Here is a 47,288-nt window from a genome sequence, read left to right on the forward strand (position 1 = left end):
AGAATTAGAAGTATTTATTTGTCAGATAGTTTTTCTGTGCTATTTAAATTGGGTCTGTGGAACAGTCTTAATTGAGATTTTGTTTAGATGGAGCAAAAGAACAAGTTTATGAAGTGATTTGAAAGACATATATATCCAGATACCGAAAGGAGAGATATGATAATTACTAATCTTGAAAGTCAGAAGGAACCATGTTTGAGAAAGAACAGAAATCGAGTGATTTGAAAGACATATATATCCAGATACCGAAAGGAGAGATATGATAATTACTAATCTTGAAAGTCAGAAGGAACCATGTTTGAGAAAGAACAGAAATCGATTTGAAAAAATCATGATAGAAAGTAGAAAAAAATTTACTTACACATACAATCGTTTTGACAGACCTATTGTAGGAATCTATCATCAGGAAGTACATTCTATAGAAATTATTAATGCGGATCAGATGTATAAAAATGGGGAAGAATCTGATACTCAGATTAAGTTGAAACAAATAACAAAAAATAGTCCTGTAGCAATTGCATTGTTGGTTACGGGACCAATGGTAGGTTTTTTGGGTTATTTGCTCTACAGAGAACATAAGGTAAATAATCAGATGGATGTGGAAGATATATTTGATATTCCACAAGATGACGATGAAGCAATTAGCAATATTATCGGTAATGATGATGGAAATCTTATCGATTCAGGTAATGTTAGGGAGGTGGATTCACAGGTAAAGGAATTGGCTCAGTGTAATCTTAACAAATTAGAAATTGTAACTAATAAGCGAGTAGTACATTTAGAGATGAATGTTGAGAGTAAAATCGATATCGTAGTTAAGTAAGAGAGTACTGGTTTATATGAAAATAAAGATATTCGAATTCTAAGCCATACTATGAAGTTAGAAAAGTTACGGCATTGTCACAATAATTAATAACCATATATCTTAGGTGGAGACGGAAAGAAGACTGGAAATGAGTAGTGATTTAAATGACCTAGAAATGGCGAAAAATGTTTTGAAAATTTCAAAAGATGAAAATGATTCTAATGAGGTAGCAATTACATACAGCCCTGACAGTGTTAAATTAATTGAGCAGGGTGCGAGATATATTGGAGTTGCGCTTGGTGCTGAGCATAATGTAGATCCGTTAAGTAATACAACGGCGTATCATTTGATTTCTACCTCAAGAGATTGTGTTGTAATCGTTTTGCGTAACCGTCCATCGTTATTAGATTTTTCTTTATCGATATACAATTTCTTTTAAAATATGAAACTGTAAAGATGATGGTTATTTGATATAATTTTAATATGAATTGTTGCTTGTACAAGTAAAACATATAATGTGCGCATTATAAAGATAAAGGAATAATGTGGGATTGTAATTGTAATAAAACACATTATAGATTGGAGGAATTTATGAGCAAAGTTAGAGTAAACGAAGGCTATGAGCTTTACCAAATTATTACAGATTTTGGGGATCCTTTGGAAATTTTCCGAGAAGGTATTCAAAATTCTTTTGATGAAGATGCAACCCAAATGTATATTAAAGTTTATGAACAGCGTAAAATTAGTGGAAGCTCTTTGATTATAGACATAATAGATAATGGTAATGGGTTATTGAGAGAAAAGATAGCTTCCTTTTTTGATGTTGCTAACTCAAGTAAAATAACGGAGGATTTTGTTCCTAACGGAAAACATGGTTATAAAGGTCATGGGTCAAAAGTGTTTTTTAATGCGGACGAGGTGCACATATGTTCAAAAACGGAAAATGGAGATTATTGGGCTGTTAAGATGGAAAAGCCTATAGAACAAATTGCAGAAAAACATGAATTACATTATTCAGATTTCATGGAACCGTCAGAGCTGGGGATTTCTTTGCCAAATGATTGGGTGTCAGGATTCTGTGTTAGAATTATTGCTCCCAGATATTTTGGAACGCAATATACAAGGTTTAAATTAACCATATATATTTAAGAGATTATTGCAGGTGGTACTCTATTATAGGTACAATTGAGACGGCATATAATGAAGAATTGAAAAACAAAAATATCAAATTATATTTGTGTGGACTGCTACAAGAAAATTTCCAGAAAAAATACAAAGATTTGTGTGATTGTGATCCTGTTCCCAAATTTGTGGATACGGAATTAGGAAAATTTGAGGAAATTTCATTAGGACATTATTTTCCAGATGAAAGAGTAACGGACACTGCCATGAAAAAATATGCAAAGAAAATTGGAAGTAATAAGGCGTCATACATGTTTTATAGTAAGATGGTTTATAATGAAACTATAACAACGGGAAGTCTTTCCTTTAAGCTGATTATCAATTTGGAAGGATATGAAACAAAGAGAAGGTATGATTTGTTACTATCAAAACAGGGGAGAGCTAGTACAGAAGAAAATCATACGGATGGGGAAAGGTATGGATTGTGGGCTTGCAAAGGTGGTGTTCCAGTTGAAAAAGTTGATGACTGGCTTGTTGGAGGAAAAGGTGTTGGCTCTTATACATATATGCAGGCGTTTATAGATTGTGATGATTTTCAATTAACGGCCAACCGTGGTTCTATAAGAAATACTGATATTGAAAAGCTAGACCTGATAAAAAAAGAAGTAAATAAGGTGTTTAAAAGCAAAAGAGTGAATGATGCAATGCAAGAAAGACAAGATTGGGAGCTGATGGAGAAAACAATTTCATCTATTGATTCGGATGCTAAAGAACTGAAAAAGAGATATAATGCAAGAAAGACAAGAAAAAAGATTATTTTGCCAGATGGAACAGAAATATTGGAGCCAACTAAAAATAAAAGTGGATATTCGGAGTCGGAGACATTTGTAGTGTTGCTTACAATAATGGAACACTATCCAGATTTATTTAAGTTTAGCTTGCTGGATTACAATACAACAAAAGGGATTGACTTTGTTGTGGATGTTATGGGATCTCCAAAGTATATAGAATTAAAAGGTACATTAACCAAAAAGATCAATCATCCATTCAGATTAATCTACAAATTTATTTGCTATGATTTGGATGTTGCAAAAAATGAAATAGTGGAGGATATAGAACCGTTTAAAACAACATTGAAAATAAATAAAAATGATAATTTCGAATCGAATAATGAAGAGTTTAACTTAAAACCATACACAAGTTTTTGCTTGCAGCCTGAGGGGACAGCAACTATCCAAAGTATGGAGATTATCAATTTGAAGACTTTTTTAGTTGAGGTGCTTGGAGTTGTAATAGAATAGAGGTTAAGAGTGCTTGGAATAGTAAGTGATACGATTCTGGATTTGGAATCCGTACATGGTTTTGACATGTTTACTTAATTGTTAAAAGCATTCTATCTACACATTCAAAAATATATTGAGTTGACAAGAGAAAAAGCTTATAATAAACACAACTGAGAGGAGATTTGCAGTGGCACAAAGTAAAAACGAGATTACAGAAGAAAATCTCAAAATGCTTGCTGGATTCCGGCTGTTAGATGATGACTTTATGACGATGGTATTTGACCGCAATATAGAAGCGACGGAGTTGGTTCTAAATATTATTTTAGGACGGACTGATTTGAAAGTTCTTGAAGTGATAGCACAGAGAGAATATAAAAGTCCAGTTACCGGTGGTCGAACAATTGAGCTTGATATTTATGCACAGGATGCTGAGGGCAAGATTTACAATATCGAGGTACAGCGTGCGGATGCGGGGGCAGATGTTCACCGGGCAAGATTTCACAGTAGCATGCTTGATACGAGAATGTTGGAGGCGAAACAGAAGTTTAAGGAAATTCATGATTCATATGTCATTTTTATTACAGAAAATGACTTTATGGGACAGGGATTACCAATGTATCACATCGAGCGAATAGTTAGGGAAACAGGAGCATTGTTTAATGATGGATCACATATCATATATGTGAATGGTAGTTATAAAAATGACGATGATCCTGTTGGTAGACTGATGCACGATTTTCGATGTACCAGTGCAATTGATATGTTTTATGAAGCATTGCAAAAGCCTGTTAGACATTTTAAGGAAACGGAAGGAGGTCGAAGTCAAATGTGCAAAGCAATGGAAGAGCGACTTGACAGGGAAAGGATAGAAGTGTTGTTTGAGGCTATTCAAAGTTTAATGGAAAATATGAAAATTTCTGCGGAACAGGCGATGGAGGCTATGAATGTTTCAGCAGAGGATAAAGCGATTTTGATAAAGAAATTTTAGCATTTATGGTGATTGTAACTTAACAGAATAACTGACACAAAGGGACATTCAACATGAGATCAGTGGAGAGAACCCGGGAAATGACGGGAAACCCCGAGAATACAAGGGTTTTGACGATTCGACCGAGGAAAAAGTGAGACGCGTGTGACAGGAATAATGAGAAAACTGTCCGCGTGTCTTTTTTCGTGCGTAAAATCAAGAAGAAAGAGGCGGAAGTGCCTGAAAGCATTGGAATAATCAGCACTTGCGCCCCTCTCCGGTTGGTTGGTTAGGTTGTAAGGATATTATAGCACGAGGGTGATCAGATTGAAATGCCCGAAGCGTTGTAACGTGGCGTTACCGCGTTACTGATATTCTGTTTTCAATGTGCATAAAATGTGGATAAACCCAGTAAATACAAGGGTTTTCACGAATAACGCCCCATTTTCGGAGCGTTATTTTGCGTTATTCGTCCGGTAGATCAGGAGCGAAAAATCGTCCGGAGCAATTCTACAAAACGGAACCACGCGAAAAGCTATGTAGAATTGGCTTAAAATGGGGCTTTTCTCCGTTTTTTCGTGAAATAGTTCCGTCCGGAGCAATTCTACACATTTTTGAGGCTTTAAGGGTTACAAGTAACCCAAAAAGACCACAAAAAAATCAAGCCAATTTGTCACTCACTTCACCATCGTCTGAATTGGATAATGTTGCCATTTTTTCTCCGTCCCTTTTTACCTTGCGGAGCTTCAGGGCAAGCAGTCCCATGAGTTCATCCTGATCGTCCTGATCGAGCTGACGGAAACCCTTCAGGAGTTCCACTTCTACCTCTGATCTAAAATCTTCGGATGAGGAGATGATAGCATTCTCTGCATCCGGAGTTTTTCCGGTTGCCAACCAATCCATAGAACACTGAAGAACTTCTGACAGTGCATGAAAAATGATAATTGATGGTGTTCGGTTTCCGTTTTCAATCTCACTCAACGCCCCGGAGGATATGCCACAAGCGGACTTGATGTCATTCTGCGTGAGGTGCAACTCTTTTCTTCTATCTCTAATTCTTTCACCAATACTCTTCATAATTATTTCCATATAGACCTCTCTTTCTTCGGATGCGGAAAATATTCTCCGAATAATGAAGAATGTTCTTGACATTCTCCGGATACGGAGATATACTTATCCTTGCAAGGGGGTTACTTGTAACCCAACAATTATATCAAGCATTTCTGAAATTCACAACCGGAGTTCTCCGGAAAATAAAGGTAAATCGTCCGGGTCAGGACAAAGGAATGGATAACAGGAAGGGGAATGAGTATGACTCCCGAGGAAATGTGCAGATCATGCAGACATGAAGCGTACTGCATGGCAGCATATCAGAAAGATCATTGGTGTGGTAATCACACCGGGAAGGAAGGTATCGGATGCAGAAGCATGAGTTCGAGGAACGAATTGAAAGCACGGTCAGCGATGAAGACTACAAGCTCATCGAGTTCGTCTACCAATTCCATCCGGTAATTAGAAACGTGTCCGGCAAGGACGAAGTAGCAGAACTGTATAAGAGCTTTGGCATGGCACTCTTCAGGGATATGGAACCAAGAGCCAAGAAAGCAAAAGAAGTGGAAGAGAAGATGACATCATGCAGGCTTGAGATAGAGACACTCACAGAGTTGCTTGCCACACGCAAAGCCGAGATGAAAGACCTTGAGGCAGAGCTTCAGGAGCTCCGTATCTGATAGATATAGGAAGGTGGCGAAGCAATGAAGTACAGATTGACCGGGGAGGAAATGGAACTCCTCGCGATGCACAGGGCAAAGCTCGATGCCAAACTTGAGATCGTCTCTGAGAAGAAGGCGGAACTTGAGGAAGAGGCTGCCGAGCTTGACGGTATTCTCAACGTAATTGACAAAATCATTGACAGTACGGAGGTGGAATACTGATGAAGAATGGAAAAGTCCCTACATTGGAACAGAAGAAGATCATGAAGGCTCATGGATTGAACCCGGACAGTTGGCTTGTAGTCAAGAATCTGCCGGACTCCCTCACGATTGTGAGCAGGATGTCCCTGAAGAAGGTTGGAAGCAAGCCGAAGCAGAGGACGATCTCCAAAGAGCTGTAGGTCAGGAAGGTAGGTTGTAGTGGAGAAACAGAAATACATAGAGGCAGGCGAGAAGCTGAGGCTTTTTACTTATGAAGAGACAAGGAACCAAATGAATGCGTATGCAGTCGGGGTGATAGAAGATCGACCCCCAAAAGGTACCATTATCATTCACAAAGTAGGCGAGGCTGTAGGCTGTCAGAAGCAGGACTGAGAGTGTAAGAACTACAGCGAGGTGAGTAGATGAAAGCGAAGCAGATGGAGCTGACTGCCTCGGGAAACAAGTGAAGAAAAGGCTTATTGACAAGGGTATGACTCAGGTCGAGCTTGCTGCTTTGATCGGATGCAATAAGCAGTATCTACACAAAATCCTGTGCGGTGAGCGTAGCGGAAAGAAGTACCTTGAGGATATATCGAGGGTTTTAGACATTGAAGTAGCAGCATGAAGGAGGTGAGACGTTTGGCTGAATATGTCACATTGATTGAGGCTGCCGAGCTTGAAGGAGTGAAGTACAAGACGATGGCACAGCGGCTGAACCGGAACCCGGACAAGTTCGACACGATGACTGAGAAGTCAGAGAACGGAGGCAAGGACGCGGTACTGGTGGCAGTTGCATCCTTATCCAAGAAGGCAAGGAACGCGTGGAAGGAACGGGCGAAGCTGAAAGAACTTTCCGGAACAATTTCCCCGGAGGGCGAAGCACAGCCGGAGCCGGAAGCCCCGTGGTATGTCGAGGCGGATGTGGATTGGTACATTGAAAACTACAGAGAGCAGTGGTACAAGGGCATGGAGCTCGGCAATGTGATCAGGGAGTTTCTTCAGTATGACGGAGCGAACAAGACGGAATATGCCGAGCAGTACGCTCAGGAGCATCTCGGCTCAGGCAAGAGAACGCTGTACCGATATGTGAAGGCGTACAACGAAGCCTGTGCATGGGCGGACAAGCTTCAGAAGGAGTCCGGTGTCGGGTTCGAGTTCTTCAAAGTGCTGTGCCTGTGCCGGAAGCCTAAAGAGTCCGGTACCTTCCCGAGCATCAAGCCGGAGGTCAAACAGGTGATCAAGAACATATGGTTCAACGAAGACTTTGCGGCAAACCTTGGAACTCGTGAGATGCTGTATGAGAAGCTGACACTGGTAGCCAACGTCAACAAGTGGGAGAAGATACCGTCCTATCAGACGGTGACGAGATACATCACATACCTCATGGAAGATGAGGGAATGAAAAACGCCCACTTCTTGGCATCAAAAGGAAGCAGGGAATACAAGAACAAGGTTATGGTCAAAGGAAGCCGTGACACGAGCGGACTCAAGGTCATGCAGATCGTCATGGGTGATGAGCATACCTCGATTGTTGGGTTGCATACAAGCAGCCGAACGGTAAGGTTATCCCGATCAAGCCGCACTTAGCGGCATGGGTTGACATGAGGAGCAGGGCAATCATGGGCGATGTCCTTTGCAAGGATGCAAACAGTGACATCCTGAAGCAGTCCCTTCTCAAAATGATGTACTCGGAACCGGGAGGCATTCCGGAGTACCTCTACATAGATAACGGTAAAGACTACACGGCAAAGACGATGACCGGGCGCGACAGGAACGACCGGAGCGGCATGGACTTCGATGATACGACCAAGGGCTTTTACAAGTCCATTGGTATCAAGGATGACCACAGAGCCCTCCCTTATGAGCCTTGGAGCAAGGGTCAGATCGAGCGATTCTTCCGGACGGTGTGCAATAAGTTCACGAAGTGGTTCAAGAGCTACACAGGTACACTGACGGGTTCCAAGACATCCGATAAGGTGACAAAGGACATCAAGAGGATGTGTGAGAACGGAGAGCTCCTGACGATGGAAGAGTTCTATGAGGAATGGCACAAATGGCTGACTGAGGTCTATATGCACACAGAGCATGGCGGACTGAAGAAAGCCAAGGAAACGCACAAGACCCCATATGACTGCTTTATGAATGAGGAGAGATACTTCAAAGCGGCACCGCCGAAGTCTTATGCAACACTTCTGATGATGAAGTCAGAGAACGTGCTTGTCAGAAACATCGGAATTGTTCGGTGGGGATTCGAGTACCGATCAGACGAGCTGTGTGACTACATCGGAAGGAAAATGGATATCAAGTACGACCCGGATGACATGAGCACCCTGTATGTATTTGATAAGAACGGCAAGAAGGTCTGTGAAGCCTACTGTCAGGAACTGCTTCAGGTAGCTCCGAAGGTATCACAGAAGGCTCTTGAGGAACATCTGAAGATGCAGAAACGTCAGCAGAAACGCGACAGGGAAAGACTTGAAGAGGCTCGCATCCCGTTTGAGGAGATCAATGAGCAGTATGTTGGCTTTAATGAGACCACAGGCGGCATCGAACTGATGAAGGGTAAGCAGAAGCAGAAAGGCAAAGTGATCGCCATGCCGGATGACAGAACCTACTCTCAGGGATTCCGGGCAGACAAGAAAGAAGAAACAGAAGACAGCAGCTATATGAGCAATAAAGCCGAGAGCGCACTCAGAAAGCTCCGGGCTATGGGAGATTAAGATGACATTATATCAGAGTTTTGTGCTCGTCATGGTACTTGCGGTCATCGGAGCGTGCACCATCATATTCCTTGCATTATGCGGAGTATTGGTACTGCTTGATAAGATCGTCAAGAACATCAGACGCGGCATCATACGAAGAAAACGGTTGAGAAAGTAAGAAAGGAAGGTTGTAACTATGGAAGCATTGGAAAGCAAGACCTACACAACAGAGAAGACACTGGCAGAACAGATGAACGAGAGACTTAGAGAACTGAAGATGACAAAGGCAGAGGCAGCGATGCGGATGAACTACTCCCGTCCGGCACTGAGCCAGTACCTCAATGGGAAGTACGGCTCTGACCCGACAGAGATTGAAAAGAAGATCACGGAGTTCCTGCTCGCAAGCGGCGGCATGGAAGGAGTTCCGGAAACACCTGAGACAACGGAAGGTACCGGACTGAAGCTGAAGTCGAAGGTTGAGTTCTTCGAGAGCCGGGACTTCATCAATACCATCGGAGTGTGTCAAGCTTGTCAGGAGAATATCGGACTCGGCATCATTGTCGGAAAGTCCGGACAGGGCAAGACCCACGCACTCAAGAAGTATGCAAAGCTTCAGAGAGTGGCATATATCGAGTGCGATGATACGATGGCTTGCCGGGACTTGGTGGAAGCGATCGAGATGGAGCTCGGGATGCCGAGGAGCACAGGCGGAACCATATGGAGCCGCGTGAACCGCATCCGAGAGTTCTTCAACGTCAATCAGGGATATCTCCTGATCATTGACGAGGCAGACAAGCTCATCAATAAGTACACACAGAAGAAGATGGAGATACTCCGTGGAATCTTCGATCAGAGCGATGTCGGCATCGTGATCGCAGGAGAGCCAAGACTTGAGACAGAGCTGAAGAGTTCCCTGACACGCTTTGCAAACCGCATGGACTTCTACTATAAGCTCAAAGGACTGAATCAGAATGAGGTCATGGACTACTTGGAAGGCTTTGACATTGATGAGGCAGCTATGGGCGAGCTGATCAGCAGGGCAACAAACCACAACAACGGCTGCTTCCGTTTACTGGACAGAACACTCAACAACGTGCTCCGTGTCCTGAAGGAACGCGGAGAGAGTAAAGTGACACTGAAGATCGTTAGCGAAGCATCAAGCATGATGATGTTATAGGAAGGAGAGAGCAGCATGAAAAAAGTGAGTATTGTTATCAATGGACAGTATGAGGAAGAGATCGGGCTTGAGATTCTTCAGGGAATCTATGCAGCCATTCAGAACCACGGATACACAGATGTGAGCGTGCAGGCTGAGACTGTGAATCAGTGCAAGGAGATTGAGATTCCGGCTTTTCTTACAGGGTACGCAAGAGGAGCAGCGGCAACGGTAGGAAGCGAGAGGAGAAAGAGGGGGTAATATGGCAGCAAAAGCAGATACAACGGCAGGCATCCGGAAGCTGTGGGGAATTGCCAAGAGCCCGGAGCTGAGACTCTCAGATGAAGACCTCCACCTTGTAGTGCAGGCACACACCGGGAAAGACAGCATCAAGGAACTCAACAACCGGGAACTGAATACCTGTATCCGCGTCCTTCTCAATATGAAGGATAGCGCGAAGGGCAAGAACGGAAGCACCAAGAGACGAAGATCAGGGAACCCGGCTACAGAGAATCAGCGCAAGAAGGTCTATAAGCTGACACAGGAACTCGGTTGGGAGAAGCCTGCAAGGGTCAACGGACTGTGCATGAAGATGTTCAAGGTCAGCTCCGTGGAGTGGCTCAACTATCAGCAGTGCTCCAAGCTGATCGAAGCTCTCAAGAGCATGGCTGCAAGGAAGGAGAAGCAGGATGAAGGATTGCAGGCTGACAATAACAGTCAGGGATGATGATATCCGGTGCGAGATGGAGAACATCAGCATGGTCGAGCTTGCAACCCTGTCCGGATATCTTCAGATGTTGGTCGGTCAGGAGGCAATCGCGAGAGGCGTGGATATCGAAGAGGTTAAGACAAACCTTCTCGATGTCCACCTTGAATCTATGATCAGCCTTGAAGATCAGCTTAAACAGGGCAAGCTCAAAGTCAATAACGAGGAGGTGGAGTATGGCGAAGAGGAAGACTATGACTAAGGCACAAAAAGCTATGAATGCCAAGATTAAGAAAGAGCTTCAGGAGAAAGGCATCGTCCCACCGAACAAGCCGAGGCTAAACCGGAAGAAGTATATCGAGGAAGCCCGGGAAGAATGGAACGGAAGGGATGCGGAATATTATGCATGGGATGTGTTCCTGTATCAGGCAATCAGCATCATGCTCGGGCATACAGAACAGCACCTGCGAGCCTCTCCTGAAGCGGTGGGAGTGGCGAAGACCCTGAAGCTTGCACTCCGGCTCAAGGAGTTCCGGGACAAGCTGAAAGAGGAAGGCAGGGACACCTATACAATGGGTGAACAATATGAGTACATCAAAGACATCTTAGATGCCTAGAAAGGAGCAGCACATGAGCACAGCGTACAAGAAAATGACGAGCCACGGCTCTATCAGCATTCCAGTGGCAATGCGCCGGGAGCTTGGTATTGAGGGCAAAGACCCGATGATTGTGGAGAATGATGGCGGAAAGATCACGATAAGCCCGTACACACCGAGATGCATCTTCTGCGGAACCACTGAAGAGGTGAAACAGTTCCACGGAAAGGGAATCTGTCCGGGATGCGCGGCAAAAGCGATCGCAGGATTTGAAAGAGAAAGAGGTGAACAGTAGTGGATGCAAAGAACATGAAGACAGAGGAACTGATCGGAGCCCTTGTGGAGCTTGACAAGCAGGGCAAGGAGAACAGAGCCCTCACCAATGCCTACAAAGCAGAGCTTCAGGCAAGAGGCATCAGCATCATGGATGACCACAACGTGAAGTTTGTGAAGTTCTATGGAGAAGAAGGCAGTGCGGCTGTCACGGACAGCATGAGCCTTGACATCTTAAATCCGGACAAGCTCAAGGAATTGGTTGGAGAGGGTGTATGGAAGACAAAGGTCAAAGAGAACACGGAGACCAAGTACAAGTGTGACGGCAAGTTTGAGAAGATGCTCAAAGCAATCTTCACCGGGGACTACACCTTTGAGATGTCACTGGAAGAGTTCCTTGATCAGATGCCACTCAAACCGGACGATAAGCAGAAGAAACTCCTGCTCAAGAAGCTGAAGGGCGATTTTGAAAAGGATAAGGATACCCTCACATCTGTGCTTCTTGGAGGAGTAAAGGATGGGGAATCGGCTCCGGACTTCGATGTGGAACTGTGGTACATCTACCGCATCAAGAATGCGGAGCTCATCCGGGCATTCCTTCCGGAAGAGCTGATTGACAACACCATCAACGAGATCAGGAAGTGCATCCTTGTGGAGACTAAGACTTCCATCACGTTAGATTATAAAGAGGAGGAATAGACATGGCAGAACAGACAAAGGTGCTCCGCAGTGAGCACACAAAGGACATGAGCCCTGAAGAGCTTGCGGAGCTTCAGGAGAAGGTCGGACAGATGTCCGAGGAAGAGCTCAAGGCATTCCGCAACAGCATGAATCCGGATGATATGGGATTCTTCGGAGAGGAGAGTGTGGACGATGACAGCACCAAAGATTGAGAAACTCCTCACACCATACAACTTCACAAATGCAAATAATGTGGGGCGTATCAAGTATATCGTCATCCACTATGTGGGGGCTCTTGGAGGCGCGTGGGCGAACTGCCACTATTATGCTTCCAAGTACCTCGGAGCATCCGCCCACTACTTTGTAGGTTTTGAGGGTGAGATATGGCAGAGTGTTGAGGATGAGGATATCGCATGGCACTGTGGAGCTAAGAGCTACAAGCACGCAGAGTGCAGGAACAGCAACTCTATCGGCATCGAGCTCTGTGTCCGCAACAAGGGCAGTCAGGCAGACACTTCCAAGGATTGGTACTTTGAGGACGCGACCGTGGCATCCGCGATCGAGCTGACACAGTACCTGATGAAGAAGTACAACGTCCCGGCTGATCATGTTATCCGTCACTACGATGTTACCGGAAAGATTTGCCCGAACCCTTACGTCTACAACACGACCAAGCACGTATGGGATGCGTTTAAGAAAGCGATCGCCACGGACGGAGCAGGGACAGAAGATACAAGTAAGATGACAAAGATCACAGGAAAAGCTGTGGCTACGGCAGAACAGATGACAGCCTACATCAAAGCCAAGAATGCAAAGGTGCCGCAGAGCGTCCTTGATATGATTCCCTTCTATTTATCTGAAGGAGAGGCGGAGAATATCCGCGGAGACATCGCCTTCGCACAGAGCTGCCTTGAGACCGGGAACTTCACCTTCTCCGGCAGTGCTGTGAAGCTCTCACAGAACAACTTCTGTGGCATGGGAGTGACAGGCAATGGAATGACAGGCAACAGCTTCAATACCCCACAGCTTGGTATCAGGGCACAGATACAGCACCTGAAGGCATACGCCAATACAGTGAAGCTCAAAGGGGAATGCATTGACCCACGCTTCAAATATGTGACGAGAGGCAGTGCCCCGTATGTGGAATATTTAGGTATTCAGGAGAACCCGAAAGGGAAGGGATGGGCTGCCGGAGCCGGATACGGTAAGAAGATACTCACCATACTGGCAGCGATCACAGGAACCAAGGCGGATGAGAAACCACAGACACCTCAGCAGCCTCAGACACCACAGAAACCACAGGAGAACGCGACAGAGTTCAAGCCGTACCTCATCACCACGACTACAGAGGCACTCCGTATCAGGGATAAGCCGAACGGAAGTATCGTGGGAGCTATCCGCGAAAGAGAAGGACACAAGAACAAGTACACCATCGTTGAGGAACAGAACGGATGGGGAAGATTGAAGTCCGGAGCCGGATGGATAAGCTTAGAGTTCTGTAAGAAGACAGGCGAGACAACAGAAGCCTTTGTACCATACCTCATCACCACGACAACTGATGTACTCAACATCAGGAAGACACCAAACGGTGAGAAGGTAGGAGCTATCCGGGAAAAGGAAGGACACAAGAACAAGTACACCATCGTTGAAGAGAAGAACGGATGGGGAAGACTTAAGTCCGGAGCCGGATGGATAAGCTTGGAGTTCTGTAAGAAAGCCTCATGATAAGGAGTGAGGATACAGATGAACGTAGACGAACTGACAAGGCAGCTCATCGGGGAGACGAAGATAGATGATATCTCAGAGAGCTACCGCCCTGTAGTGGAGATCATTGGAGTTGATAAGTTTATAGAACTTAGCGACTACGCCAAAGGCGATGAACTATACTTCCCCAAGATAGAGAACATCATCGCCCCGGCAAGAAACAGACGAATCAAGAAGGAGTGGAACGGGTACAATCTGAAGCAGCTTGCCGAGAAGTACAACCTGACCACAAAGCAGATATCCAACATCATCAAAGATGAGCCCATGATCGGGCAGATGACCATATTCGATATCCCGACAGAATGATTTGTGACAATTAAAATGGGAAAAAACCTACGGAAACAGTTCCCCTATAACGTCCCTGAAGAGCAGGGTAAGATAAGAGCATGGATTTTATCCATGCTCTTATTGCGTTTACGGCATTCTCAAAATTTTAGTCAAAGGAGTTGGTAAACATGGCAAATTTAACAGCAGATTTTTCACAGTACATTCTCTTCATCGGAGTGTTGGCGTTTGTGGTGTCCGTCATCACAGAGGCACTCAAGAAATGGGAATGGTTCGACAAGAAGGTTCCCACCGCGCTTGTCGTGATCTGCCTGTCCCTCGTGTTATGCCCGGTAGCGATGCTTGGCATGATGCAGTACCTGAAGCAGCCTATTGAGTGGTACATGGTCTTCGCGTCCTTTGTGGCAGCATTTATCGTGGCACTGGTGGCAATGGATGGATGGGAAAGAGTGACGGAGCTTGCAGAGAAGCTGATCAAAAAGGGATAACCTATGGATTATGTCATTACCTTTTCGGACGTTATGGCAGGAGTGATCGCCCTCGGAGGAAGCGTCCTTGTGTTCTTTATACGTTCGTGGTTCAACAAGCTGAGTGAGAACACAGAAGAGATCAAGAAACAGATAAAAGAGAATGATGAGAAAGTCAATAAGAGAATCGACAAACTGGAAGACGAAACGGATGGAGAGATAGCAAACATCAAGCAGGAATTGAACAACATCAAAGGGGACTTTGCTACCACGTTCGTACTCCGGGAGGACTTCTTCCGCTCCATGAACGGAGTGGAGGACAGGATGAGGAGCATTGACGGAAAGATCGACAAGCTCCTGATGCAGAGCAACAGAAAAGAGTGAGGTGAACAAAGTGAATGACTTAGAAAAAGCAGAGATCAAGCAGAACAAGGCGATCAGGGGATATATCATCCGGTGCCTAGTGAAGGGATACAACAACACAGCCCTCACAAGACAGTTATCCAATGCGATGATTGCAGCCGGACTCATTATATCCCCGGACATCAGCAAGTATCTTGATTATCTTCAGGGAGCCGGATACATCGAATTTACGGAGGAAAAGGTTACAGCCTACAATGCCTATGCCAATGATGCAGTCATCAAGCTCACCAAAGCAGGCGTTGACCTTGCCGAAGGAACAACCGATGACAATGGAGTTGATATCTGATGGGTGAGAAAAGAAACAAGCAGAGAATCAACTCCAAAATTGACGAGCTCCCTGAAGATTTACACACGAAAGTGGATGTGATGCTTGCTGATACATCGAACAGCTACGAATATATCAGCAATTCCTGAAACAGGAAGGCTATGAGATATCAAAGTCGAGTGTCGGAAGGTATGCCACACGCTCCAACAAAGCAATGCAGAGGCTCCTCGAGGCACAGGCTCAGACAGATCGGCTGATACAGGCGGTGAAGAGCAACCCGGATGCGGACTACACGGAAGCTGCCATGATGCTGACCATGAACGGACTGCTCAACAAGGTGGCTACGGCGGAGGAAGAGTGGGATGAGATGCCACTGGATAAAGCAGGCAGGCTGATCGCCTCACTGTCACGCACAAAGGTGTATAAGGACAGAGTAAAGCAGGACATGAGGAAAAAGGCGGATATCGCCTTCCAAGAGCTTGAAGCTGACATGATGAAGGTGATCAAGCAGGATGAGGAGTCAGTCAGGATGCTCAAGACCATTCTGACAAAAGCAAAGGATAGGATGATGCAGGATGATTGATATTGAAGCTTGGCTCCGGGAACTGGATGAAGAAGAGGATGTTGATATCAAGAACAATGAGGAATATCAGACCAAACTCTTCGAGGAATACGTTCTCAGAGGCACGAACCATGCAGAAGAGCGCAGAAAACTGAATAAACGGTACCGGGAAGGTGAGCCTGTGATGGGCGAGCACGGTCTCCGGAAAGAGTTGGCGGCGTTTGACCTGTCCTACTTCGGAAGGGCATATCTTCCACACTATTTCATCAGGAAATCCCCCCATTTCCATGAGGAACTTGATGAGATATGGGAAAAAGGGGTTATGAAAGACCTGAACCCAACAAAGGAAGCGAGGACAATCTCCCGGATGAAGGGGTCAAGGAATGTCACAGCAGCTCCTCGAGGTCATGCGAAGTCCACAAACTTCACTTTCAAGGACGATCTCCATGCGATCCTGTACGGATACAAGCACTATATCATCATTTTGTCGGATTCTTCCGAGCAGGCGGAAGGCTTCCTTGAGGATATCAAGACGGAGCTTGAGGAAAACGCGAACATTATCATGGATTTTGGCAGCCTGAAGGGTGATAAGGCATGGAGATCGGGAGTTATCCTGACATCTACAAATATCAAGGTGGAGGCAATCGGTTCCGGAAAGAAAGTCAGAGGACGAAGACACCGGAATTGGAGACCCGACCTGATTGTACTGGATGATATCGAGAATGATGAGAATGTAAACACTCCGGAGCAGAGAAGAAAGCTGAAGAGTTGGTTTGAGAAGGCTGTCTCGAAGGCAGGAGATACCTACACGGACATCATGTACATTGGAACCATTCTACACTATGACTCGCTGCTCAACAACGTGCTCCAAAACCCGAGATACAAGGCGAAAAAGTACCGGGCGGTGATCTCGGAGGCAGTCAATACCAAGCTGTGGGATGAATGGGAGAGTATCTACACCAACCTCTTCGATGAAGACCACGAAGCACACGCCCGGAAGTTCTATGAAGAGCATGAGGCAGATATGCTGCTCGGTACCGAGGTACTGTGGGAAGAGAAACTCTCCTACTATGACCTGATGGAAGTCAAGATATCTGAAGGAGAGGCATCCTTCAACTCAGAACTTCAGAATGACCCGATCGACCCGGACAATGCGACATTCAATCCGGAATGGTTCGACTATTATGAGCCGGAGCTTATGGACTTTACAAGTCCGGAGTTCATTTTTGTCGGAGCGAATGACCCGTCACTGGGTAAGAATAAGAAGTCAGATACAAGCTCAATCATCAACTTAGCTGTCTCGTTAAAGAGCGGCTATATGTATGTGGTAGATGCCTCTGTGGAGAAGAGAAAGCCGGATGTGATCATCGAGGATGTCTTCGAGATGAACCGGAGACTGAAAAGGGACTGCAAGAAGGGCTTCTTCAAGTTTGGAGTCGAGACCGTACAATTTCAGTATTACTTCAAGGAAGTCATGGCTAAGAAATCAGCAGAGGAAGGTGAGTACCTTCCGATCGAGGAGATACAGTCCAGTGTCAACAAGGTACTCCGCATCGAGTCCTTGCAGCCACTGATCAAGAACAAGTACATCAAATTCAACCGGGAACACAAAGCTCTTCTGAAGCAGCTCCAAGAGTTCCCGATGGGGAAAAACGATGACGCGCCTGACGGTCTTCAGATGGCGGTACAGACCGCACAGAACGTCAAGGGTGCAGCGATAAAGACAAGTTACAAGAGTATCATCCGGAGACGTTTCCGGATGGGAAAAGGAGCCTACTAGGAGGTGAGAGACGTTGGCGAAGAGAAAGAAGAAACAGAGAGGGAAAGAAGCAAAACCTTTTGACCCGTCCATTGACACCGGGGCAAAGAGACCTGTCACGGCAAGGGTGGCGGTCGGGGATGTAAATGACAAGTACAGCGACTATCCCTCCAACGGTCTGACCCCGGGAAGGCTCGCCCGGATATTCCGGCAGGCAGATGAGGGTGATGTCAGGGCACAGATGGAACTCTTTGAGGAGATGGAGGAGAAAGACACACACCTCTTCTCACAGATGCAGACCCGAAAGCTTGCCGTGACCGGACTGGACTGGGAGGTTCAGCCGTTCTCCAAGGATGACCGGGACAAAGAGATCGCGGACTTTGTGGATGAACAGCTCAAGAGCATCGAAAACTTTGACAATGTGCTGATAGATATGCTTGACGCGATCGGCAAGGGCATCAGCATCATGGAACTGAGTTGGACGGTGGAAGACGGACGCAACGTCATTGATGATATCGAGTATGTCCACCCTAAAAAATTGATATGGGATGGAACGACTGATGAGATGAAGGTGTGCACCAAAGACTTCCCTTCCGGCATCGAGCTCCCTGAGAATAAGTTTGTGGTACACAGGTACAAAGCGAAGTCGGGACATCCGAGCAGGGCAGGAGTCATGAGAGTGGTCTCATGGATGTACCTGTTCAAGAACTACGATATCAAGGACTGGGTGAGCTTCTGTGAAGTCTTCGGGATGCCGCTCAGACTTGGCAAGTACGATGCGTCAGCGTCAGAGGATGACAAGAGACAGCTCATGGAAGCGATCATCTCCCTTGGAACGGATGCAGCCGGAATCGTGCCAAGCTCCACGATGATCGAGTTTATTGAGTCCAACAAGACCACGAGCGTAGAGATTTATGAGAAGCTCGCAAGATACTGTGATGAGCAGATGTCCAAGGCTATCCTTGGACAGACACTGACATCAGACAGTGGAGGTGGAAGCTACGCTCAGTCAAAGACCCACAATGATGTCAGACATGACCTGACGGTGGCAGACGCGAAAGCTCTTGCTGTTACGATCAGGCGAGACATCATCCGACCTCTTGTGGAGTTTAACTTCGGAGAGGATGCGGAGCTGCCGTTCTTCACATTCGACTGCCAAGAGGTGGAAGATCAGAAGGAGACGGTGGAGATATACAAGACCCTTGTCTGCGACATGGGACTTGAGATACCAAAGGGACATATATACAAGAAGTTTAGCATCCCGGAACCGGAAGATGGCGAGGAGGTACTGAAGCTCCGGTCAAACAGATGGCTCCTGCGGTGACAGGCGGCTCGGAAATCCTTCCGGAAAAAACTTCCCCGGAGGATGTGAAAACCCTGAAGGATGGAGCTAATGAGCAGCAACAGGTTGATGGAATCGTGAGCATGGCAAACAAACAGGCAGCGGACATCTTCCGCGAGATGCTCAAACCGATTCTCAAAGTAATTGACACAGCTTCGGACATGGATGAACTGCAAGCAGTCCTGAAGGATGAGGCAAAGCTCAAGGAACTATATGGACAGATGGAGAGTCCGGAGCTTGATGACATGATACAGCAGGGGATATATCTGTCCCACCTTGTAGGAAGGAGCATGGACTGATGGAAGCTAAGTATGGACTATCCCGGGACTTCATCTTCAAGGATGCCGTGAGGTTCCTGAAGGGGAAGAGAGCACTGACAAGCGAGGAGTACAGGCTTCTCGATGACGAGAGCAGGGCAAAAGCATTCACAGTATCCGGATACACAAGCCTTCAGATGCTTCAGGAGTTCCTTGACTGCCTGACAAAGGCGGCAGAGGAAGGAACAACAAAAGAGCAGTTCCTGAAGGACATGAACAACTTCCTTGAGGAGCATGGATACGAGGGGATGAACCCGTGGAAGAGTGACAACATCTTCCGGACGAATATGCAGACGGCTTTTAATGCCGGACATTACAAAAGTATGACCGATGAAACAACCAAGAAGATGCGACCGTACTGGCAGTATAAGACAGCCGGAGATGGACACGTCAGGGAAACACATCAGGCGATGGCTGAGAGGGTGTTCCCGGCAGATGACCCGATATGGGACGTGTGGTACCCTCCCAACGGATTCCGGTGCAGATGCATGGTTGTGAGCCTGACAAGGGCACAGGTAGAAAGGAGAGGGTTGACCGTTGAGCATGAGATACCGTATGACGTGGACTACTCCACAGGGGAAATCATCCCGGCGTTTCCGGACAAGGGCTTCTCCAATAACCCGGCGAAGGCAGTGTGGAAGCCTGATATGACAAACATATCAGAGCCGCTCCGGAAGGTGTTTAAGGAAAGAAATACAGCAAAGAAACAGTGAAGCGTCACAAGACGCTCAGAACGAAGAAAAGGTTCTAGGTGGAGAAATACTCGCCCACGAACAGAATACCGCGTTATAACGCGTAATAACGCTATCAAACGCAAGTTAAGAGGTGGCAAGCATGAATGGATGGAAGGTGTGCGCCGGAGAAGGAGTAGAAGTATCCGGAGTACCAAGTGAAATCAAAATACTTCCACTTGGACGAGTCCACTCCCAAAAAGGGGACTTTACAGTAGACGATGAGAGCGTGGAGCTCATCCGAAAGCAGTTCAAGGACAGGAAGCTTGACCTTGTGATCGACTACGAGCATCAGACACTTGCAGATGTGCAGGCTCCGGCAGGCGGATGGATAAAGGACATCTACAAAGGAGATGATGCACTGATCGCTAAGGTCGAATGGACACCGAAGGCTACAGAATATCTGAAGAATAAAGAATACAGATACCTGTCCCCGGTTGTCATGGTGAGAAAGAGAGATCAGAAAGCTACAGCACTCCACTCTGTGGCTCTGACCAATACCCCGGCTATTGATGGGATGTTCCCTGTGGTGAACTCCCTGACTATAGAGGACTATTCAGAAGGAGGAACAACAATGGATTTGAAGGAAATCGCAAAAGCCTCGGGCTCCCGGAGACTGCAACCGAAGAGGAAGTCAAGAAGGCGGTTGAGGAAGCAGGAAAAGCAGCACAGAAGATCAAAGAGATGGAAGAAAAGGGAGAAGGAAGCACAGGTGAAGGAGCTGATGCCTCTGCGGAGGTTGTGGCTAACAGCACAATCCTGAAGCTCCTTGAACTGGATGAGAATGCAAAGACTGAAGATGTTGCAGCTTCCATCATGGCTCTGAAGACAGGTGGAGACAAGGCAACGGCAGCGACCGTGCTTGCCTTAAAGGAGAAGATCGAGCGCAAAGAGGCAGAGGAAGCGGTACAGCTTGCACTCAAGGAAGGCAAGATCACCGCAGCACAGATTGACTGGGCGAGAGAATATGCCCTGAAGGATGCAGATGGCTTCAAGAAATTCATGGACAAGGCGGTGGCAGTAGTTCCGCAGGGCAAGATGGCTCTGAAGGATGCCCCGGCTGACAATACCAAGACGGATGATGTTGACATGGCTATTCTGAAGAACTGCGGCATCTCCAAGGAAGACATGGAGAAATACTACAAGAAGGAGGACTAATCATGATCAGAACAGGAAATGAAAAGACAGGCAACAGCCTGCTTAACATCCCGGTGAAAGCCGGACAGACACTGACTGAGTGTACCATGCTGTGATCAATGCGGAAGCTATGCCGAAACTGCGACAAAGGCAGTGGGAAAGATTGTGGCAGGATGCGTGCAGCGTTTCTGCGATAACGCAACCGGAGTGGATGGAGCTGCCACGGTAGAAGTCAAGCGCGGAACATTCGTGTGGGAGAATGATGGAACCATCAAGAACACTGACCTGCTCAAGCCTTGCTATATCAAGGATGACGTGACAGTGAGCCTGACTGCGGAGGGTTCAAGCTATGCAGGAATCATCCTCGCAGTGGAAGATGACGGTGTGACCGTTGACATGATGACCCAGTACAGGGAAACAGTTACAGGAAAATAAGGAGGACTAGAAAATGATTGTAAATCAGGCAAATTTGCACGGACTGGCAGTCAGCTACTCAACAGCCTACAACAAGAGCTTTGAAGCTACACAGTCCAATTATCAGAAGATCGCCACCACGGTTCCGAGCACCACGGGCGAGCAGAATTATAAGTGGCTCGGACAGATGCCTCGAATGAAGGAGTGGATTGGCGAGAGGGAAGTACAGAGCCTTGCAGCATATGACTACTCTATCAAGAACAAACCTTTTGAGATGACCATCGGGGTACCAAGAGATGATATCGAGGATGACAAGTATGGAGTGTACACCCCACTCTTCTCAAACATGGGAGAAGCTGCCGCACTGCATCCGGATGAGCTCACGTTTGGCGCACTGATGAACGGGTTCACAGCAAAGTGTTATGACGGAAAAGCCTTCTTTGCGGCTGATCACAAGATGGGCGGTGTTACATACAGCAACTTAGGAACACAGGAGCTGTCCATGGAAAGCTATAAGGCTGCGAGAGCTTCCATTATGAGCATCCGTGGAGACAAAGGAAAGAGCCTCAAGCTCGTGCCTGACCTTCTTGTGGTATCGCCTGCAAAGGAAGAGGAAGCAAGAACCATCTTGGAAGCTGAACTGATCAATGGCACAAGCAACATCATGAAGGGTACAGCAAAGCTTCTTGTGGAGCCGGAGCTTGCAGAACATCCGGACTATTGGTTCCTGTTATGCACCAACCGATTCCTGAAACCTATCATCTATCAGGAGAGAAAGAAGATCAAGTTCACTTCCTTCACTAAGGATACCGATGAGAACGTGTTCATGAACAATCAGTTCATCTACGGAGCTGACGGTCGTAGCAATGCCGGATATGGCTTCTGGCAGATGGCATATGGTTCCACCGGAGCAACAAAGGCACAGGGTTAAGGAGTAATGATATGGGATATTGTACCACGGGCGAAGTGCTCAAAATGATCAAGGAAGACATGGTGAACTCCATCATCGGAGATGAGTATATCGAGGACGCGGATGAGAAGCAGCAAAAGATCACCGCCCTGTGCGAGGATGCGATCAGCGATGCCTGCGCTGAGATTGACGGGTACCTTGCCAAGCGGTACAAGGTACCATTCACGAAGACACCACAGGTCATCAACAAGCTCGCGAAGGATATTGCTGTATATAACCTTGTGTCGCGTACAGGAATAGACGAGAGTGAGAGGGAGAAGACCTTCCTGAACCGCTACAATGCAGCCATCAAGTTCCTGACGGAGGTTGCCAAGGGAACCATCAGCGTAGGAGCTGAGGATGAGGCTGTAGGCAGTGGGAATGCAGCCAACGGCTTCAAGATGAAGTCTTCAGGGCGAATATTCTCAAGGGACAGCATGAGAGGATGGTGATTGAATGTCATCAATCAGGGCAGAGATGTCCGGAGATACAGATGCACTGCTCCAACGTCTCAATAAACTGAAGAGCCTTGAGAAGCGTGGGGTTCTGAACTCCATCGCTGAGGGGCTCCGTACCTCAACGGTCGAGAGATTCCAAAGCGAAAAGAGCCCGGAGGGAGTCGGATGGACACCTTCCATCCGGGCAAGAGAGTCAGGCGGCAAGACGCTGACCGATACGACAACATTGAAGACAAGTATCCACTCGCAGGCAGATGAGAGCGGACTTGCAGTCGGCACGAATGACATAAGGGCTGCCACACTCCAATTCGGTGACGAGAGGACTATAAGAGCTAAGAATGCGAAGTATCTCACCTTCAAAGTTGGAGGACAGTGGCGGAGAGCTGCTTCTGTCAGGATAAGCATTCCACCAAGACCATTCCTTGGTATCAGTGATGAAGACGAACTTGATATCCGGGAGAGCTTGGAGGAAATATTCAAGGAGTAAGACATGAAGAAAGAGAAAGACTACCTGATCGCAAAGCTGAAGGAGTCCGGAATCAAAAGTCAGGTCTACACCACAATGAAAAAGCTAAAGCAGGCGAACGAGTCACACCTTGGCGCAGTTCTGCGAAATGGGGAGACTCTCGCACGCTCAGGCTCAAAAAGAAACTTTGTAGACCAAGAGGGGCAACGGAAGCGCAGAGTCAAGCTGTGGAGCAGGGACACAAAGCTCCGGGTGATCATCGCAGATGCCTCGGAAGATAAGTGTGAGGAGATTTTTGAGAAGTTCCTCAGACTGATCGGGAAGGGCATGGAGGATGATGGAAACTGGGTGAATATCGTAGTAGGTGAAGCGGACTGGGTTGAAGAGGGCGATAGTGTCCTGAAGGCAAAGATAGCTGTACAGTTCGATGTCACATTTGAAGGCGGTATATATGCCGACTTCACGAAGAAAGCGGTGGAGATCGGCAATATTCAAAATGGAGGATAAAACATGGCAAACAAAGAAACAGCTACATGAGCATCGAAGAGCTTAGAGATAAATACAAAGTATCAGATGCCGTGTTTGAAGGCGTAAAAGCAGCAAAGAAATGGAAGTCCGGCAGACAGGTCGAGGAGAATGAGTTCACCAAGGCGGTTGAGGACTTCAAGACAGCACCAATTGACGGTAGAAAAGAGGAGGCGAAGGGATAATGTACGGAGATGTAAATGTAACCGTAGAAGACGGGAACCTTGGACGTAGCAGCTCCACAGGAAGCGGTGTACAGTTCAAGATCGGTATTTCTAACATTGAGAGCGCAACCCCTATCCTGATCACCGGCAGCATGGATGCAAAGAAGATCAAGGAGAAGGTTGGCAACACTCCGCTCGCGGATGCCTGCATCGACTCCGTGGAGAACGGAGCAGCTACGATCTACTGCATCCCGGTCAAGGCAACCACAGACGGAACCATCGGGGAAGTCAAGGCAGTCAAGACAGGAGAGGGAACCCTCGAAGTGAGTGGAAAGCCCAACAATGCATACGACATTGTGATCAAGGTCACAGATGACGGAGAGAACAATGAAGCCGGGTATGCATACTCCTTAGACGGAGGCAATACCTTCAGCGAGGAAATGACAGTCCCTCTGAATGGAGAGGCAGTCCTTGCCAATACCGGGCTCACCGCAAAGTTCACGGAAGCAGCCGGAGGAGACAGCTTCAAGGAAGGAGATACCTTCAGCTTCTCAACGACAGCCCCGTCCATGAGTAACGCAGATGTGATCAGCGCGGTAGAGAGTCTGATCAACAACAACACAGCCTTTGAGTATGCTCACATTGTGGGTACATCCTCAAGAACTCTGTGGGCTTCCCTTGCAAGCATTGCCAACGACTTCCTCACAAAGTACAAGAGACCTCTTTTCTTTGTGTGCGAGGCAAGAATGAAGAGAAGCAACGAGAGCCTTGATGAGTATGTTGCAGCAATGCAGGAGGAAAGAAAAGGTATCAACAACATCTATATTCAGGTAGTCTGCTCCAATTCGAGATATCAGAGAATGGATGGCAGAGTGCAGGATATCAATAATGCAGGAATTGTCTGCGGACTGTATTGCAAAGCAAAGGAATCGCAGAGCATCGGAGAGGTGAAGAGCTTCCCTATCTCTGAGGCAAAGATGCTCAAACTCCTTCCGGAAGGAATCGAGGACTATATCGCAATCTTGGACAAAGCAAAGTACCTGACCTTCAGACAGTATGTCGGCAAGGAAGACTACTATGTGACAAGCGCGAACATGATGGCTCCGGACGGTAGTGATTATGCATACGCGGAAGATGTCAGAGTGTCCAACAGACTTGTGAAGGCGGTCAGAGCATATGCACTCAATGAGCTTCAGAGTGAAGTTGACCCGGGAGATTTAGATGCGAGCATCTCTATCCTTCAGGCAAACCTCAATACTCCGGTGGAGGATGCTGTAGATGATAAGATCATCAGCTCCGGAAGACTTGAGATCGACACGGAGAACCTCAATATCCTTGTGGATGAGTCGATTGACGTGAGGGTGACATACGTGCCGATGGGACACGTCAGAGAGATGAACCTGACCTTTGCAGTAGAAAACCCTGCATCAGCATCTTAGGAAGGAGGTAGAACAGGATGGCAAACAAACAGTTAGTTAATGGAAAAGTGTATGACTGGTCGAGCGTGACCATTTCCACGTCCGGCATGGAGAATATCGAGCCAACAGAAATCTCCTACGATGATGAGCAGGAGAGTGAGGCTGTATATGGAAAAGGCGGCAAGATCAGAGGCTACGGTACCGGAAATCAGAAGAACTCCGTGAAGCTGAGTATGCTCCGCGAGGACTTCAATGAGATGTGCCGTGTAATCAAGAGCAAGGGATATAAGAACTTCTATAAGTACGTTATCCCGAAGATCACGGTATCCTATGCGGATGAGGGAGCGTCCACCTGTACCGATACCCTGACAAAGGTTGTCTTCTCGAAGCGAAGCTCAAGGCAGCACAGGGAGACAAGTCCATGAAGGTAGACCTTGATGGAATGGCAATGGGCGGCATCAAGATCAATGACCTTGATGCGTAAATTCACAAAATAAATGTCAAAAATATGGAGGTAAATATCTATGAGTAACGCAGTATTAACGGAGAATGAAGAGAGATTATTCGGAGCAGCCAAGGAAGTTGAAGCGGAAGCTGCACAGGAGACAAAGAAACAGGATGTTGAAGAACTGAAGAAGAAATACACAGGAAACGGTCAGAAGATCTACACGATTACAAACACTGTAGCTGTAGATGATGACACTGAGGAAGAGTTCACTTTCCTCTTCAGAAAGCCGAAGCCTGCATCCTATGACAGATATGTCAAGACAATCTCAAACAGCGCAAGCAAGGCATCCAAGACCTTCGCCTTCGATAATATCATTGATGAGCAGAGGGATGAACTGAAGGATACTCTGGAAGAGTACCCGGCTATGGCGATCTCCCTCGCGGACAAACTGCTCCGTATGCTCGGACTTGCTGACACAACATCAGTAAAAAAACTGTAGACGATGCGAAGGAAGCGTTCAAAGAGAACTTTATAGCCTATGGGAAGATGCTGATATACAAGTATCTTCCCCGGGAAATTGTTCCGGAAAGCTTTGAGGAGCTGACATTTGAAGAGTTCTATGATCTGTATGCTCAGGCGGACTGTGCAAGAGAACTGATCATAGACGAGATCAGGGCAGGAGTTGCTCAGGGTATAGCTGACAATTTTACAGACGAATAAAACAAAAATCCCACAGCCGGGAGCTATGGGATTCTGTACACCTCTATGGTCTTCTAAGGGATAGTATATCACATCACACAAAAAAAGCAACTAGGAGGTGGTTGCATGGGTATGGAGTCTGTCTATAAATTGTCGGTACTTCTTAACGTAGTAGACAACCTGTCCGGACAGATGAACACGATACAGGGAAATGTATCCGGAAGCATCCAAAAGCTTGACTCAGCCTTCGGAACCATGCAGAAAGCCGGGGCAGCTCTGACGGGAGTTGGTGGAGCTATCCTCGGAGTAGGAACCAAGTTGGTGACATCCACCTTCGATACACAGAATGCACTCGGAGAACTGTCATCACTGGGAGTTAAAGACCTGAAGGCGGTAGAAAATGCAGCAAAGAGCTTCTCAGACACATGGGCAGGAACGAGCAAAGCTGACTTCATCACAGCATCTTATGATATTAAGTCAGGTATAGCATCGTTGACGGATGAGGGCGTGGCTCAGTTCACACAGTTGGCAGCCTTGACAGGTAAAGCCACCAAGTCCACCACAGAGGAGATGGGCTCACTGTTTGCTACAGGATACGGTATCTACAAGGGTGCCTATGATGACCTGTCAGACCTTGAGTTCGGTGAGATGTTCTCCGCAGGAATCGCTACGGCGGTTAAGAATTACAAGACATCAGGTTCGGAGATGGCGAGTGCGATCAGTACGTTGGGAGCTACGGCAACGAATAACAACGTGCCACTTGAGGAACAGCTTGCTATCCTTGGACAGTTACAGACAACTATGTCGGGCTCTGAAGCCGCGACAAAGTACAAGTCCTTCCTGAATCAGGCAACGAAAGCAGGAGAGGCACTCGGATTGCAGTTGACGGATGATAACAACCGACTGCTCTCCACACCGGAAATCCTTGAAAAACTGAAAGGAAAGTACGGAGAAACCATAGACGCAGTAGAGAAGAAAGAGTTGAAGGATGCCTCGGAACAGATGAGGCGGTTGCCATGATCGACCTTCTCTACAACAACGTGGACTCCCTGACAACCGGAGTGGATGACTTATCGGCATCCATGAAGCAGGGGTCATCAGTCACAAAGGAGATGGCAGAAGCCATCAACAACACGCCTGAGCAGAAGTTCCAAGTGCTAAAGCAACAGATACATAACAATGTTGAGGAACTTGGAAACGGACTACTTCCTGCGGTCAATGACACAATGGATAAGGTGAGTGGTCTGATCAAGCGCGGAGGCGAGTGGATAAGCAACAACCAACAGACGGTACAGACCATCATGAACATAGCGTTGAAACTTGGAATATTCCTTGTGGTAGCCGGAAGCGTGATGGGAATAGTGGGAAGCCTCGGCAAGCTTTTCTTGTCGATGAAGAACACGATCGGGATAGTGAAGACCGCGGTGATGGGACTTAACACAGCATTCCTTGCATCGCCCGTGACATGGGTCATTGCCGGGATAGTTGCCCTGATAGCGATATTCGTTGTCCTATGGAACAAGTCGGAAGCCTTCCGGAACTTTTGGAAGGGACTATTTACACAGGTTCAAAATGCAGTACAACAAGCATGGACGAGCATACAGCCTGCGCTACAGAAACTCGGACAGAAGCTGACCGAACTATGGCAGGCGGTACAGCCGATCATCCGGATTATAGAAAAAGTCGGAGCCGTTGTCCTAACTGTCCTTGGTGCTACTTTTGCCGGGGCGATACAGGGAGCACTCTCAGCACTGACTCCTCTGATCAATGCACTGACAAGCTTCACATCATTCGTGACCAACGTAGTGAATGCGGTCGTTGCACTATTCCGGGGCGATTTTTCAGGAGCCCTCGACTTTGCATCAGCCGCAGCCGATGATTTTAAGAACTTCATCCTGAACGGATTCGATGCGATTCTCTCATTTATCGGTGGCTTTGCATCCGGATTCTTGGATGCGGTGGGCGGTGCCCTGTCCGCAATCGGAATTGATGCGTCAGAGACGATATCGAAGATGAAGGATACCGTGAAAAACGGGCTTGAAGCTGTGAAGGGATTCTTCGGAAATATCTTAGGGGCGGCATCCGATACGGTCAAGGAAAAGCTTGGCAACATGAAAGCTGCATATGAGGAACACGGTGTGGAATCAAAGGTGTGGCAGCCGCAGCTATGGAAGGTGTGAAGGGGTATTTCACATCAGGATACACCTTTATAGACAACCTGACAGGCGGCAAGCTTACGAGTATCAAAAACTCAGTAAGTGAGAAAATGTCCGGAGTTGCGGAGACGGTATCATCCAAGATGTCCGCAGCGAAGGAGTATGCATCAACACAATTATCGGCAATGCAGGCATCTTATGAGTCTCACGGAGGCGGTATCAAGGGTGTGGCAGCCGCAGCTATGACGGGCGTACAGAATACGTTCTCGACAGCATACTCGGCACTGGACACTATGACGGGCGGAAAGCTTTCAAGTATCAAAAATACTGTGAGTGAGAAGATGTCCGGGGTTGCAAACGCAGTGTCAACCGGAATGTCGGCAGCCAAGAACTACGCAACAACACAATTATCTGCGATGCAGGCATCCTATCAGTCACATGGTGGGGGCATCAAGGGCATCGTGGCAGCAACAATGACCGGGGTGCAGGGTACCTTCAGTACAGCGTACTCCGCGATCAACACATTAACAGGAGGAAGGCTTGAGAGTGTCCGCTCTACGATTGCTAACAAAATACAGTCAGCGAGAGATACGGTCAACTCCGTGCTTGAAAGCATCAAGTCGGCATTTTCGTCTAAGCTTCAGGCAGCTCATTCAGTAGTGACCGGAGCAATATCACGAATCAGGTCAGCCTTCAATTTCTCGTGGCATTTGCCTAGCCTGAAGCTCCCACACATCAGTGTGAGCGGAGGAGTTGCTCCTTTTGGAATTGGCGGAAAGGGTTCCCTGCCGCATTTCTCTATCCAGTGGTACAAGGATGGAGGTATCCTGAACGGAGCTACGATCTTCGGACAGATGGGCGGTAAGATGCTCGGAGGCGGAGAAGCCGGAGCTGAGGCAGTCCTTCCACTTGCCACTCTGTGGACAAAGATGAAGGAAGTTGTCGGCAACGTAGTCAAGGGCGAGAATGAGGAGAGCAAGTCAGATGTACAGCAGACAGGCGCAAGTATTACAAGCGCATTGACATCCAAGGCTTCAACCTTTAAGCGCGAGAAAGAGACAACCACAACAACAAACAGGGAGACAATAACTACAGAGAGATGGGGAAAGAACGGAAACATGAGCATCAACAGCATCCACTTCACGGTAGACATCAGCAAGATCAAAGACTTGCCATTACTCTACAAGCTGATAGATGAGCTGAAGGATGCACAGAACCGGACGGATGTACCTGTCAATGCGTAGGAGGTGAAACAAGGTGCTTTATGTAAGAGACAAGGTAGCAAAGCTTGGAAATGTGATACTCGGAGGAGAAGTCACGAGCGTGGAGATCACGGAAGCCGGAAGCGTATATGTAGCACAGGATGAAAAGGGACGGTATAAGAAGTCCCAACCTGTGGGATATGAAAATGGCAAGGTGAACATTGATATCCTGCTTGAAGACATGAGCGGATACTCCACGCTTGCACAGCTTAGGGATATGCAGAATCTCTTTAAGGGGAACGGGCAGGACAAGCCGAAGCTCCTTCCGATCGTCAACGATGACTGTGCTGCAAGAGGAATCACGCAAGTGTATTTCAAGACCCTGACATCCAAGAAAGTGATCTCAGAAAGTAAGAGAATCGCCACCTTAGAGCTGTGGGCTCCGAACATTGGCACAGTCAAAGTAATCAAGAAAAAGAAGAGCACCAAGAAAAAGAAGAGCACCAAGTCAAAGAGAAGCAAGAGTAAAAAGAGTAGGACAAAGAGCCCTGCAAGGGATAGCCGGAGCACAAACAGAGCTAAGAAAAGGGCTAGGAAGATAACCAAAAAGAGGTAGGAGGTGAGCAGCTTGGGAGAGAAGAAATTGATATCCCCGGAATTTAGGGTGACAGTCGGAGAGTATGAGATCAAGGACGGGGTAGAGGTGGAATGCTTCTCAAGCCGCGAGTCTCATATTGATTGGTGCCGGGTGGAACTGTCACCAAGGCTTCAGGGACTAATACAGTTCAAAGATATGGATGAGGCTCAGGTAGAGCTTGGATATGAGGATGACTTCGATACGCTGATAGATGGATATGTCCGGTGCAACGGGAGTGACTACTGGAAGGAAATCATGATCAAGGATGACATGATGAAACTGGAAAGAGCAACTGTGAAGGGGACGTTCATTGACTGTACACCACAGGATATCATCCGGTACATCCTGACACGGGCAGGAATAACAGCTTACGAGCTGACGGATGAGGTGTACGGCAAGAAAAAAGTCTACTCAATAGAAGAGAAGAGCGGAACGGCTGCAATAGCGGAGATCAATAGCTCATGGGGGATAAGCAACCCATTCTTCTTCCAAGAGAAGATATTCCACTGGGGAACCAAGAAGGAACAAAAAGAACTATATGTCCTCGAAGAGGACGAGACGATCATCTCACTGAATAAGTATGGCGATATGTGGGAGGCTGAGACAATAGCCATCCCGTGGATACATCATAGTCAGGAGGTTATCGTGGAACACAGTAAGTACAGCGGTACCGTGGTTGTCGAGAAGACGATCGTTCGGAGCGATGACTCGGGGGCTGTGCATATGTATATCTATTGGAGGTGATGGACGTGTCGGATATGATGAAGAACTTTGTAAAACAGGAGCTTGATGATCAGATCAAGACAAACTATCCACACATGAGATATCCTCCGTGTATTTATGCGAGGGTGGTGAAGGCTTCCAAGAAAGAAGATGTCTACACCGTTACTCTCAAGATTCTTGACAAAAACAAGCAGACAGACACACGATTCCCGGAGGTTCCGATGGTATCCACGAAGGTTCCTGTGGAATCCGGAGACATCGTGGTTGTGATGCTGCTATACGGAGAATGTGACCCGTATATCGTGGGGAGGTGTGACTGATGCAGATGGTGACAGAAGAGGATGTTGACCTCATGCTTGATGTAGATGGTCAACCTACAGCCGGGACAGATGGTCAGTCAGAACTTGCTGAAGATGATATGTGTTGGCTCCAAGACCTGAAGAACGAAGCTCTCACGGAGGAAGGAGAACTCTTCTACGAGGATGAGGAGGGTAACGGAAGCTATGGCTTCGGTATGCTTGACTTTGGTCAGGAAGAGTTCGATGAGTTCACAAAGCTTGAGATACAGCAGAGGATAAGATCGAAGATGTCAAAACGCAGCTACATTGATGCAGCAAGCATCAACATAGATGTGAGCTTTGAGGGGCACAGCTACAAAGCCCGGGTGACATTCAAAAGAAATGACAGCAACACGGTGTACGGTATAAGCATCGAAAGTGACGGAGTGGAGGTGATAGTAGAATGATAGATGAGGACATCATGGAGAAGATCATACCGATTCCTGACGAGGAAGAGGAAATGGAAAACATAGAAGCAGAGCTTGCAGAGGCGGACTTCCCGATCACGAACTTCAAAAAAGGCGGAGTGTTCTATCATATCATCCGGATGTTTGTGACATTGTTTATCGAGCTGAAACAGCTTGCAAGGACGATCTTGAACTCCTGCTTCATCCTCCATGCACAAGGAGATTGGCTTGAGATCAAAGCGGCAGACTTCTCCAAAAGCCTGAAGGAGGCTGTGAAAGCGAGAGGCTATGTGACAGTGTACCGGGCAGAATATGACAATGCCGTACAGATAACAAAAGGGCATTGCTTCAAGACGGAGCCGGATGCATCAGGCAACGAGCTGAAGTTTTACGCTGTGGAAGATACGGTCATAGATGCCGGAGCTCAGACCGGGAAGGTGCTTGTGGAAGCGGAAGAACCGGGAACCTACTACAATGTAGCACCGGGCAAGATAACTATATCCATGATACATATTGATGGAATGGACTATGTAACCAATGAAAAAGAGTGGCTGATCAGGGAAGGAGCTGACGTGGAAGACTACGAAGACCTGAGAAGCCGATGTACAAGTAGTTGGGCGGAGCTTGCGACAAGAACGATTGAAGAAAAGCTCAGAAACGCTGCAAGGTCAGTGCCGGGTGTACTGGATGCAAGGGTGGACGCACAGCATCCAAGAGGTCAGGGTACCGTTGATATTATCATCACGAGCTCTGCCGGGGAAGCATCACCGGAGCTGACAGCAAAAGTTGAGGAGGCAGTCGAACCTCTGAAGGGACAGTATGCGGACTATCTTGTCAGATCGAGTGAGGTAGTTGTACAGGACATCAATGTGATCATATACCTTGCACAATATGCTTCAACAGATGGAGTAAAAGAGAAAGCACAGAACATCATCACCAACGTCATGAAACTGCCGAGAGATGAGATGAATACCCTGTACAAGGACAGCATCATCAGTGCTTTGTGTGAGATTGAGAACTACAGGAAGACGGTGTTCAAAGCCCCGACAGAAGATATGGAACTCAGTGGAGACAAGGTGATCATGGCAGGGAACATCACCGTGGAGGTTAAAAATGTAAAGGGAGAGTGATAAGATGGAAAGCTTTATTGAATATATGTGGTACCTCTTCACCTCTCCTTTTAAGAAAGTCAAGAAAACCCTGAATCACTGGTACACCCTGTGCAAAGTGTTCGGGAAAAGGCTTGATGAATGCAAAGAAGACCTTCTCCGGGCAAGGGATGAAGGCATGGTTGCAACCTGTAGCGATGAGATGCTCTCGGTACACGCAGCAGACCGAAATCTGAGCAGATACACCGGGGAATCACCGGATAACTTCCGATCACGAATAGCAATGTATGAGGAAGTGTGTCAACTTGGAGGACTGAATGAGGGCATTATCCTCGCGGTAAAAGCTCTCGGATACACCAACCCGGTCATCCGAAGTGCAAGGGACTTCAAAGGTGATATAACGAGGTGGGCGGAGTTCTACCTGATCATTGTCATGGACGTGGATGAAGAGCATCCGATCGCCTTTAGCATCCTAAGAAAGACCGTCCGGCAATGGAAAGAGGTTGAAGCCAAAGACAACTACTATATGGAATACAAGACGGAAGTCAAGGAGCCTCACACGGGGGCATTCCAAAGAGTGGACTATAAGAAGTTTATCTACTTCTATGATTATCTGAAGCTTGATGGAAAATGGCAGCTTGATGGTAGCCATCTCCTTGATGCGGTGGTACATGGTTATCCTACACGAATCGGATACCTGTACCGGAGTAGATACGAGCAGCATTCCGCAGGACTGTCAATGGCATCCTTCCGGAACAAACATACGCTGATCACAACAGTGAGTGCAAAGATGGGGTTCCGGGCGTATGCAAATTACTTCGAGGGCTTCTATCTGAAGACAGATGGAAAATGGCAGCTTGATGGCAGCCACACACTGGATGCCTTAATATACAACGGGGGTATCCGGTGGAGCACTGGGTACCGGGTAGAACATGAGCAAAATATCCGGATAAAACAGCAGTACAGGGCGCATAGTGTCAGCAACAGATATGACATAAGCCGGGAGAATGTGGCGTACAGGCTCACGATAGACTTCTTTGAGTACCTGAAGCTCAATGGACTGTGGAATCTCACAGGGTCGAGAGCGATGGACTCTCAGAGAGTAGAGTATCCGACAAAACAGTCCTATAAAACGGCAGTACACAACAAAGAGAATCTGACCGTCACATGGCACGAAGAACACAACCTCTTCTTCCTTGACGGTACATGGAGCCTTGACGGTTCCAAGATCATAGACGCATATCAAAAAACGGAGGTAATGTAGAAATGGCAACAAAAAGCGTTATCACAAAGATTCGTAGAAAAAAGATGGCTGAAGCGAGCCATACTACAGGGAAGATCGCGAAGATCACCCACATCGCCCTTGGAAGTGGCGGAGTGGATGCAAACCGCAAGGTGATCGAGCCTCTTCCTGAGAATGTAAGACTTAAACATGAGGTAATCAGAAAACCATACACGTCATCCACAAAGGTGTCAGAGACGAGCTATGAGTACGTGATCAAACTCGAAGAGAATGAGCTCATCGGCGTGGAGATCAGCGAGATGGCTCTGATTGATGAGGATGGCGATGTGGCTGCGTTCTCAAATTTCTTGGCAAAAGGCAAGGATGAGACGGAAGTGACCTTCACCATCGAGGACAACTACTAGGAGGTGTAGAAGATGGCAAACCTGAAAGCATCAGACAACCCTACATTCAACACAGAGATGGAAGCGATGGAGAGAACTACTCCGGGACACTATTCTGAGTGGAATAAGAGACACCAACAGCTTCTTGACAATGATCAGTACCTGAAAGACCAGAAGGATGACGAAGGCTTCAGTGTGGTCGATGGCAAGCTGTGTGTAACATATGAAAGAGAGGACTAAGAAGATGAGTAAAATTACAGAGCCGATGTTATTGGACGCAACAGGCAAGGAAATCGTGGAGAAACTCCACACACAGAATATGCTTCTGAACCTTATGGCAGGAGCAGCAATGGAAGGTACAACGAGCATGGCTGAGATCAGGAAGATCGTGCAGGCAGGCAAAGCATCTGAAGTGTACAACATCGGTGATCAGATCGTGGTGCCGTGGACAGATGTGGCTACCGGACAGAAATATGAAGCAGTGGGAGACATCGTCCACTTCGGAAATGTAACTTTAAAGGATGGCGAAGAAGTGCCGGGTATGTTTATCCAGTGGCATTATGCGACTCCGTTCGGTGTACAGTTTGACAACAATGAGGCATTCTATACAGCGAGTGAAGCAGAACTCCCGGCAGGAACCTACAACATCACGGTTGGAGCTAACTGGGGAAAAAACTGCAAAACTGGCGAGAAATATCAGTTTGTACTCACCAAGCCTGTACCACAGGGCGGTATGCTTGTAGGATTTTGGGGAATGCCTGACAAGACCCCGGCAGAGTGGAGAGTCAGCTCCTACAGGGACGGAGCATCCACTGAAGCAATCGAGACCGTGAACGTAACAGCAGGCTCCACAGGAACATCCCTCGGTACATTTACTCCGGCAGGAGATGGCTCTCTTAACAGTCTTCACCGCCTGAGCTATGGATATAACAGGTGGTCACAGAGTGCTATGAGACAGTGGCTCAACTCCGACAAGCCTGCCGGACAGTGGTGGACATCTCAGAATAAGTTTGACCGTGTACCGGAACAGCACGCAACAAAAGCAGGCTTTATGAGCGGCTTTGAGAAAGAGTTCCTTGACTGCATTCAGCCGATCAAGGTAGTGACTGCCCTCAATACGGTATCTGACAAGGCAGACGGGGAAACAGAGGTCACATATGACACATTCTTCCTTCCATCCTTGGAACAGATGTACATTACCCCTCAGCTTGCCGGAGAAGGCGATGTTTGGGAATATTGGAAGAGAGCGTCCGGAATGTCAACAAAGATGCAACAGTGGCAGACATATCCTCAGATCAGAACCTATGCGATTGAAAGCCACACATCAGCGCAGTACGTGCGCTTGCGCTCGGCTAGTCGTGACGACGCGTGCAGTACGTGGAATGTGAACAGCTCGGGCGGCGTCAACGACGGCTACGGCGGCGCAGTCCACGCGCTTCGCTGCGCCCCGGTTTGTGTTATCTGCTAATCGCGGCATCATGTATCATCCCCTGCACCCACGGATGCAGGGGATAGACCAAAAAGAGAAGGAGGACATGGTGTGGCAGTAGCAGAAGGCGAGAGAAGCCAAAGCAAACTTGAAGTCATAGTGAGAGCCTTGGACTTGGCAACGTACACTATCAGGATAACAAACAATCAGAAGATATTCCTACCGGAATACAGAAGCTCCCTGACCGATGATATCATCAGGACAGCAAAAGACATCTACATTGATGCATGGACAGCCAACAACATCCTAGTAAAGTCTGCGGATGACTGGAAGATGAGAAAAGCCCTTCAGGAGAGAGCTGCCCGGAACTGTAACAATCTTCTTGCACTGATACAGCTTGCAAAGACGATCTTTCACTTGAAATCAAAGCGAGTGAAATATTGGAGCGAGAAGACCATTGATGTGAGAGGATATCTGAGAAGTTGGAGAGATGCAGATAGTAAACGCTACGGCAAATAGCCGGAGCTTTACCATAGGGATGTAGGCTGTAACGCAGAACGTGCGCTTGCGCTCGGCTAATCGTGACAACGCGTGCAATACGTGGAATGTGAACAGCTCGGGCAACGTCAACAACAACAACGCAGTCAACGCGCTTCGCTGCGCCCCGGATTGTGTGGTATTAAGGACATACAAACTATCTCACAGAGATGGAGTCCGACCAATCTAACACAAGGAGCCGAGTTCCCTGCCAATAGGCAAAACAATACTATGATGATGTAATCACCGCCCCGATTGGGAGGTGTGCGCTATCAACATCATGGAAATGAATTGAATAATGAAGAGGATATCATAGGGTTTGAAGCCTTGTTTGAGTCCATGCAGAAATGCAAGAAAGGCGTTATGTGGAAGGGGTCAGCCGCCCACTACGTCCTCAATGGACTGGAAGAGACCCTGAAGCTTGAAAAACAGCTCAAAACAGGGACATATAAAGCAAGGCAGACAACGAAGTTCAGAGTGACATACCCTAAGCCGAGGGATATCGTGAGTATATGCTTCAGAGACCGAGTATATCAGCGGAGTCTCAATGATAATGCCATCTATCCGGCAATGACCAAGAGCTTCATCCAACATAATTGTGCCTGTCAGAAAGACAAGGGCACGGACTATGCAAGGGCGGTGCTTGATGAGTTCCTACATCGACATTACAGGAAGTACGGACGGGCAGGCGGAGTCTTGCAGGTGGATGTACATGGATATTATCCCAACATGAAGCATCAGTCGCAAAGGACAAGTTCAAGAAACACCTTGAGCCGGACATCTACAAGCGAGCGGAGGCGGTACTGGAAGATCAGTATGAGGGCGATGTCGGATATAATCCGGGAAGTCAGATGATACAGATAGCAGGAATCTCCGTACTTGATGAATTAGATCATTTCATCAAGGAACAGCTCGGAATCAAGAGATATCTGAGATACATGGATGATTTTCTGCTGATGCACGAAGACCTTGAGTACCTTGAATACTGCAAAGACAAGGTAATCGAGAAATTGGCTGAATATGGCTTTGAACCGAACCCTAAAAAGACAAAAGTGATACCGATAACAGAAGAAATCCTCTTCCTTGGTTTCTATTACAGGCTGACAGAGACCGGGAAGATAATCATGAGACTGAATCCGGCAAATGTGAAGCAGGAACGCAAGAAATTATACAGGCTAGTGGCTAAAGCTAAGAAAGGCGAGTCATCAAAGGCTAAAGTTGATGAATGCTTCAACGGATGGAAAGACCACGCAGCAAAAGGAACCTCCTACCAACTTTTGAGACGGATGGAGGCATATTATAAGGAATTATGGAGGAATCAAGATGGAATATCGACAGATCAAAACAAGCGTTTATGAAGAACGTGAAAAAGAGAACATGAGAGCCACCATCGCAGAACAGGCAGCCATCATTGACTATATCGCTCTGATGACGGATGTTGAGCTCCCGACTCAGGATACAGGCATGGAAGAAAGCGAGGTACAATAGTATGACAACACAGAAACCACAGAAACAGACGGAACACAGCAGAAACTTTGAAAAATACAAAGGATATTATGATCACGGCTTTTGGAATGCAAGATGCTCAAGAACGCGGTAGTGAAGAAAGCTATCACAGCGGATGAGTTCGAGGAAATCACAGGAGAGGCTTATACAAAATAGTGAAAACGCCTGCCACGGTATCCGGACACACCGACCGGATGACTTTGGCAGGCTTTTATAAAGGAGGCAGCCTTGAGACGTATTGAGATTAAGATAAGGCTAAACGTCCCGGAATCAAGTGCGATTCTGAATGACATCAGCCGCTTGATAGAGCGGTACCTGAAAAGGAATAAAATTGAATTTCACAGCATAGATGCAAGGGTCAAATTCGATGATGATGAGTAACGTTATTCTCATCGAATGTGTCAAAAAAATGAGAGGGCGAAAGCCCTCTTTTTGAGTCTGCTTTCCGGGAACTATTTCCGAAAAGTTTTTGACAACGATTTTGAGAATTTGTGACAAAAATTTTGAGCAGCTACAGTGATACTCATATGATAAATGCTTTCACAGGAAATGAAAAATATATAGATATGGCAGAATATGGAGCGGCAAATGGATATAAAAATGTCAAAAAAGACTAACAAACAAGTTAATAGTAATGGACTGTATTGTCGATTAACGTTCCATTTTTATAAAAATCCGAAATGAAAAAGGAGAGTGGTATTGAATGAAATATTTGAAATTTACAGTTTTATTTGTATTATTGATATTTGTATTATCCGGTTGTGGTAAGAAGGCATCTTCATATTATGAGACAGTAGATGAGGCGATTTCATTGTATGAAGAGTATATTGATTACCAAAATTCTGTTGAAGGTAAAGTGACTACAAGTGATGAAGAACATAACCAAAACATAAAAATTGCTTTAATGCAGGCTGACGCATTTGGAAAGGTAGATTTAGTTAAGGATGCTTATGATAAATTATCTGATACAGAAAAAGATAATTTGGTGAATTATATTATCACAGAACATGATTCAAAGTATAATGCGTTAGTTGAGTGGTTACAAGGAACACTTGTAACGTATTCTGATTTGGATAATGCTATAAAAGATGGTAAGAGCAGTAGTCGAAGTAGTAATTCTGCAAATTATTCAGATTCTATGCAATTATCTTCTGGTAATTATACTGTGCCGGATGATATTCCTGCTGGTACATATGATGTGGTATATGTGTCTGGTGTTGTGCCAAGTCTTGACGTTGAGAACAATGGTGATAATTTGCATGAGTGTTTTAGTGAGGACAATAAGACATTTAGTAATTTATTATTACGTGATAGTGCGAAAATTAAGATTGAAAGTGGAACTATTGAGTTAGAGCAAAGAAATAGGAGAATATGCGGAACAATGCACTGCTTATTGCGAAAATGGTTTTGAGAAAAAAGCATTGTTCGGTGATAGATCACGAATCATATATGTGAATGGCAGTTAAAAAGTGATGATTCGGTTAATAGATTGATGCAAGATTTTTGTTATTAGTTAAAGTAGTATGTTTTATGAAGTATTGTAAAAACCTGTTAGGATTTTTAAGGAAATGGGAGGGGGTCAATGTTAAATGTGCAAAGCAATGGAAGAGCAACTTGGCGAAGAGGATAGAAGTGTTCTTTAAGACTATTAAAAGTTCAACGAAAAACATGAAGATCTCTGCAAAACAAGCGGTGGAGATTATGAAAGTTTCTGCAGAAGATAAAGCGATTCTGTTGAAGAGATTTTAGCATTTATTGCGATATTTTGTTGTCTGAAAAAAATGAGAAATATGGGAATGCGCTGGAAGAAAGGAGTAGCTTATGTATAAAAGTGAAATCAGAAATTCTCAATTAAAGAAACTAGAGGATAAAGTAGATAAGTTAAATTATGAAAAATATTTATCGAAAATTAATATAATAAAATGTCGAGCATTCGAGGAGCAAGTAATCCGGTTTGATTTTCCAGTTACGGCATTAATTGGACCAAATGGTGGTGGAAAGACTACTATTTTAGGCGCGTGTGCGTTATTATATAATTCAATAGCTCCGAGGCAGTTTTTTACTAGAAATAAGCAGCTAGACGAGGAAATGAGAAACTGGTCAATTTCTTATGATGCAATAGATCGGACAAAAAGTAAAATGGACATAGTAAAAAGAACAGCATCTTTTTCAAAAGAAAAATGGTATCGAAATGCTTTGAAAAGAGAGACATTATTTTTTGGAGTATCTAGAACATTACCGGCAGTTGAACGCAGAGATCTTTCAAAATTTACAAACAAGAATGTTGTGTTTAAGAAAAATGAAATACAAGCACTAGGAACAGAAGTGGCGGCTCATATTACCAAAGTCTTAGGTAAAGATGTGAGTGCATATACAGTTATAAAGCCTGATCGTTACGGAAATATTACTCTTTTATCTGGAAAAACAAAAGAGGGAAGAATGTATTCAGAATTTCATTTTGGAGCAGGCGAATCTAGTATTATTAAAATGATTTTAAATATCGAAAATGTTGCTCCGCAGAGCCTTGTGTTGATTGAGGAAATAGAAAATGGATTACATCCTATAGCAACAGAACGTCTTGTTGAGTATTTGTTGGATGTGGCAGATAGAAAGAATATTCAGGTTATTTTTACGACGCATTCACAATATGCAATAAATCCATTACCAGCTAAAGCTGTGTGGGCAGCAATTGATGGAAGTGCTATCCAAGGAAAATTAGATATTCGTTCATTAAGGAGTATAACAGGAGAAATAAACTCTGAATTAGTAATATATGTAGAGGATGAATTTGCAAAGAAGTGGGTATATGCAATGCTCAGAGCAGATGAATCGATTGCATTGGATGCAATTGAAGTTTATGCTATGGGAGGAGATGGTACAGCAGTAACGGCAAATAAATATCATCATTCTGATCCAAGTACATCCGTAAACTCTATATGTATTATTGATGGAGATTCTAGACAGATGGAAGATGTGGAAGAACATGTATTTCGTTTGCCAGGAGAGGCACCAGAGTTGCATGTATTTGATGAAATTGTAGATAAATTGGATGAATGTTCAGCTATTTTATCAGTTAGATGTATGCGTGGATATAAAGATGCAAGTGAGGTGAAAGAAACTATACTTGAAGTGAGCAGGACGAATAGAGATCATCATTTGATTTTTGGACAAATTGGGGAGAAAATTGGATTTGTAGACGAAAATATAATAGAGGATGCCTTTTTGACTACATGGAGTGAAAAGTTTGAAGATGAGTGTAAAGATTTGATAACGAGAATAAAACAGTACCTACCGATTGTATAAAATGGGAAGTAAGAGATGAATAACTGGCAACACTTTGGCAACAAAAAATCAGTAAGCCAAAATAAAATATGCAAAACAAATAAATTACAGGCGATATTACCACAAAAACTAAACAAAATAGTTTAATATATGTGGCAACTTTGCCGAGTTCGAATAACGGACTAAAATGCCGAAAGCCTGTATTTATGCGGGTTTCCGGCATTTGTTTTATCGAATGGCTCTAGTTTGGCTCTATTTGTGGGGAGAGTAATGACTTTCATAAATCAATATATTGCGTTGCTAGGTTGATTAGGAGAAAAGATGACAGATAATGAAAAGAGATTTATAAAAAGTATATTTTCGGGAGACAGTAGTGGTCATGACTATTATCATACGATACGAGTATATAAACTGGCTACTAAAATCGCAAAACAGGAAAATGCAGATGTTAAAACAGTGCAGTTGGCAGCTCTGTTACATGATGTGGATGATATTAAGCTTTTTCCCGACAATTATGCTATCAAGAAAAATGCAGTTGATTTTATGACAATTAACAAAATAGATGGTAAAAGGATAGAGGCGGTATGCAAAATTATAGATGAGGTTTCATTTGTAGGAACTGATTCAGTCGTACCTGATACCATAGAAGGAAAATGTGTGCAGGATGCAGACCGACTTGATGCTATAGGAGCTATTGGAATTGCCAGAACATTCGCATATGGTGGTAGTAGGGGAAGAAAGATTTATGATCCGGAAATAAAATCTAAAATGGGAATGAATAAAGAAGAGTATCGGAATAATCAAGATTCTACAAGCATTAATCATTTCTATGAAAAGTTGCTTTTGTTGAAAGACATGATGAATACGACTGAGGGAAAGAAACTGGCAGAACATAGACAGGTTGTAATGCAGGAATTTCTGAATGAGTTTATGCTGGAATGGGAAGGGAAAATGTGATGGAAGTAAAATTTTATGATACAGTTAATGATGAACTGCTGAAATTTGCAGTAATTATCTCACAGAGTAACGGCAAGTGGGTATTTTGCAAGCATAAAGAAAGAGATACCTATGAAGTGCCGGGAGGACATAGAGAAGCCGGGGAGAACATTCTTGAAACGGCGAAAAGAGAATTGCAGGAAGAAACAGGGGCAGTCAGATTTGAGATAAAGCCGATCTGTGTTTATTCAGTAACAGGTAAGAACAGAGTGAATGATACCGGCGAGGAAACATTTGGACTGCTTTGTTTTGCGGAGATAACAGAGTTTACTAAGGAATTACATAGCGAAATGGAGAAGATGGTTCTTATGGATGAATTGCCGGAGAACTGGACATATCCATCGATACAGCCGAAATTGATAGAAAGGTATTTGCAGATAAAAAATAATTCTGTAATCGGAACAATAGTAACTGTTACAGTTGATAGACCACTAGGAAGTTATCATCCGGAACATAAAGAGATGTATTACCCGGTAAATTATGGTTTTATTGAAGGAATTATGGCACCAGACGGAGAAGAGCAGGATGCCTATATATTAGGTGTAAACGAGCCGGTAGACAAGTTTACGGGTAAAATTATTGCCATTGTTCACAGAAAAAATGATATAGAAGAAAAATGGGTAGTTGTGCCTGAGGAAGTGACTTTTTCAAAGGAGGAAATCAGGCAGCAGATTCATTTTCAGGAGCAATATTTCGATAGTGAAATTGTGATGTGATGTTAAGCAAGAACCGGAAAGAGAGCATGCAGATGATAGGAAAACGTACACTAAAGGCAAGGAAGATTATAATAAATATAATCCTGAATTGGCATTTAGGAGCTGGCATTTTGGAGGATTCGATATGAAATGTTTATATTGTGGCGATGAGTTGGTAGAAGGCAGCGTTGAACTCTATGAAATGGCAACGCTGATTCCGAAATTACATCCGGCAACCATAAAGTTTAAGCCGGATGACTCAAATAAAAATGTGAAAAAGTCGAATACTTATGTAAAGGATTCTCACGGCTATTATTGTGAAAGATGCAAGAGGATCTTTGCTGATTTTGCGGCAGAGTAGAGGAAAATATTTATTGGAAATTCCATCAAAGCGAAGAAATCCGATATCAGCTGATATATTCAGCCGTTTGAAATACATGGAGCGTAGAGACGGTGGATTTAAGATAATATAAGAAATTTATTTCAAGAAGTGCTGGGTAGTTAGGATATCATGTAACTTTGCTGAGTTTGAGTAAGGGGGCGAGTTGATTGCTAATTAGTGAAAAGATTTTCCTCATCATGAAAAAAAGAGGTCTAAGCCAGAAAGAATTTTCAGAACAGACGGGAATTTCTCAGAGCACGATCAGCGACTGGAAAAGAAAAAATACAAATCCTTCAGCGGATAAAATACTAAAGATATGTGAAGTGTTACGAGTCACACCGTACGAATTGCTGGCAGAGAGCGCAGGTGGCGCAAACAAAGAGATGGATTATGTGTTTGCATTGAACGAAGAGGAAGAGCATGTTCTGGAAAGCTTCCGAAACCTGGGAGGCAGGCAAAAGGAACGATTACTCGGTTATATGACCGCATTGCAGGAAAATAAATGACATAAAGTGTATGTCGGGATATCTTGACATGCATTTTATTTTATAATAATATCCGTATATACGAAACGTATAAAAGGGACGATTGTGCGTAGGAAATTGAAATGCTATTGCAATAAGTTTAGGCAACGGAGAATAGATTTTTTTTAATAGGGAGCAGGAGGAATAAATATGGCGGCAATATTAGTGGATTACGAAAACGTTGGTAATGTTAATGGTCTTCGAGGTGTGGATGTGTTGAATAAAGGGGATACATTAATTATATTTTTCAGTGGAAACTGTGGAAAGATCAGGACAGATTATATGCAGCAGATTAAGGAGAGTCAATGCCAATTTCGAGCAGTAAAGTTAAAAACAGCGGGGAAAAACGGACTTGATTTCTACATAGCAACAGAGTGTGGCATAATCAGCGAAAGAGGAGAAAAGCAAATCGCGATCATTAGTAATGATAAAGGTTTTCAAGCAGTAATAGATTTTTTCAGCAGAGATAAAGAGGCCGGAAAGCCACAGATTGTGAAAGCCTCTAATATAGAAAATGCACTCACATTATTTTCAGATCCGGAAGACTGCTCGCGGCGAAAATTTCTTCTTAAACGAATGACGCCCCTGGATTTGGAGGAGGAAAGTGTTAATTTAGAAGAACAGGAGCGAGTTAAGAGAAATTTGCAGGCGGTTTTGACGGGATCGTTGTATGAAAACAGAATGGAAGAGATTTGGGAGTATGTGAAGGGGAAGGAAAAATGGGGACGGCGAGAGTTGTATACAGGAGCGCTACATCGGTTTGGCAGAAAAGATGGGGTGGAGATTTATCGGATGGTGAAGAAGGGGATGGAGAGGGAATACAAATAAAGAATAGATATATTATTGTTGAAATAATAAAACATTTATGGTAGTCTAGATATAGAACATTGCGAAGCGTATTTGTGAAAACGAGCAAGTGGCAAACGGTATTTTTCGGAGATAATGACAAACCTATGATTATTTTACATTTTATTTTGAAATAAGGATATAGAAAAACATACGATAATTAAAATGAGAAAGGTATATATCGTGTTAGGTATTTTAGAAACATAATGTTTGTTAAAGGAATAAGATTATATCTCTAGAAAAAATATAGCATTGTATTTACGGAGTAGGAGGATTTTATGAGATTTGATCATGAGGAATTGTTTAAAGAGTTGGCAAAGTCATATGGAATTAACTTGTTTCTAGGTGCGGGGTTTTCGGTTTATGCATATAATAACAATGATGAATCACTACCATTAGGGGATGATATAAATCAGAGATTAATAAAATTATTTTCATTAGATAATAATCGCAAACTCAATTTGAGTAAAACATGCCAAAAAATAAAACTTGATAATTCGGATATTTTAGAAAAGGAATTAAAAGAGATATACACAGTAAAGAAGTTTGATGAAGAATATTATACAATTACCAAATTACCAATAAAAAATATTGTAACAATTAATATAGATAATTTATTGGAAAAAATATATGATTCTCCAAGATCTTCGATGAATCTCTCTGATACCACAATATATGGTTCTCTGGAGAAGGAGAAGGCGGTGAGTTTATACAAATTGCATGGCTCGGTTACATATCCAATTGGAAGCAGAATGTCGTTTACGGAAACGGAATTAACGGATCTGTTTATAAAAGACAGCAAACTATTTGAATTGGTTTCTTATAAGCTTTCAACAGCACCTACAATCTTTTGGGGGACTAGGTTGAATGATAATGATACAATGCAATTGCTATGTAATAGTGAGGCATATTCAAAATCTCTTATGCAAAAGTGGTTAGTCGTTTATCCGGAAGAAAAGAACAAGGCATTCATTGAGGATTACGAAGATCTTGGTTTTTATATTATAGAAGCTGATACAAAAGAATTGATAGAATATTTGGGAAAGCAGAGTTTTGCAAAAAATGTCGATGAAGGAAAAAATATATATAAGGAGTATAGAGAAAAATATCCAACGAGTTTTATTTGTAATGAGTTAAAAAAATCAGGTGTAAAGCGACCTGTCGTAGATTTTTTTGCCGGTGCAGAACCCATAATTTCAGATATTGTGTCGAATAATGTTTCCAAGACATCTTATTATTTCATTTTGTTAGAGACTATATTAAAAGGGATATAACACTTATAACAGGTATTCCGGGATGCGGAAAATCTACATTATTGATGCAATTGGCTTTTTCGGACGAGTTAAAAGGTAGAAAGTTTTGGTTTAATAATATTATAAAGCAAGAGGCAGAGAAATTAGTAGATTTAGTTAAAGAAGATAAAAGCGTAACCGTTTTTATTGACAACTTGTATAGCAATGTTGATGCACTTAATGTGTTGAAAGAAGCACAAAATATAAAGTTGGTTCTAGCTGAAAGAGCGTTAAATTATGAATATATAAAAAAGTTCCTAAATATATCATCGGATAGAATAGTGGATATAAGCGAACTTAATAAAAATGATATTCAAATGATATGTAAGTCGATGAATCGGTCCAGTTCAGATGCATTTGGGTTGATGACGGAGAATCAAAATATTTCATTATTAGAAATAGTTTTTTATACGGCCACCTCAACGCAGATTCAAGAAAGAATAAAAAGCTATGTAAAAGATTTAAAAAAATATAAAGACAGTAATTTGAAAATTGATTTATTAGAATTGTTTGTGTTGGTTAATTATACGAGTTATTGTGGTGTGCCTTGTTCAATGGATATGATGTATTTTTATTTTAGTGACTGCATTGAATCGTATGAAGACATATTTTATGCATTGGAAAAAATGAATCGAATAATAGTAGAAAGTGATGATTATGATCTTTATGACAAATCGCAGGATTATAAAGTGATGCGTAGTAAATTATTTGCAGAAAAATCTTTTTAATGTTTTAGCTCCGAACATTATTTCTGATGTTATGAATAAATTTTTTAGACAGAATTGGAAATCATATAATATATCG

General features: G+C 44.8%; 70 protein-coding genes and 1 pseudogene. 70 read left to right on the forward strand and 1 reads right to left on the reverse strand.

The annotated features are described in order from the left end of the window. Positions 1 to 298 precede the first annotated feature (298 nt). From DXA20_RS12730 to DXA20_RS12750, 5 genes are all read left to right on the forward strand, one after another. Positions 299 to 823 carry a hypothetical protein gene (locus DXA20_RS12730; protein WP_147403754.1) on the forward strand — a complete coding sequence of 175 codons (525 nt, stop codon included), beginning with the start codon at positions 299 to 301 and terminating at the stop codon, positions 821 to 823. 130 nt (positions 824 to 953) lie between these two features. Beyond that, positions 954 to 1,244, forward strand: coding sequence for a hypothetical protein (locus tag DXA20_RS12735; RefSeq protein ID WP_118561265.1), 291 nt, complete (start codon positions 954 to 956; stop codon positions 1,242 to 1,244). Between the two features lie 152 nt (positions 1,245 to 1,396). Further along, positions 1,397 to 1,954: an ATP-binding protein gene (locus DXA20_RS12740; RefSeq protein ID WP_158577234.1), complete on the forward strand. Its 558-nt coding sequence runs from the start codon at positions 1,397 to 1,399 to the stop codon at positions 1,952 to 1,954. Positions 1,955 to 2,013: 59 nt separating this feature from the next. After that, positions 2,014 to 3,228: a hypothetical protein gene (locus tag DXA20_RS12745; protein WP_118561269.1), complete on the forward strand. Its 1,215-nt coding sequence runs from the start codon at positions 2,014 to 2,016 to the stop codon at positions 3,226 to 3,228. Positions 3,229 to 3,397: 169 nt separating this feature from the next. Next, on the forward strand, positions 3,398 to 4,198 hold the full coding sequence (locus tag DXA20_RS12750; RefSeq protein WP_243100650.1) for a PD-(D/E)XK nuclease family transposase: 801 nt from the start codon (positions 3,398 to 3,400) through the stop codon (positions 4,196 to 4,198). Between the two features lie 639 nt (positions 4,199 to 4,837). Here the strand turns inward: DXA20_RS12750 and DXA20_RS12755 are convergent. Continuing rightward, positions 4,838 to 5,266, reverse strand: coding sequence for a helix-turn-helix domain-containing protein (locus DXA20_RS12755; RefSeq protein WP_118561271.1), 429 nt, complete (start codon positions 5,264 to 5,266; stop codon positions 4,838 to 4,840). A 329-nt stretch (positions 5,267 to 5,595) separates the two neighbouring features. On the opposite strand from DXA20_RS12755, the gene DXA20_RS12765 reads away from it, so the two are divergent. The 65 genes and pseudogenes from DXA20_RS12765 to DXA20_RS16875 all read left to right on the forward strand — a co-directional run bounded on the left by DXA20_RS12765 (position 5,596) and on the right by DXA20_RS16875 (position 47,212). Then, positions 5,596 to 5,907, forward strand: coding sequence for a hypothetical protein (locus tag DXA20_RS12765; protein ID WP_199877079.1), 312 nt, complete (start codon positions 5,596 to 5,598; stop codon positions 5,905 to 5,907). Between the two features lie 24 nt (positions 5,908 to 5,931). Beyond that, entirely contained in the window at positions 5,932 to 6,111 is a 180-nt protein-coding gene (locus tag DXA20_RS12770) for a hypothetical protein (protein WP_118561275.1), read from the forward strand. Further along, positions 6,111 to 6,290 carry a DUF6906 family protein gene (locus tag DXA20_RS12775; RefSeq protein WP_118561277.1) on the forward strand — a complete coding sequence of 60 codons (180 nt, stop codon included), beginning with the start codon at positions 6,111 to 6,113 and terminating at the stop codon, positions 6,288 to 6,290. Before DXA20_RS12770 ends, DXA20_RS12775 begins: the two co-directional genes overlap by 1 nt. Positions 6,291 to 6,309: 19 nt before the next feature. Then, on the forward strand, positions 6,310 to 6,483 hold the full coding sequence (locus tag DXA20_RS16245; RefSeq protein WP_158577235.1) for a hypothetical protein: 174 nt from the start codon (positions 6,310 to 6,312) through the stop codon (positions 6,481 to 6,483). A 70-nt stretch (positions 6,484 to 6,553) separates the two neighbouring features. Next, positions 6,554 to 6,715 (forward strand): helix-turn-helix domain-containing protein, encoded by a 162-nt coding sequence (locus DXA20_RS12780; RefSeq protein ID WP_243100652.1) that lies wholly within the window; start codon positions 6,554 to 6,556, stop codon positions 6,713 to 6,715. A gap of 14 nt (positions 6,716 to 6,729) precedes the next feature. Continuing rightward, complete coding sequence (locus DXA20_RS18020; RefSeq protein ID WP_330420943.1) at positions 6,730 to 7,677, forward strand: hypothetical protein; 948 nt, start codon at positions 6,730 to 6,732, stop codon at positions 7,675 to 7,677. Next, positions 7,662 to 8,810, forward strand: coding sequence for a Mu transposase C-terminal domain-containing protein (locus DXA20_RS18025; protein WP_330420956.1), 1,149 nt, complete (start codon positions 7,662 to 7,664; stop codon positions 8,808 to 8,810). The genes DXA20_RS18020 and DXA20_RS18025 overlap by 16 nt, the downstream gene beginning before the upstream one ends. Before the next feature lies 1 nt (position 8,811). Beyond that, positions 8,812 to 8,970: a hypothetical protein gene (locus tag DXA20_RS16250; protein WP_158577236.1), complete on the forward strand. Its 159-nt coding sequence runs from the start codon at positions 8,812 to 8,814 to the stop codon at positions 8,968 to 8,970. An 18-nt stretch (positions 8,971 to 8,988) separates the two neighbouring features. Beyond that, on the forward strand, positions 8,989 to 9,969 hold the full coding sequence (locus DXA20_RS12790; protein ID WP_118561281.1) for an AAA family ATPase: 981 nt from the start codon (positions 8,989 to 8,991) through the stop codon (positions 9,967 to 9,969). Between the two features lie 15 nt (positions 9,970 to 9,984). Continuing rightward, positions 9,985 to 10,209, forward strand: coding sequence for a hypothetical protein (locus DXA20_RS12795; protein ID WP_118561283.1), 225 nt, complete (start codon positions 9,985 to 9,987; stop codon positions 10,207 to 10,209). A 1-nt stretch (position 10,210) separates the two neighbouring features. Next, positions 10,211 to 10,675, forward strand: coding sequence for a regulatory protein GemA (locus DXA20_RS12800; protein ID WP_118561285.1), 465 nt, complete (start codon positions 10,211 to 10,213; stop codon positions 10,673 to 10,675). Then, positions 10,638 to 10,916, forward strand: coding sequence for a hypothetical protein (locus DXA20_RS12805; protein WP_118561287.1), 279 nt, complete (start codon positions 10,638 to 10,640; stop codon positions 10,914 to 10,916). Before DXA20_RS12800 ends, DXA20_RS12805 begins: the two co-directional genes overlap by 38 nt. Further along, the gene (locus DXA20_RS12810) at positions 10,891 to 11,271 is read left to right on the forward strand and encodes a hypothetical protein (protein ID WP_118561289.1); all 381 of its coding nucleotides are present in this window, start codon (positions 10,891 to 10,893) and stop codon (positions 11,269 to 11,271) included. Before DXA20_RS12805 ends, DXA20_RS12810 begins: the two co-directional genes overlap by 26 nt. Before the next feature lie 13 nt (positions 11,272 to 11,284). Further along, the gene (locus tag DXA20_RS12815) at positions 11,285 to 11,545 is read left to right on the forward strand and encodes an AbrB/MazE/SpoVT family DNA-binding domain-containing protein (RefSeq protein WP_118561291.1); all 261 of its coding nucleotides are present in this window, start codon (positions 11,285 to 11,287) and stop codon (positions 11,543 to 11,545) included. After that, positions 11,545 to 12,222, forward strand: coding sequence for a hypothetical protein (locus DXA20_RS12820; RefSeq protein ID WP_243100653.1), 678 nt, complete (start codon positions 11,545 to 11,547; stop codon positions 12,220 to 12,222). The genes DXA20_RS12815 and DXA20_RS12820 overlap by 1 nt, the downstream gene beginning before the upstream one ends. Positions 12,223 to 12,224: 2 nt before the next feature. Then, entirely contained in the window at positions 12,225 to 12,416 is a 192-nt protein-coding gene (locus DXA20_RS12825; protein ID WP_118561293.1) for a hypothetical protein, read from the forward strand. Beyond that, complete coding sequence (locus tag DXA20_RS12830; RefSeq protein ID WP_118561295.1) at positions 12,397 to 13,929, forward strand: N-acetylmuramoyl-L-alanine amidase; 1,533 nt, start codon at positions 12,397 to 12,399, stop codon at positions 13,927 to 13,929. Before DXA20_RS12825 ends, DXA20_RS12830 begins: the two co-directional genes overlap by 20 nt. A gap of 18 nt (positions 13,930 to 13,947) precedes the next feature. Further along, a complete protein-coding gene (locus tag DXA20_RS12835) occupies positions 13,948 to 14,274 on the forward strand; it encodes a Mor transcription activator family protein (RefSeq protein ID WP_118561297.1) in 327 nt (108 codons plus the stop codon). 149 nt (positions 14,275 to 14,423) lie between these two features. Next, positions 14,424 to 14,741: a hypothetical protein gene (locus DXA20_RS12840; RefSeq protein ID WP_118561299.1), complete on the forward strand. Its 318-nt coding sequence runs from the start codon at positions 14,424 to 14,426 to the stop codon at positions 14,739 to 14,741. Between the two features lie 3 nt (positions 14,742 to 14,744). After that, a complete protein-coding gene (locus DXA20_RS12845) occupies positions 14,745 to 15,104 on the forward strand; it encodes a hypothetical protein (protein ID WP_118561301.1) in 360 nt (119 codons plus the stop codon). Positions 15,105 to 15,114: 10 nt separating this feature from the next. Then, positions 15,115 to 15,429 carry a hypothetical protein gene (locus DXA20_RS12850; protein ID WP_118561361.1) on the forward strand — a complete coding sequence of 105 codons (315 nt, stop codon included), beginning with the start codon at positions 15,115 to 15,117 and terminating at the stop codon, positions 15,427 to 15,429. Continuing rightward, on the forward strand, positions 15,429 to 15,557 hold the full coding sequence (locus tag DXA20_RS16845) for a DUF3486 family protein (protein ID WP_243100654.1): 129 nt from the start codon (positions 15,429 to 15,431) through the stop codon (positions 15,555 to 15,557). Before DXA20_RS12850 ends, DXA20_RS16845 begins: the two co-directional genes overlap by 1 nt. Positions 15,558 to 15,574: 17 nt before the next feature. Next, positions 15,575 to 15,991, forward strand: a complete 417-nt coding sequence (locus DXA20_RS12855; RefSeq protein WP_243100664.1) for a phage protein Gp27 family protein — start codon at positions 15,575 to 15,577, stop codon at positions 15,989 to 15,991. Next, the gene (gene terL, locus DXA20_RS12860) at positions 15,984 to 17,750 is read left to right on the forward strand and encodes a phage terminase large subunit (protein WP_118561303.1); all 1,767 of its coding nucleotides are present in this window, start codon (positions 15,984 to 15,986) and stop codon (positions 17,748 to 17,750) included. Before DXA20_RS12855 ends, terL begins: the two co-directional genes overlap by 8 nt. A 13-nt stretch (positions 17,751 to 17,763) precedes the next feature. Then, the gene (locus DXA20_RS12865) at positions 17,764 to 19,053 is read left to right on the forward strand and encodes a DUF935 domain-containing protein (RefSeq protein WP_330420948.1); all 1,290 of its coding nucleotides are present in this window, start codon (positions 17,764 to 17,766) and stop codon (positions 19,051 to 19,053) included. Continuing rightward, on the forward strand, positions 19,050 to 19,370 hold the full coding sequence (locus DXA20_RS18030; protein ID WP_330420949.1) for a phage portal protein family protein: 321 nt from the start codon (positions 19,050 to 19,052) through the stop codon (positions 19,368 to 19,370). Before DXA20_RS12865 ends, DXA20_RS18030 begins: the two co-directional genes overlap by 4 nt. After that, entirely contained in the window at positions 19,370 to 20,101 is a 732-nt protein-coding gene (locus DXA20_RS12870) for a phage head morphogenesis protein (RefSeq protein WP_118561305.1), read from the forward strand. The genes DXA20_RS18030 and DXA20_RS12870 overlap by 1 nt, the downstream gene beginning before the upstream one ends. Positions 20,102 to 20,222: 121 nt before the next feature. Further along, positions 20,223 to 21,277, forward strand: a pseudogene (locus DXA20_RS12875) (phage protease). A gap of 144 nt (positions 21,278 to 21,421) precedes the next feature. Beyond that, the gene (locus DXA20_RS12880) at positions 21,422 to 21,691 is read left to right on the forward strand and encodes a hypothetical protein (protein ID WP_243100655.1); all 270 of its coding nucleotides are present in this window, start codon (positions 21,422 to 21,424) and stop codon (positions 21,689 to 21,691) included. Positions 21,692 to 21,704: 13 nt separating this feature from the next. Continuing rightward, entirely contained in the window at positions 21,705 to 22,601 is an 897-nt protein-coding gene (locus tag DXA20_RS12885) for a Mu-like prophage major head subunit gpT family protein (RefSeq protein ID WP_118561307.1), read from the forward strand. 11 nt (positions 22,602 to 22,612) lie between these two features. After that, positions 22,613 to 23,071 (forward strand): gp436 family protein, encoded by a 459-nt coding sequence (locus DXA20_RS12890; protein WP_118561309.1) that lies wholly within the window; start codon positions 22,613 to 22,615, stop codon positions 23,069 to 23,071. Positions 23,072 to 23,075: 4 nt separating this feature from the next. Further along, positions 23,076 to 23,564 (forward strand): phage virion morphogenesis protein, encoded by a 489-nt coding sequence (locus DXA20_RS12895; RefSeq protein WP_118561311.1) that lies wholly within the window; start codon positions 23,076 to 23,078, stop codon positions 23,562 to 23,564. A gap of 3 nt (positions 23,565 to 23,567) precedes the next feature. Next, positions 23,568 to 24,050 (forward strand): SON protein, encoded by a 483-nt coding sequence (locus tag DXA20_RS12900; protein WP_118561313.1) that lies wholly within the window; start codon positions 23,568 to 23,570, stop codon positions 24,048 to 24,050. A gap of 26 nt (positions 24,051 to 24,076) precedes the next feature. Then, entirely contained in the window at positions 24,077 to 24,253 is a 177-nt protein-coding gene (locus DXA20_RS12905; protein ID WP_243100656.1) for a hypothetical protein, read from the forward strand. Then, complete coding sequence (locus tag DXA20_RS12910; protein WP_118561317.1) at positions 24,253 to 25,671, forward strand: DUF2586 domain-containing protein; 1,419 nt, start codon at positions 24,253 to 24,255, stop codon at positions 25,669 to 25,671. Before DXA20_RS12905 ends, DXA20_RS12910 begins: the two co-directional genes overlap by 1 nt. Positions 25,672 to 25,688: 17 nt before the next feature. Beyond that, positions 25,689 to 26,075: a hypothetical protein gene (locus tag DXA20_RS12915; protein WP_330420950.1), complete on the forward strand. Its 387-nt coding sequence runs from the start codon at positions 25,689 to 25,691 to the stop codon at positions 26,073 to 26,075. Between the two features lie 99 nt (positions 26,076 to 26,174). Further along, complete coding sequence (locus tag DXA20_RS12920) at positions 26,175 to 26,597, forward strand: DUF6848 family protein (protein WP_199877080.1); 423 nt, start codon at positions 26,175 to 26,177, stop codon at positions 26,595 to 26,597. 47 nt (positions 26,598 to 26,644) lie between these two features. Then, the gene (locus DXA20_RS16440) at positions 26,645 to 26,818 is read left to right on the forward strand and encodes a hypothetical protein (protein ID WP_199877081.1); all 174 of its coding nucleotides are present in this window, start codon (positions 26,645 to 26,647) and stop codon (positions 26,816 to 26,818) included. A gap of 105 nt (positions 26,819 to 26,923) precedes the next feature. Continuing rightward, a complete protein-coding gene (locus tag DXA20_RS16850; RefSeq protein ID WP_243100657.1) occupies positions 26,924 to 27,817 on the forward strand; it encodes a phage tail tape measure protein in 894 nt (297 codons plus the stop codon). Positions 27,818 to 27,858: 41 nt separating this feature from the next. Beyond that, positions 27,859 to 28,977, forward strand: coding sequence for a phage tail tape measure protein (locus DXA20_RS16855; protein WP_243100658.1), 1,119 nt, complete (start codon positions 27,859 to 27,861; stop codon positions 28,975 to 28,977). After that, complete coding sequence (locus DXA20_RS12930; protein ID WP_243100659.1) at positions 28,965 to 30,197, forward strand: hypothetical protein; 1,233 nt, start codon at positions 28,965 to 28,967, stop codon at positions 30,195 to 30,197. The genes DXA20_RS16855 and DXA20_RS12930 overlap by 13 nt, the downstream gene beginning before the upstream one ends. Before the next feature lie 13 nt (positions 30,198 to 30,210). Next, the gene (locus DXA20_RS12935) at positions 30,211 to 30,771 is read left to right on the forward strand and encodes a hypothetical protein (protein WP_118561319.1); all 561 of its coding nucleotides are present in this window, start codon (positions 30,211 to 30,213) and stop codon (positions 30,769 to 30,771) included. Between the two features lie 3 nt (positions 30,772 to 30,774). After that, complete coding sequence (locus DXA20_RS12940; protein ID WP_243100660.1) at positions 30,775 to 31,536, forward strand: hypothetical protein; 762 nt, start codon at positions 30,775 to 30,777, stop codon at positions 31,534 to 31,536. A gap of 14 nt (positions 31,537 to 31,550) precedes the next feature. Then, on the forward strand, positions 31,551 to 31,835 hold the full coding sequence (locus DXA20_RS12945) for a hypothetical protein (protein WP_243100665.1): 285 nt from the start codon (positions 31,551 to 31,553) through the stop codon (positions 31,833 to 31,835). After that, positions 31,835 to 32,260, forward strand: a complete 426-nt coding sequence (locus tag DXA20_RS12950) for a DUF2634 domain-containing protein (RefSeq protein WP_118561323.1) — start codon at positions 31,835 to 31,837, stop codon at positions 32,258 to 32,260. The genes DXA20_RS12945 and DXA20_RS12950 overlap by 1 nt, the downstream gene beginning before the upstream one ends. Then, positions 32,257 to 33,390 carry a baseplate J/gp47 family protein gene (locus tag DXA20_RS12955; RefSeq protein WP_118561325.1) on the forward strand — a complete coding sequence of 378 codons (1,134 nt, stop codon included), beginning with the start codon at positions 32,257 to 32,259 and terminating at the stop codon, positions 33,388 to 33,390. The genes DXA20_RS12950 and DXA20_RS12955 overlap by 4 nt, the downstream gene beginning before the upstream one ends. Positions 33,391 to 33,547: 157 nt before the next feature. Then, the gene (locus DXA20_RS12960; protein WP_243100661.1) at positions 33,548 to 34,633 is read left to right on the forward strand and encodes a hypothetical protein; all 1,086 of its coding nucleotides are present in this window, start codon (positions 33,548 to 33,550) and stop codon (positions 34,631 to 34,633) included. A 2-nt stretch (positions 34,634 to 34,635) separates the two neighbouring features. Then, positions 34,636 to 35,016 (forward strand): phage tail-collar fiber domain-containing protein, encoded by a 381-nt coding sequence (locus DXA20_RS12965; protein ID WP_118561329.1) that lies wholly within the window; start codon positions 34,636 to 34,638, stop codon positions 35,014 to 35,016. A gap of 12 nt (positions 35,017 to 35,028) precedes the next feature. Beyond that, on the forward strand, positions 35,029 to 35,235 hold the full coding sequence (locus tag DXA20_RS12970; protein ID WP_118561331.1) for a hypothetical protein: 207 nt from the start codon (positions 35,029 to 35,031) through the stop codon (positions 35,233 to 35,235). A 4-nt stretch (positions 35,236 to 35,239) separates the two neighbouring features. Beyond that, on the forward strand, positions 35,240 to 36,463 hold the full coding sequence (locus DXA20_RS12975) for a DUF6273 domain-containing protein (RefSeq protein ID WP_118561333.1): 1,224 nt from the start codon (positions 35,240 to 35,242) through the stop codon (positions 36,461 to 36,463). A 72-nt stretch (positions 36,464 to 36,535) separates the two neighbouring features. Then, positions 36,536 to 36,943, forward strand: coding sequence for a hypothetical protein (locus tag DXA20_RS12980; protein ID WP_118561335.1), 408 nt, complete (start codon positions 36,536 to 36,538; stop codon positions 36,941 to 36,943). Positions 36,944 to 37,225: 282 nt separating this feature from the next. Continuing rightward, on the forward strand, positions 37,226 to 37,816 hold the full coding sequence (locus tag DXA20_RS12985; RefSeq protein ID WP_118561337.1) for a hypothetical protein: 591 nt from the start codon (positions 37,226 to 37,228) through the stop codon (positions 37,814 to 37,816). Continuing rightward, positions 37,813 to 38,319 (forward strand): RNA-directed DNA polymerase, encoded by a 507-nt coding sequence (locus DXA20_RS12990; RefSeq protein WP_118561339.1) that lies wholly within the window; start codon positions 37,813 to 37,815, stop codon positions 38,317 to 38,319. Before DXA20_RS12985 ends, DXA20_RS12990 begins: the two co-directional genes overlap by 4 nt. After that, entirely contained in the window at positions 38,285 to 38,449 is a 165-nt protein-coding gene (locus DXA20_RS16255) for a hypothetical protein (RefSeq protein ID WP_158577237.1), read from the forward strand. The genes DXA20_RS12990 and DXA20_RS16255 overlap by 35 nt, the downstream gene beginning before the upstream one ends. Before the next feature lie 81 nt (positions 38,450 to 38,530). Next, positions 38,531 to 38,623, forward strand: coding sequence for an XkdX family protein (locus DXA20_RS18715; RefSeq protein ID WP_199877082.1), 93 nt, complete (start codon positions 38,531 to 38,533; stop codon positions 38,621 to 38,623). Positions 38,624 to 39,170: 547 nt separating this feature from the next. Next, complete coding sequence (locus DXA20_RS13000) at positions 39,171 to 39,878, forward strand: LptM family lipoprotein (protein WP_118561341.1); 708 nt, start codon at positions 39,171 to 39,173, stop codon at positions 39,876 to 39,878. 119 nt (positions 39,879 to 39,997) lie between these two features. Further along, positions 39,998 to 40,216: a hypothetical protein gene (locus DXA20_RS13005; RefSeq protein ID WP_118561343.1), complete on the forward strand. Its 219-nt coding sequence runs from the start codon at positions 39,998 to 40,000 to the stop codon at positions 40,214 to 40,216. 72 nt (positions 40,217 to 40,288) lie between these two features. Further along, positions 40,289 to 41,770 (forward strand): ATP-dependent nuclease, encoded by a 1,482-nt coding sequence (locus DXA20_RS13010; RefSeq protein WP_118561345.1) that lies wholly within the window; start codon positions 40,289 to 40,291, stop codon positions 41,768 to 41,770. A gap of 300 nt (positions 41,771 to 42,070) precedes the next feature. Continuing rightward, on the forward strand, positions 42,071 to 42,706 hold the full coding sequence (locus DXA20_RS13015; RefSeq protein WP_118561347.1) for an HD domain-containing protein: 636 nt from the start codon (positions 42,071 to 42,073) through the stop codon (positions 42,704 to 42,706). Then, positions 42,706 to 43,461: an NUDIX domain-containing protein gene (locus DXA20_RS18035; RefSeq protein ID WP_118561349.1), complete on the forward strand. Its 756-nt coding sequence runs from the start codon at positions 42,706 to 42,708 to the stop codon at positions 43,459 to 43,461. The genes DXA20_RS13015 and DXA20_RS18035 overlap by 1 nt, the downstream gene beginning before the upstream one ends. 124 nt (positions 43,462 to 43,585) lie before the next feature. Continuing rightward, positions 43,586 to 43,801 carry a PF20097 family protein gene (locus DXA20_RS13025; protein ID WP_118561351.1) on the forward strand — a complete coding sequence of 72 codons (216 nt, stop codon included), beginning with the start codon at positions 43,586 to 43,588 and terminating at the stop codon, positions 43,799 to 43,801. 218 nt (positions 43,802 to 44,019) lie between these two features. Beyond that, positions 44,020 to 44,328, forward strand: a complete 309-nt coding sequence (locus DXA20_RS13030; protein WP_118561353.1) for a helix-turn-helix domain-containing protein — start codon at positions 44,020 to 44,022, stop codon at positions 44,326 to 44,328. Between the two features lie 168 nt (positions 44,329 to 44,496). Next, a complete protein-coding gene (locus DXA20_RS13035) occupies positions 44,497 to 45,174 on the forward strand; it encodes a PIN domain-containing protein (protein ID WP_118561355.1) in 678 nt (225 codons plus the stop codon). A 296-nt stretch (positions 45,175 to 45,470) separates the two neighbouring features. After that, positions 45,471 to 46,466 (forward strand): SIR2 family protein, encoded by a 996-nt coding sequence (locus DXA20_RS16870; RefSeq protein WP_243100662.1) that lies wholly within the window; start codon positions 45,471 to 45,473, stop codon positions 46,464 to 46,466. Between the two features lie 44 nt (positions 46,467 to 46,510). Further along, positions 46,511 to 47,212 (forward strand): hypothetical protein, encoded by a 702-nt coding sequence (locus tag DXA20_RS16875; RefSeq protein ID WP_243100663.1) that lies wholly within the window; start codon positions 46,511 to 46,513, stop codon positions 47,210 to 47,212. Positions 47,213 to 47,288: the final 76 nt, after the last annotated feature.

The organism is Roseburia sp. AM59-24XD (assembly GCF_003478445.1).
Taxonomy (GTDB): Bacteria; Bacillota; Clostridia; order Lachnospirales; family Lachnospiraceae; genus Jutongia.

What these genes read in the sequence shown, in the direction of transcription:
- DXA20_RS12830 (WP_118561295.1), top strand. Translation starts at nt 12,397, where the DNA reads ATGACAGCACCAAAGATTGAGAAACTCCTCACACCATACAACTTCACA.
- DXA20_RS12890 (WP_118561309.1), top strand. Translation starts at nt 22,613, where the DNA reads ATGGGATATTGTACCACGGGCGAAGTGCTCAAAATGATCAAGGAAGAC.
- DXA20_RS12845 (WP_118561301.1), top strand. Translation starts at nt 14,745, where the DNA reads ATGGATTATGTCATTACCTTTTCGGACGTTATGGCAGGAGTGATCGCC.
- DXA20_RS12770 (WP_118561275.1), top strand. Translation starts at nt 5,932, where the DNA reads ATGAAGTACAGATTGACCGGGGAGGAAATGGAACTCCTCGCGATGCAC.
- DXA20_RS12950 (WP_118561323.1), top strand. Translation starts at nt 31,835, where the DNA reads ATGCAGATGGTGACAGAAGAGGATGTTGACCTCATGCTTGATGTAGAT.
- DXA20_RS12945 (WP_243100665.1), top strand. Translation starts at nt 31,551, where the DNA reads ATGATGAAGAACTTTGTAAAACAGGAGCTTGATGATCAGATCAAGACA.
- DXA20_RS12870 (WP_118561305.1), top strand. Translation starts at nt 19,370, where the DNA reads ATGGAAGCTAAGTATGGACTATCCCGGGACTTCATCTTCAAGGATGCC.
- DXA20_RS12955 (WP_118561325.1), top strand. Translation starts at nt 32,257, where the DNA reads ATGATAGATGAGGACATCATGGAGAAGATCATACCGATTCCTGACGAG.
- DXA20_RS12905 (WP_243100656.1), top strand. Translation starts at nt 24,077, where the DNA reads ATGAGCATCGAAGAGCTTAGAGATAAATACAAAGTATCAGATGCCGTG.
- DXA20_RS12910 (WP_118561317.1), top strand. Translation starts at nt 24,253, where the DNA reads ATGTACGGAGATGTAAATGTAACCGTAGAAGACGGGAACCTTGGACGT.
- DXA20_RS12740 (WP_158577234.1), top strand. Translation starts at nt 1,397, where the DNA reads ATGAGCAAAGTTAGAGTAAACGAAGGCTATGAGCTTTACCAAATTATT.
- DXA20_RS12960 (WP_243100661.1), top strand. Translation starts at nt 33,548, where the DNA reads ATGGTTGCAACCTGTAGCGATGAGATGCTCTCGGTACACGCAGCAGAC.
- DXA20_RS16870 (WP_243100662.1), top strand. Translation starts at nt 45,471, where the DNA reads ATGAGATTTGATCATGAGGAATTGTTTAAAGAGTTGGCAAAGTCATAT.
- DXA20_RS12755 (WP_118561271.1), bottom strand. Translation starts at nt 5,266, where the DNA reads ATGGAAATAATTATGAAGAGTATTGGTGAAAGAATTAGAGATAGAAGA.
- DXA20_RS13035 (WP_118561355.1), top strand. Translation starts at nt 44,497, where the DNA reads ATGGCGGCAATATTAGTGGATTACGAAAACGTTGGTAATGTTAATGGT.
- DXA20_RS16250 (WP_158577236.1), top strand. Translation starts at nt 8,812, where the DNA reads ATGACATTATATCAGAGTTTTGTGCTCGTCATGGTACTTGCGGTCATC.
- DXA20_RS12795 (WP_118561283.1), top strand. Translation starts at nt 9,985, where the DNA reads ATGAAAAAAGTGAGTATTGTTATCAATGGACAGTATGAGGAAGAGATC.
- DXA20_RS12775 (WP_118561277.1), top strand. Translation starts at nt 6,111, where the DNA reads ATGAAGAATGGAAAAGTCCCTACATTGGAACAGAAGAAGATCATGAAG.
- DXA20_RS12920 (WP_199877080.1), top strand. Translation starts at nt 26,175, where the DNA reads ATGAGTAACGCAGTATTAACGGAGAATGAAGAGAGATTATTCGGAGCA.
- DXA20_RS12825 (WP_118561293.1), top strand. Translation starts at nt 12,225, where the DNA reads ATGGCAGAACAGACAAAGGTGCTCCGCAGTGAGCACACAAAGGACATG.
- DXA20_RS13025 (WP_118561351.1), top strand. Translation starts at nt 43,586, where the DNA reads ATGAAATGTTTATATTGTGGCGATGAGTTGGTAGAAGGCAGCGTTGAA.
- DXA20_RS12895 (WP_118561311.1), top strand. Translation starts at nt 23,076, where the DNA reads ATGTCATCAATCAGGGCAGAGATGTCCGGAGATACAGATGCACTGCTC.
- DXA20_RS12990 (WP_118561339.1), top strand. Translation starts at nt 37,813, where the DNA reads ATGATACAGATAGCAGGAATCTCCGTACTTGATGAATTAGATCATTTC.
- DXA20_RS12915 (WP_330420950.1), top strand. Translation starts at nt 25,689, where the DNA reads ATGGCAAACAAACAGTTAGTTAATGGAAAAGTGTATGACTGGTCGAGC.
- DXA20_RS16850 (WP_243100657.1), top strand. Translation starts at nt 26,924, where the DNA reads ATGGGTATGGAGTCTGTCTATAAATTGTCGGTACTTCTTAACGTAGTA.
- DXA20_RS13015 (WP_118561347.1), top strand. Translation starts at nt 42,071, where the DNA reads ATGACAGATAATGAAAAGAGATTTATAAAAAGTATATTTTCGGGAGAC.
- DXA20_RS12965 (WP_118561329.1), top strand. Translation starts at nt 34,636, where the DNA reads ATGGCAACAAAAAGCGTTATCACAAAGATTCGTAGAAAAAAGATGGCT.
- DXA20_RS12790 (WP_118561281.1), top strand. Translation starts at nt 8,989, where the DNA reads ATGGAAGCATTGGAAAGCAAGACCTACACAACAGAGAAGACACTGGCA.
- DXA20_RS13000 (WP_118561341.1), top strand. Translation starts at nt 39,171, where the DNA reads ATGAAATATTTGAAATTTACAGTTTTATTTGTATTATTGATATTTGTA.
- DXA20_RS16875 (WP_243100663.1), top strand. Translation starts at nt 46,511, where the DNA reads ATGCAATTGGCTTTTTCGGACGAGTTAAAAGGTAGAAAGTTTTGGTTT.
- DXA20_RS12930 (WP_243100659.1), top strand. Translation starts at nt 28,965, where the DNA reads ATGGAAGGTGTGAAGGGGTATTTCACATCAGGATACACCTTTATAGAC.
- terL (WP_118561303.1), top strand. Translation starts at nt 15,984, where the DNA reads ATGATTGATATTGAAGCTTGGCTCCGGGAACTGGATGAAGAAGAGGAT.
- DXA20_RS12835 (WP_118561297.1), top strand. Translation starts at nt 13,948, where the DNA reads ATGAACGTAGACGAACTGACAAGGCAGCTCATCGGGGAGACGAAGATA.
- DXA20_RS12900 (WP_118561313.1), top strand. Translation starts at nt 23,568, where the DNA reads ATGAAGAAAGAGAAAGACTACCTGATCGCAAAGCTGAAGGAGTCCGGA.
- DXA20_RS16440 (WP_199877081.1), top strand. Translation starts at nt 26,645, where the DNA reads ATGCTGATATACAAGTATCTTCCCCGGGAAATTGTTCCGGAAAGCTTT.
- DXA20_RS12975 (WP_118561333.1), top strand. Translation starts at nt 35,240, where the DNA reads ATGAGTAAAATTACAGAGCCGATGTTATTGGACGCAACAGGCAAGGAA.
- DXA20_RS12815 (WP_118561291.1), top strand. Translation starts at nt 11,285, where the DNA reads ATGAGCACAGCGTACAAGAAAATGACGAGCCACGGCTCTATCAGCATT.
- DXA20_RS12970 (WP_118561331.1), top strand. Translation starts at nt 35,029, where the DNA reads ATGGCAAACCTGAAAGCATCAGACAACCCTACATTCAACACAGAGATG.
- DXA20_RS16845 (WP_243100654.1), top strand. Translation starts at nt 15,429, where the DNA reads ATGGGTGAGAAAAGAAACAAGCAGAGAATCAACTCCAAAATTGACGAG.
- DXA20_RS12735 (WP_118561265.1), top strand. Translation starts at nt 954, where the DNA reads ATGAGTAGTGATTTAAATGACCTAGAAATGGCGAAAAATGTTTTGAAA.
- DXA20_RS18035 (WP_118561349.1), top strand. Translation starts at nt 42,706, where the DNA reads ATGGAAGTAAAATTTTATGATACAGTTAATGATGAACTGCTGAAATTT.
- DXA20_RS16255 (WP_158577237.1), top strand. Translation starts at nt 38,285, where the DNA reads ATGGAATATCGACAGATCAAAACAAGCGTTTATGAAGAACGTGAAAAA.
- DXA20_RS13005 (WP_118561343.1), top strand. Translation starts at nt 39,998, where the DNA reads ATGAAGTATTGTAAAAACCTGTTAGGATTTTTAAGGAAATGGGAGGGG.
- DXA20_RS13010 (WP_118561345.1), top strand. Translation starts at nt 40,289, where the DNA reads ATGTATAAAAGTGAAATCAGAAATTCTCAATTAAAGAAACTAGAGGAT.
- DXA20_RS12840 (WP_118561299.1), top strand. Translation starts at nt 14,424, where the DNA reads ATGGCAAATTTAACAGCAGATTTTTCACAGTACATTCTCTTCATCGGA.
- DXA20_RS12765 (WP_199877079.1), top strand. Translation starts at nt 5,596, where the DNA reads ATGCAGAAGCATGAGTTCGAGGAACGAATTGAAAGCACGGTCAGCGAT.
- DXA20_RS12800 (WP_118561285.1), top strand. Translation starts at nt 10,211, where the DNA reads ATGGCAGCAAAAGCAGATACAACGGCAGGCATCCGGAAGCTGTGGGGA.
- DXA20_RS13030 (WP_118561353.1), top strand. Translation starts at nt 44,020, where the DNA reads ATGAAAAAAAGAGGTCTAAGCCAGAAAGAATTTTCAGAACAGACGGGA.
- DXA20_RS12805 (WP_118561287.1), top strand. Translation starts at nt 10,638, where the DNA reads ATGAAGGATTGCAGGCTGACAATAACAGTCAGGGATGATGATATCCGG.
- DXA20_RS12810 (WP_118561289.1), top strand. Translation starts at nt 10,891, where the DNA reads ATGGCGAAGAGGAAGACTATGACTAAGGCACAAAAAGCTATGAATGCC.
- DXA20_RS12885 (WP_118561307.1), top strand. Translation starts at nt 21,705, where the DNA reads ATGATTGTAAATCAGGCAAATTTGCACGGACTGGCAGTCAGCTACTCA.